Genomic DNA, 57671 nt, shown 5'->3' on the forward strand with positions numbered 1-57671 from the left:
CCCGGCGGCGGCCGGGCAAGCCGGTCGGGCCGGCAGGCAGGTGAAGCACCTGGGGGGCGGGGTTCGTCCAAGGAATCGTCTCCGGAGGAGAGCCGGCCTCTCAGGGGAGAACCGGGGGAGGCGAACCGGGGGGCGAACCTGGGGCGGCGGAGTCCTTCACCGGGCCTTGTCCGGGCCTCCCGGTCCCGCAGGAGGGCCGTCCGACGAGTCCGCCCGGGGACGAACGGTTGACGATGGCGCCGCTGCCCCGCTCCCGCACCTGCCGCAGCTCGTGCTTCACGGCCACGGCAAGTACCGCCGCCTCTTCCGCGCGCTCGGGGCGAAGCCGCTGATCGCGCGACGCGGTACCGGACACGGCTCGGGTCCCGGCACTCGACGCCGAAGCCTTCCTCGCCCTCGGACGCGCACGCGTCCGCCGGCGACGCCCGTCACCGCCGATCCGGGGCCCCGTCCTTCCGCAGGAGCCATTCCCGGACCGAAGGAGCTTGGTCGAGGAGCCGCCTGACCCACATCCCCTCTGCGCGTGAGGTCACCTTCGGCAACGGGGTGAAGTCGTCAGGGATCACATCCAGCAGGCTCAGCACGCGGTCGCCCGTACGCAGGGTGATCAGCAGCTCCCACCGCACGTGTCGCGGAACGTCCGGGCGGTGGGACAGGCCGTGCCACAGGGCCGGCCACAGGTAGTGGGTGCCGTCGGGCGCCGCGTTCGCCCGCACCCAGGCCGGATCCAGCCGCTGGTTCAGGCCGAGGTCGCACGCCCGCTCCTCCAGCCCGATCAACGAGGCCGAGTCGACGGCTTTCAGCTCGCGGGGCAACGGCTGCTCGAAGTCCATCGCCCCATGCTGCCGGACGGTGCCCCACGACGAGGAGCCGACCCCGAAGCGTCGTTCCGTCAGGAGTTCTCAGCCGACTACGGCCGGAACCGCACACGAGGAGCACGTCTGCCGAGGCACCTCTTCCCTCATCCGCGAACGCGGCGAGGACGCCGACCGGCTCATGGGGCGCGCGACGGGCACGCGAGGGATCCGCAGGTCGCTCCGGAGATGCTCTCACCCGCCACCGGTCGCATGCCGCCGCCCCAACCGCCCCCGTACCTGCCGGTCCCGGCGTCCGGCGCGCGGGACCGTGGGGGCGGCCCACCACCACTCGGGGAGGAGATCCCGTGCTCGAAGGCTTCGGCGAGGCGCTCGCGGACCGGGAGTACTACCTGCCGCTGCCCAGCGTGGTCGATCCCGGGCCGCGTTTCGCTCCCGGTGAGGTGCCGCCGGGCCTGCGCGGCGCCGACCGGGGCATCTGGACGTTCTGGCCCGGTCCGCGCGCCGGGCTCGCCGGGCAGGGCTGGAAGATCCACGTGTCGGCGCGGCTCGACCGGGCGCAGCACGTGCTCGACACGGTCGCCGGGATCTGCTTCTCCGAAGGCGTGCCGTTCAAGCACCTCAGCGCCCGGCTCTTCTTCCTGTTCCTCCACCACAAGCACGCCGCGCGGGCCCAGGCGGGCAAGTTCTGCGCCGTCTACCCGCCGGACACGGCGACCGCCCGCCGACTCCTCGAACGTCTGCGCGACGCGCTCGACGGGGAGGAGGGGCCGTACGTCCTCACCGACCGGCGCTTCCGCGACTCGCGGACGGTCCACTACCGCTACGGCTCCTTCGACGGCGCCCGCAGCCGGCTGCGGGCCGACGGCACCCGGGAAGGGGTGGTCCGCGACGGGTCCGGCCGCGAGGTCGTGGACGCGCGGCTGCCCGTCTTCCACCTGCCCGCGGGGATCACGGACCCCTTCGTCGAGCAGGAGGAACGGCCGCACGAGGGCCCGATCCTGATCCGCGACTACGAGGTGACCCGCGCGGTGCGCCTGAGCAACGCCGGCGGCGCCTACCTGGCCCGCGACCGGCGGACCGGCCGCACCGTCTTCCTCAAGGAGGCCCGCGCCCACAACGGCCTGGTCTTCGACGGGACCGACGCGCGGCAGCGGCTGCGGCACGAGTACGACGTGCTGCGCGAGCTGCACGCGACCGCCCCGGGGGTCGGCCCGGAACCGCTGGACCACTTCACGGAGTGGGAGCACGACTTCCTCGTCACCGAGTACATCGCGGGGGAACCGCTGGTGGGCTGGCTGAGCCGGTCCTCCCCGCTGGCCCGCGCCGACCGCACGGCCGCGTCCGTCGCCGCGTACTACGGGGCGTGCCGGCACCTCCTTGCCGGGCTGGACGCCTCGCTCGGGCGGCTGCACGCCGCCGGTCACCGGTTCGGCGACCTCAGCCTGGGCAACGTCCTGGTGACGCCGTCGGGCGGGATCCGGCTGGTGGACTTCGAGGCGGCCTCGGCGCTGTCCGAGGCCCCCTCCGGGATGGGCACCCCGGGGTTCACACCGCCGCCCGGCCTGCGCCGGACCCACACCGACCCGCTGCTGCGGGACCGGTACGGCGCGGCGGCGGTCGCGCTCGCCTTCCTGGCCCCGTTCCACGAGATCGCCGAGCACGCGCCCGCCAACCTCGCGCTGCTGCGCCGCGACCTGGCGGACGTGGCTCCGCCGCAGGACCTGTGGCGGCGGGCGACCGCCTTCCACGCGGCGGAACACCCGGCGGAGGTCCGGGCACGGGACGGGAAGGGTCCCGGTCGGCCGCCCTCCCCCGCCGAGCTGGACGCCGATCCGCGCGGCTGTCTCGCCCGGTTCGCCGGGGAGGTGGCCGAGGGCCTCCTCGGGACGGCCGACGCCGACCGGCCGGAATGGGCCTTCCCGCCCTCGCCGGAGGCGTTCCGGACCAACAACGTGTGCCTGGCCTACGGCACGGCCGGGGTGGTGCACGCCCTGCACCGTGCCGGGGTCGCGGTGCCGGAGGAGATCCGCGAACGGCTGCGGCGCGACACGCTGGCGCTGCGCGGCGCGCTGCCGCCCGGACTGCTCGTCGGCTCGGCCGGCATCGCCCGGGTGCTGGTCGGCCTCGGCCTGCCGGACGAGGCCGTCGACCTGCTCCGGGACGCCGACGGCCATCCGCTCACCGCCTCCTGCGGCACGCTGGCGGGCGGACGGGCCGGGGTCGGTCTGGGCTGGCTCGCCCTGCACCGGCTGACCGGCGAGAGCGGTCACCTGGAGCGGGCCGCCGCGGCGGGTGAGCACCTGCTGCGCGCCCCCGACCTGCCGGCCACCCTCGGGGAGCACGACGCCCGCGGCCTGCTGCACGGCCGTTCGGGGGTCGCCCTCTTCCTCCACCGCCTGGCCCGCGAGACGGGTGAGGCCCGCTTCCTGGAGGCGGGCCGCCTGCTGCTCCACCAGGAGCTGGACCGGACCTTCCCGCTGGACGACGGCGCCCTGTCCCTCTCCGACGACGCGCGGTTCACCCGTGCCATGCCGTACCTGGCCACGGGCGCGGCCGGTCTGGCGACGGTGCTCACCCGCTACGTGGCCACCGCCCCGGACGAGCGCTGCGCCGCGGCGCTGCCCCGGCTGGTCGCCGGCATCCGGGTCTCCCGCGCCACGAAGGAAGTCGGCCTGTACCGGGGCCTTGCCGGGCTGACCTGGTTCCTGACCGAGCACGCCGAGCTCACCGGCACGGACGCCGCCCGCGAGGACGCGGTGCGCGCCGCGACCGGCCTGCTGAAGTACGCCGTCCCGTACCGGCGCGGCGTCCGCTTCCTCGGGGCGGGGTCGCAGCGGTTCACCGCCGACCTGTCCAGCGGCGGGGCCGGTGTCCTGCTGGTCCTGCGCCGCTTGCTGGCCGGCCCGCTCCCGACGGGCCCCCGTACGTGCGCCCACCCGGCTCCCGGCGGCCGCCCGACGGCACCGGACGGCCCCCATGAACCCCTCGGCACGGTGGCGGACGCCTCCGCGCCGGGGTCGCAGTGACCGACCGTACGGCCCGTACAGAAAACCGTACGACCCCTACAGGAAAGAGGAGATCATCCATGAGCCAGATCCTCGCGCTCCAGTCCCTCGACACCGAGCAGGAGGCCGACGCCCTCTTCCCCTGCTTCAGCGTCGCCTGGAGCATCAGCGACATCTTCCCCGAGCCGATGTGACGGGTTGATGTGACGAGCCGACCCGGCGGGCCGGTGTGACGAGCCGACGCCCGCGAGGGCCGGAGCCGGTGGCAGGACCGCCGGCCCCGGCCCTCCGTGTTCGCCCGCCCGGCCCGCGGTCCCGCGCGGGCCCCTCGGGGGCCGGCGCGGGCCTTCGTCCGCGGGGGCGAGCGGCCGGCGGCAGGCCGTGGCTCCTCCGGGGTGCCGCCCCGGCGGGACGGAGGACGTGCGCGGACGGTCGCGGCGGAGGAGACTGCGGGAGGGGGCACACCCGATGCGTCAACGGAGAGAACGATGACTGCCACGCACGTCGAGCACCCCGGCCACCCCCACCTCCACGGCGAAGGCTGCGGGCATGTGGCGCTGCCCCACGACGATCACGTCGACTACGCGCACGACGGCCACCTGCACCGGATGCACGACGGCCACGCGGACGAATGCGAACCCCGGGAGCACGCCTCGCACGCTTCCCACCCCCACGAGCACGGCACGGGCTGCGGACACGCGGCCGTCCCCCACGGCGACCACGTCGACTACGCGCACGACGGCCACCGGCACGCCGCCCACGACGGGCACTGGGACGATCACTGACGAGCCCCGCGCGCCTCTGGCGAGCAGGGCTCTCCGGGGGCACGGGGCCGGAACGCGCGGGAGTCGCCGGACCGGCGTCGTGGACGGCCCGGTCGGCGCCGTCGGCCATGCCCCACCCGTGGCGCGCACGCGGACGCGCGCACGCCACGGGTCACGGCACCGGGCGGCCGGGCGGCGCGCCGCGTCCCGGTGGGGCGGCCGGAGCGCGGGTCCGTTCGGCTCAGCCGCCGCTCTTGCGCCGGAACGACCGCTGGCTCGCGGCCGGACCGTGCGCCGCGCGCACCTTCGACGCGTCCGGGTTGGCGGCGACATCGGCCGCGTCCGCCTGCGCACCGCGCTTGCGGGCCAGGGCTTCGCGGAACTTGCGCTTGAGGTCGTAGTTGCCGTCGTCGTCCGGCGCCAGAGGGGACGTCTCGGGGGCGGTCGGCTCCGAACCTTCCGTGGCTGCGGGCTCTTGGGTCATGGTGACCTCCTGGGTTCGGGGATGGGCAGGCACAGCTTGTCATGCCGGGCACGGTGCGAGGCACCGACGACGACGTCCCGCTCCGTTGCGGCGGGCGCCCGCCCTCGCGGCCGGGGACGTTCGCTCCTCGAAGGGCACGGGACGGACCTCAGTGCGCTCGTGTACCGCGCCGCCCTTCCCTGACGCACCGCCGACGCCGGGGAGACGACTCTGCCGACGCCGAAGCCGGGCCCGGAGCCGGGCCCCGAGCCGGGGCCCGAGCCGGGGCCCCGGGAGGGAACGTTCCCCTCCTCGGGCCCGAAGACGCCCCCGCCGTCCCCCGCTCAGGGGCGCGGGTTCACCCGGTGCCACCGGGGGCGGGCGTCCGGGCCCCGGCGGCCGGCGACGGACGCGCAGCGCGGGCACACCCGCCGCACCCGGTCGGCGGCGCCGCCGGACTCGGGGAACGTGTCGGCCCACGCGATGTGCGACAGCCGCGTGAGCCGGGAGCGGTGCAGGGAGAGCCCGCACACGGTCTGGTTCGTTCCCGGCTCCCAGGCGTGCACCTCGCCGGTGGGCAGGCGCCGGTTGTCCTCGTCGTCGGTCCAGCTGCCCGAGGCGGCGACCGCGTACCGCTTCCTGACGGCCATGCCGGACCCCTACCCGGGCCCTCGGCCGCCATGCGCCGTCGCGGGGGCTTCGGGCCGGCCCGCCGGGGCCCCGCGCCGGGGCCGGAAGCCGCGATCCCGCCCGGCGGCGGGCCGTCCGTCCTCCGGCGGCTCCCCCTGTACGCCCGGGGGCGTGTCCCCGGCGCGCGCCATGCCCGGAGGGGACGCCACGTCACCCGCATACGGGCCGGGGCCGGGGCGACGGACCGCCCGCCGGGGGACGGCGGCCCCATTGACCGCCCCGGGCGCCCCCCTTAGGTTCTGTAACCACCCGATCACCCACCGGAGGCGCCCCATGACCGCGACGGCGGACCCCACTCCCCTCGTCTATCCCTTCAACGAACCCGAGGGGCTCGGCCTCGCCGAGGCGTACGTCGAGGCGCTGGAGCGTCCGGGCCTGTTACGCGTCCGGATGGCGTACGGCGAACCCGCCTGGCTCGCCACCCGCTACGCCGACGCCCGCCTGGTCCTCGGCGACCGGCGTTTCAGCCGCGCCGAGGCCGTCAAGCACGACGAGCCCCGCCAGTCCGAGGCGCAGCAGGACTCCGGCATCCTCGGCATGGACCCGCCCGGCCACACCCGGCTGCGCACCCTGGTCGCCAAGGCGTTCACGGTCCATCAGGTCGAGAAGCTGCGGCCCCAGGTGCGCGAGCTGGCCCACGGCTTCCTCGACGAGATGGAGTCCGCCGGGCCGCCGGCCGACCTCGTGGAGTCGTACGCGCTGCCCATCCCGGTCGCGGTCATCTGCCGCATGCTCGGAGTGCCGGAGGAGGACCGCCCGAAGTTCCGGGTGTGGAGCGACGCGGCGCTGTCCACCAGTTCGCTGACCGCCGAGGAGTTCTGGCGCAGCCGCGAGGAGCTGCGCGCCTACATGGCGGCGCTCATCGAGGACCACCGCGTCCGCCCCCGGCCCGACCTGATGACCGGTCTGATCGAGGCCCGCGACACCGGTGACCGGCTCACCGAGGCGGAACTGGTCGACCTGTGCGTGGGCATCCTCGTCGCCGGCCACGAGACGACGGCCAGCCAGATCCCGAACTTCGTCCACGCCCTGCTCGACCACCCCGACCAGCTGGTGCTGCTGCGCGAGCGGCCCGACCTGATCAAGGGGGCCGTCGAGGAGCTGCTGCGGTTCGTCCCGCTGGGCAGCGCCGCCGCCTTCCCCCGGTACGCCACCGAGGACGTCGAGGTGGGCGGCACCCTGGTCCGGGCGGGGGAACCGGTGCTCGTCGCGATCGGAGCCGCCAACCGCGACGCGCTGAAGTTCACCGGCCCCGGACGGCTCGACGTCACCCGCACCGGTGTCCAGCACCTCGGCTTCGGGCACGGCGTCCACCACTGCCTGGGGGCGCCGCTCGCCCGTCTGGAGCTCCAGGAGGCGGTCATGGCGCTCCTCACCCGCTTCCCCGACCTGCACCTGGCCGGGGACGTGCGCTGGAAGGACCGGATGCTGGTGCGCGGGCCGCGCGAGATGCCGGTGGGCTGGTGAGCGCGGTGGGCTGGACCACCGAGGTCGACCGGGAGGCGTGCATGGGTTCGGGCATGTGCGCCGGGCTCGCCCCGGACCTGTACCGGCTGGAGGGCGCCGCCGCGGAGCCGGTGCGCCGGGAGATCCCCGAGGACGAACGCGCCCTGGACGCCGCCGACTCCTGCCCGGCGCTCGCCATCACCGTCCGGGCGGGCGGGCGCACGGTGGGTCCCCGCTCCTGACGGGGCCGTTTGCGGGCGCGTCGGTACGGCGCGCCCGCGAACGGCGCCGGTTCCGGACCGCGGTGCGCGGCGGAGGCGGGGTCAGGGCCGGTGGCGCAGGGCGGCCTCGTACGCCTCGTCCGGGTCGAGCCGGCGCAGTTCCTCGGCGATCAGTTCGGCCGTGGGACGGACTTTGAGCGCGAGGACCCGGTGGGGCTGGCCGGGGATGGCGAGCCGGGCCACCGGGCCCTCGGGCCGGTCGATGCGGATCTCGCCCCCCGGAGTGCCCATGCGGACGGCGGTGACGACCGGGCCGTCGGTGACGACCCGGTCGACGGGGACTCCGAGCCGGACCCCGAGCCAGCGGGCGAGGAGTTCGGCGCTGGGGTTCTCCGCCTCGCTCTCGACCGCGGCGGAGGTCACGGTGAGCGGCGCCTGGTCCAGCGCGGCGGCCAGCATCGAGCGCCAGGGGGTGAGCCGCGTCCAGGCGAGGTCCGTGTCGCCGGGCGCGTACGAGGCGGCGCGGGCCTCCAGGGCGGCCAGGGGGTCCTCGACCGCGTACGCGTCGGTGATGCGGCGCTGCGCGAGCGAGCCCAGCGGGTCCCTGGACGGGACCTCCGGGGCGTCGACGGGCCACCAGACGACGACGGGCGCGTCCGGCAGGAGCAGGGGGAGGACCACGGAGTCGGCGCGGGCGCCGAGGTCGCCGTGGAGCCGGAGCAGAACCGTTTCGCCCGACCCGGCGTCGCTGCCGAGCCGGACCTCGGCGTCGAGCCGGGTCTCGTGCCGCTCGCGGAGCGTGCGGGCGTGGCGCTTGATGACCACGAGGATGCGGGAGGGGTGCTCCCGGGAGGCGTCGTTGGCGGCCTTGACCGCGTCGTAGGCGTTCTCCTCGTCGGTGACGACGACGAGGGTGAGCACGGCGCCGACGGCGGGGGTGCCGGTGTCCCTGCGGCCCTCCAGGATCGCTTTGTTGATCTTGCTGGAATTGGTGTCCGTCAGGTCGATCTTCATGCGCGGCGCCCGTCCCTTCCTCTGCGGCGAGCCTAACCCGCCCGCGCGGCGGACGCGTGCGGGTCGCCGGGCGGCCTCCGTCAGGAAGGGCCGGCGCCCGGCTCGGAGGCGTCCGGCTCGGAGGACTCCCGCGCGGAGGCCGCCCGCCCCTGGGCGCGGCGGCCCACGACGGCCGCGGCGGCGGCCGCGGCGCCGAGGAAGGCCGCGGCCACCACCCAGGGCCGGTCGAGGACGTGGCCGGTGGCGTGGTCGAGGGAGTACCGTCCGGCGCCCGCGACGCCGATCGCGGCGGCGGTGAAGCCGAGGAAGGCCGGGTACTCGTAGCCGCCGCCCTGGGCGAAGAAGCCTGCCGGGGCGTGCACCGAGACCGCTCCGGCCATGGCGCCGGCCGCGGCGGCGCCGGCGGCCGGGGTGGCGAGGCCGAGGGCGAGGAGGAGACCGCCGCCGGCCTCGCCGAGACCGGCGGCGACCGCGCTCCGCCGGCCCGGCGAGAAGCCCATCGCCTCCATCGCCTTGCCGGTGCCCTCGACGCCTCCGCCCCCGAACCAGCCGAAGAGCTTCTGCGCCCCGTGTGCGGCGAGCACGGCTCCGGTGCCGCCCCTCAGCACGAGGAGTCCCAGGTCGCGTCGGTTGAAGGGGGCCATGGGGGTCTCCAGGTTCTCCGGGCGGGGAAGACGGACACGTACGTCCTCCACTGTCACCGCCTTCCGGGGCGCGCGCCGCCCGGGGACGAATCCCGTTGCTCCGCATGAGTAATATTTTGCGGCATTTGTCCGCTGTTGCTTTAGTGGGAAGGCCACAAGCCGTCCCGTTCCGTCCCGCACCGCCACCGCCTTCTCCTCCCCACGAAAGGACGGGCCCCGCCCATGGCACAGACTCATGACCGCTCCCACGAACGGCTCCAGGACCGGGCCGTTCCGGCCGGGCCCCTCGGCGCACTGGCGGGCGCCGCCTGGCAGGCCCTGCTCCTCGCGGGCTTCGTGGCGCTGGTGCTCGGCGTCCTCGTCCTGGTCTGGCCGGGCGCGTCGCTGCTGGTCGCCGGTGTGCTCTTCGGCCTGTACCTGCTGTTCAGCGGGGTGATGCAACTGGTCGCCGCCTTCGGCACGCACGCGAGCACCGCGCTGCGGGTCATGGCCTTCATCAGCGGCGCGCTCTCGATCCTGCTCGGTCTGCTCTGCTTCCGGGGCGCGATGCAGTCGATCCTGCTGCTCGCGCTCTGGATCGGCATCGGCTGGCTCTTCCGGGGCATCACCCAGACCGTGGCCGCGGCCTCCGATCCGGCCGTGCCGGCCCGTGGCTGGCAGGTCTTCCTCGGCATCATCAGCGCGCTCGCCGGAGTGGTGCTGATCGTGTCCCCGCTGGAGTCGGCCGCGGTGCTCACGCTCCTCGGCGGCATCTGGCTCGTCGCGGTCGGCGCGGTCGAGATCGTCACGGCCGTCCAGGTGCGCTCGCGCGCCAAGAACCTGCCGCCGGGCGCCTGACGCCGGGCCGCCGTCCCGGCCGGGCCCCCCTCGGTCCCGCCGCGCGGCCGACCCCGCCGGTCCCGCCCGCCGTCCGCCGCCCGCCCGGAGTCCGGGCGGGCGGCGGACGGCGTCGGCGCGTGCGCTACATTTTGCCGGTCCCCGACCAACGACCCGCCGCGGTCGCGAACTTCCGGAGCCGGCACCCCATGAGCGACATCGTCAACGGCCTCGGCCGGACCAGCGCCTACGGCGCCCTCGGTGTGGTCCTGCTGATCCTCGGCATCGTGCTCGTGGACCTGCTGACTCCCGGGAAGCTCGGGCGGCAGATCTGGGAGGACCGCAACCGCAACGCCGCGGTCCTGCTCAGCTCCGCGCTCCTGGGCATCGGGGGCATCGTCTTCACCTCGATCTGGACGACGTACGACGACTTCGGCAAGGGGCTCGTCTCGACCGCCGCGTTCGGCCTCCTCGGCCTGGTGCTGATGGCGGTGGCCTTCTTCGTGGTCGACCTGGTCACGCCGGGGAAGCTGGGCGCCACCCTCGTCGACCCCGAGCCCCACCCGGCGGTCTGGGTGACGGCCTCCTGCAACATCGCGGTCGCGGCGATCGTCTCCGCCTCGATCGCCTGAGGCTCCGCTCCGCCCGCGCGCGACCCCGTCCCGGCCGTCCGGAGTCCACTCCGTCCCGGACGGCCGGGGTCCGCCCCGGAGGCCCGGGACCCGGCCGCCCGGCCCTGCCGGAAAGCCCCGCCCCGGCGCCCATCCGGCTCCCGGCAGGGGCCCGGCTTCGCTCCCGTCCCCTCCGCCGCCTACGGTTCCGCCGGCTCCACCTCCAGGAAGCGGCGTCCGCGCGGGCCCCGGTAGAGCAGGGCCTCCCAGCCGAACCGGGCCAGGACCGGAACGCACGCGCCGAGCGCCGCCGCCTCCTCCCGGGCGGCGCCCGCGCCCGGCGGGCCCAGCCACTCCACCACGGCCGTGCCCGGCCGCTCCCCCTCCCGTACGCGGTAACCGGTGGCGCTCCGCGTCCCGGCGGCGTCCACGGACGAGGGGGTGATCCCCCCGGCCTCCAGGACCAGGGCCACCGCCCGTACCGGCCGCCGGAGTTCCCAGTCGGCGGGCACGGAGGCCGGGTCCCCGTCCCGGCTCCGGGTCAGCCGTCTGATCCGGAGCAGCCCGTCGAGGGCCGCCCGGACCTCCCGGGACCGCTGCTCGGGGTCGGACGGCGGCGGCCCGTCGCCCGCGGCCGCCTCGAAGACGCCCCCGGCCTCGTCCGTCACAGCAGCCGCCGGATGTCACCGCGGACCCGGTAGAAGCCGCCCGCGGCGGGGTGCAGGGCGTCGACCACGTACCGTGCCCCGGGTTCGCGGATCGCCCTCGGGAACTGGACGTTCCACGAGGTCTCGTAGCCCTGCGAGACGACCCGCACCCGGGTGCGGCCCGATTCGTTCACGCACTCCACGACCACCGCGCCGGCCGGGGCGTCGCTGACGGCGGTCACGGCCGTGACGGTCGTGGCCGGCTCGTACACCGGGAGGGCGGCGGCCAGCTTGACGTCCCGGGCGACCGGGACGGTGCCCTGCTGGGCGGCCTCGATCGCCGTCTCGCTCGCGTCCACGCAGACCAGCGAACCGTCCGTGGTCACCAGGTAGAGCCGCTCGTCCCGGTACTGCATGGAGAGCGCCGAACCGCCCCCCGTTCCCAGCTTCCACAGCCGGGTGCCGTCCTCCGCGAAGCAGTAGACGGAGGAGGACGAGTCGGCCGCGAAGACGAACCGGCCGCCGGGCGAGGTGGCGCAGGAGTACACCGGGCTGTCGCAGGAGTACACCGCCTCCACCCGGCCGTCCTTCTTCGCGAGCCGCTGCACCTTCCTGCGGGCCGTGCCCGCGTAGACCGCGGTGTCCTCCTGCCAGCCGAAGAGGACCCCGCCCTCGGTGGCCGTGTGCCACAACTCGCCGCCGCCGTCCGGCGCGTGGGCGGCGACGCCGCGCGTGTCCCCGTAGTAGACGGCGTCGCCGTCCGCGCGGACCATCCAGGCGTGCTCGCCCTGCCCGCCGCGCGCCCACTGGTGCTCGTCCTCGTGGTCGATGACGGTGAGCCGGCCCGACCGGTCGGCGACGTGCAGGACGCCCTCGTGGATGTCGAGCCAGAAGATGTCGACGTCGGTGGCGATGTCGTACGCGGCGAAGGGGAGCTTGGAGGACAGGTCGTACACCTTGCCGTCGTCGCAGCCCGCGTAGATCCAGAAGTCGTCGGCGACCAGGCACTTGACGCCGTCCGGCAGGCTGAACCGGGCCTGCACCTCGCCGGTGCGGTCGAGCGTGAAGACGTCCCCCGCCTGGTTGCCGACCCAGCAGCGCTCCTCGTCGACGTGGATGCCGAAGGCGGCCGAGCCGGTCCGGAAGCGCCAGAGCACCGGGGCGACGGCGCGCGCGGTGGAGGGCGCCGAGGTCACCTCGCGGCGCGTCACCGGGCGGGCGGCGCGGACGCCCGGCACGGCGGGCGCGTACCCCTTGCGGACCTTCTCCCCGATCTTCTTCGCCGCCGCGGCCTGCGCCTTCTGCGCGGTCGGGAACGTGGAGCGCTGGGTCTGTCCGCTCGTGCCGATCCGGCCGTAGCGGACCGAGACCGCGAGGTCCTCGACGGTCACTTCGTAGAACTTGTGGGCACCGCCGCCGTCCTGCGACAGCTCCAGATAGGTCGTCGTCATGGAGAGAACGGTAGGGGTGACCACTGACAATGCCCCCCCGCGCCCCCCGCCCGCGTCCGGGGCGGGTCGCCGCGAACGCCGCACGCCGTCTGTTCCGGTGCGCCGGGGAAATGTAGCGTCGGGATCATGGAATCACCGACCGGAACCGCCACCGACCGGGCGCCGGCGGATCCGGCCGTCACCGGCCACCCGCCGGCCGGGCCGGAACCGCACCGGGAACGCGCCGCCCGGACCGAACCGTCCCCGAGGAACCCCTGATGCGCGTCGCCCTCTTCGTCACCTGCGTCAACGACGCCGTCTTCCCCGCGACGGGGGTGGCCACGGTCCGGCTGCTCGAACGGCTGGGCGTGGAGGTGGACTTCCCGTCCGCGCAGTCCTGCTGCGGACAGCCGCAGTTCAACACCGGCTACCGCGAGGAGACCGCGCCGCTCGTACGGCGCACGGTGCGGGCCTTCGAGGGGTACGACCACGTCGTCACCCCGTCCGGGTCGTGCGCGGCGATGGTGCGGCACCACTACCCGTCGTTCGGCGCGGAGGCGGCGGAACTGGCGCCGCGCGTGAGCGAACTGACGAAGTTCCTGGTGGACGTGCTCGGCGTGACGGACGTGGGCGCGTACTTCCCGCACCGGGTGACGTACCACCCGTCCTGTCACGGTCTGCGCCTGCTCGGCCTCGGGGAGCGGCCCCGGCGGCTCCTGGAGGCGGTGAAGGGCCTGGACCTCGTGGAGCTGCCGGGCGCGGAGGAGTGCTGCGGCTTCGGCGGCACCTTCGCGGTGAAGAACCCCGACGTCTCGGCGGCGATGGGCACCGACAAGATCGCGAACGCCCTGTCCACGGGCGCGGACGTCTTGTGCGGCGCGGACAACTCCTGTCTGCTGCACCTGGGCGGCATGCTGAGCAGGCGGAGGGCGCCGCTGCGCGCGCTGCACCTGGCGGAGATCCTGGCGAGCACGGAAGAGGAGCCCTGGCAGTGAGCGACGAGAAGACGCGCGCGTCGGCGTCCGGCCCGGCCTTCGTCGGCATGCCGACCTTCCCGGAGGCGGCGCGGGAGGCGGTCGGTGACACGACCCTGCGCGCCAACCTCAGGCACGCGACCCACACGATCCGGGACAAGCGGGCGCGGGCAGTGGCCGAGCTGGACGACTGGGCGGCGCTGCGGGAGGCCGGCAAGCGGATCAAGGACGAGACGCTCCGGAACCTGGACTCCCACCTGCTGCGCCTGGAGGAGACGGTGACGGCGGCGGGCGGCACCGTGCACTGGGCGGAGGACGCGGCCGAGGCCAACCGGATCGTCACCGCGCTGATCCGCGCCACCGGCGAGACCGAGGTGGTCAAGGTCAAGTCGATGGCCACACAGGAGATCGGTCTCAACGAGCACCTGGAGGCCGAGGGCATCGCCGCGTACGAGACGGATCTCGCGGAGCTGATCGTGCAGCTCGGCGAGGACCGCCCCTCGCACATCCTGGTCCCGGCCATCCACCGCAACCGGGGCGAGATCCGGGACATCTTCCGCGAACGGATGGGGAATTGGGGGCGGCCCGCGCCGGAGGGGCTGAGCGACGCCCCCGCCGACCTGGCGGAGGCGGCCCGGCTGCACCTGCGGGAGAAGTTCCTGCGGGCCGGGGTCGGCGTCTCGGGGGCGAACTTCATGGTCGCCGAGACCGGCACCCTGGTCGTCGTGGAGTCCGAGGGCAACGGCCGCATGTGCCTGACCCTGCCCGAGACCCTGATCTCGGTCGTCGGCATCGAGAAGGTGGTGCCGACCTGGCGGGACCTGGAGGTCTTCCTCCAGACGCTCCCCCGCTCCTCGACGGCCGAGCGCATGAACCCGTACACCAGCACGTGGACCGGCACCACGGACGGCGACGGGCCCTCCGCCTTCCACCTCGTCCTCCTCGACAACGGGCGCACCGCCGCCCTCGCGGACGAGGTGGGACGCCAGGCGCTGCGCTGCATCCGCTGCTCGGCCTGTCTCAACGTCTGCCCGGTGTACGAGCGGGCCGGCGGCCACGCGTACGGCTCGGTCTACCCGGGTCCGATCGGCGCGATCCTCACCCCGCAGCTCCGGGGCACGACGAGCGGGATCGACGCCTCCCTGCCGTACGCCTCCTCGCTCTGCGGCGCCTGCTACGAGGTGTGTCCGGTCGCCATCGACATCCCCGAGGTCCTGGTCCACCTGCGGGGGAAGGTGGCGGAGGAGGGCGGCCACCGGCTGGAGAGGGCGGCGGTCAAAGCGGCCACCTGGGTACTGGACCACCCGGGCGTGCTCGCGGCCGGGGAGCGCCTGGCCTCCCGCACCCGGGCGCTGCACCCCCGGCGGGCCCCGGGAACCGGCCGGTGGACGGAGAGCCGCGACCTGCCGGACATGCCCGCCGAGCCGTTCCGCGACTGGTGGAGGAAGAACCGCACATGACCGACTCACGCGCGCGCGTACTCGCCCGTGTCCGTGCCGCCGTCGCGGACGCGCCCGCGGCCCCCGGCGTGCTCCGCGACTACCGGACCCGCCACACCGCCGAGGACCCGGCGGGCGTCCTCGACCTGCTCCACGAGAACCTCGCCGACTACCGGGCCCACGTCCACCGCGCCGCGCCCGGCGGCCTGGCGGAGCTGATCGCCGGAATCCTCGCGGAACGCGGCGTCCGCGAGGTCGTCGTCCCGCCCGGCCTGCCCGCCGGCTGGCTCGCCCGCGCCGACGTCCTGCGGCGGACGGACGAGCCCCGGCTGACCCCGTACGCGCTCGACGCGGTCGACGCGGTGGTGACGGGGTGCGCGGTGGCGATCGCCGAGACCGGCACGATCGTCCTCGACGGCGGCCCGGGGCAGGGCCGCCGCGCCCTCACCCTCGTGCCCGACCTGCACCTCTGTGTGGTGCGGGCCCCGGAACAGGTGGTCGCCTCGGTCCCCCTGGCACTCCCCCGGCTCGACCCGGCCCGCCCCCTGACCTGGATCTCGGGCCCGTCCGCGACGAGCGACATCGAACTCGACCGGGTCGAGGGCGTCCACGGGCCCCGGACGCTGGAAGTGGTCCTGGTGACGGAGGACTGACGCCGGGGCGGGCCCGGCGCCGGGCGGGAGCGCGGCCGGCCGCGCCCGTCCCGCGTCCGGGGCGGTGTGCCGGGCGGGAGGCCGCGCCCGGAGGAGGGTCCGCCGCCGGTCAGCCCACCAGGCCCGGGGCGCGCAGCATCTCGGGCGGGACGCCCCAGGCGTCGACGAGGTCGACCGCGAGGGGGCGGATCTCGCGGCAGAGGTCGTTCACCTCGCGGCTGATCGCCTTGGAGCGCTGGACGGTCAGCCGTCCGTGCTCCATGAACCAGGCCCGGTCGGCCTCGATCACCGACAGGGCGAACAGGTCGCGCAGCAGGGTGAGGGCGGTCTTGACACCGCCCTCGGGCAGGGTGCGCACCTTGTCGGTGAACGCCTCCAGGAGCAGGCGTTCGACGTGGGCGCGGGCGAGCGCGACGACGTGGTCCTGGACCTGTGAGAAGACGGCGCCGGGGGCGCCCTCGCGGTCGATCCCGCGCTTGAGCCGCCGGGCCACGCCGGCGAGCATGTGCTCCTCGCGGTAACGGACCATGGCGAGCTGGTACTCCGGGTCGAGCAGTCCCGCTTCCTGGTCCCACGCGTCGCCGCCGGGCAGCAGATCGCGCACCCGTTCGAGCAGTTTGTGGGCCGAGGTCCGCTCCAGGACCGTCCCGACGGCGAGACCGGCGACGTGGCGGACCACCCCGAGCTGGTCCAGGTCCTCGAACTCGCCGGCGTGGTCGGTGAGGAGGCCCTTGGCGACGAGCTGCAGCAGGACGTGGTTGTCGCCCTCGAAGGTGGTGAAGATGTCGCTGTCGCTCCGGAGGGCGGCGAACCGGTTGACGGCGAGGTACCCGGCGCCCCCGCACGCCTCGCGGCACTCCTGGACGGTCCGGGTCGCGTGCCAGGTGCTGAGCGCCTTCATGCCGGCGGCCCGCGACTCGAGCCGGCGCCGCGCCCGCTCGTCGTCCCCGGTGCCGGAGAAGACGTCGTGCAGCTGCGCGCGTACGGCGTCCTGGGCGAAGTGCAGCGCGTACGTGCGCGCGACGAGCGGCAGCAGCCGGCGCCGGTGCAGCCCGTAGTCGAGCAGGAGCTGCTCCCCCGCGCCCGGTTCCGCCTCGAACTGCCGGCGCCGCACGGCGTACTTGGTGGCGATCGTCAGGGCGACCTTGGCGACGCCGATCCCGGCGCCGGAGACGCTGACCCGGCCCTGCACCAGGGTGCCGAGCATGGTGAAGAAGCGCCGGTTCGGGTTCTCGATCGGGCTCGTGTAGACGCCTTCGGGGGTGACGTCGGCGAACCGGTTGAGCAGCGCCTCGCGCGGGACCCGTACGCCGTCGAAGCGGATGCGGCCGTTGTCGACGCCGTTGAGGCCCATCTTGAGCCCGTCGTCCTCGATCCGGACGCCGGGTGCCACCTCGCCGCCGGTCCGGACGGGCACGACGAACGCGTGTACCCCCTCGGACTTTCCCCCCACCTCCAACCGGGCGAAGACGACGGCCAGTTCGGCGTGCCGGGCCGCGTTGCCGATGTAGTCCTTGCACGCCTGGTCGCCGTGGGTGGTGATGACGAACTCCCGGCTCGCGGCGTCGTAGCACGCGACGGTGCCGATCGCCTGTACGTGGGAGCCGTGACCGGTCTCGGTCATCGCGAAGCACCCCATCAGCCGTCCGGCGATCAGGTCCGGCAGATGGGCCTCGTGGTGGCGCCGGGTTCCCAGGTGCAGGATCGCGCCGCCGAAGAGGCCGAACTGCACGCCGACCTTCACCAGCACCGACAGGTCGCCGAAGGCCAGCGTCTCGAACGCGGCGATCGAGGCCCCGACGTCGCCGCCCCCGCCGTACTCGTGCGGGAAGCCCATGCCGGTCTGGCCCGTCGCGGCCATCTCGACCACGATCTCGCGGACCCGCTCGCGGAACGCGTCGAGGCCGAGCTCCTCGGCCTCCTCCAGGACGGAGGAGTGCGTCACCAGGTTGGTCCGGACGAGGTCGCGGATCTCGGCGTACTCGCCGTCGAGCACTTCGGCGAGCGCCCGGACGTCGATCTCGGGCTGCGCGCGCTCGCTCGTGGCGGGGGATGCGTTGTCGGTGGCCATGCCCCTTCGCTACCCCGCCCCGGGACGATCAAGCGGGAGCGGCCGGGCGGACGGCCGCTGTCCCGTCGCCGTCCGCCCGGCCGGAGGGGGCCGGGTGGACGGGGGCCTCCCGGCCCGGCACGGACGTCCCCTCCGCGCCGGGCCGGGAGGCCCGCTCTCGTCGTCGTGCCTCAGAGGGCGCCGACGATGTCCTCGACCCGGGCCTTCGCGTCGCCGAAGAGCATCGCGGTGTTCTCCTTGAAGAAGAGGGGGTTCTGCACGCCCGCGTATCCGGAGGCCATCGAGCGCTTGAACACGATGACCTTGCCGGCCTCCCAGACGGTCAGGACCGGCATGCCCGCGATCGGGCTGCCGGGGTCCTCGGCCCCGGCCGGGTTGACCGTGTCGTTGGCGCCGATCACGAGGACGACGTCGGTCTTGGCGAAGTCGTCGTTGATCTCGTCCATTTCGAGGACGATGTCGTACGGCACCTTGGCCTCGGCGAGGAGCACGTTCATGTGGCCGGGCAGGCGGCCGGCGACCGGGTGGATGCCGAACCGCACGTCGACGCCCCTGGCGCGCAGCTTCGAGGTGAGCTCCGCGACCGGGTACTGGGCCTGCGCGACGGCCATGCCGTACCCGGGGGTGATGACCACGGACCGGGCCGAGCCCAGCAGTTCGGCGACGTTCTCGGCGGTGGTCTCGGTGTGCTCGCCGTAGTCGACCTCCGAGCCCGGCGCGGCCTCGATGCCGAAGCCGCCGGCGATGACCGCGAGGAAGGAGCGGTTCATCGCCTTGCACATGATGTAGCTCAGGTAGGCGCCGGACGAGCCGACGAGGGCGCCGGTGACGATCAGCAGGTCGTTGCCGAGGAGGAAGCCCGAGGCCGCCGCGGCCCAGCCGGAGTAGCTGTTGAGCATCGAGACCACGACCGGCATGTCACCGCCGCCGATCGAGGCCACCAGGTGCCAGCCGAGGGCGAGGGCCAGGACCGTCACGGTGACGAGGAGCCACAGCTCCGGCGTGATCACGAACCACACCGTCAGGGCGACGAACAGGCCGAGCGCGCCGAGGTTGAGGGCGTTCTTGCCCGGCAGCACGAGCGGCTTGGAGTCGATCTTCGCGGCGAGCTTCAGGTACGCCACGACGGAACCGGTGAAGGTCACCGCGCCGATGAACAGGCCGATGAACACCTCCGCGTGGTGGATGCCCAGCGTGCCGAGGGCGTCCAGGGCCTTCGCCTCGTGGCCGTCCGGCTCGTGCTCCACGTTCAGGAAGCCGTTCCAGCTGACCAGTACGGCGGCCAGGCCGACGAAGGAGTGCAGCAGCGCGATCAGTTCGGGCATGCCGGTCATCTCGACGCCGCGGGCCCGCTGCAGGCCGATCAGCGCGCCGACCAGCATGGCGACGCCCATCAGGCCGAGGCCGGCGGTGCTGACGTCGCCGTCCACCGCGAGCACGACCGTCGCGACGAGCGCGACGCCCATGCCGAGCATGCCGAAGGCGTTGCCGAGCCGGGCCGTCTCGTGCTTGGAGAGTCCTGCCAGCGCGAGGATGAAGAGCAGCGCGGCAACAAGGTAGGCCGCTTGTGCGGCAATGGTCGCAGACATGTCAGCTCCGGTTGAACATGGCGAGCATCCGACGCGTCACCGCGAAGCCGCCGAAGACGTTGATACTGGCCAGGAGGATCGCCACGGAGGACAGCACCGTGACCGCCGTACTGGTATGGCCGATCTGCAGGAGCGCGCCGACGACGATGATCCCGGAGATCGCGTTCGTCACCGACATGAGCGGTGTGTGCAGCGCGTGGTGGACGTGACCGATCACGTAGTAGCCGATCACGATCGCGAGCACGAAGACCGTCACGTGGGGCAGCAGCGCCGCCGGCGCGAACGCGGCGGCGAGGAAGAGCGCCAGGGCACCGAGGGCGACGCCGCCGAACGTCCGCCCCGGCGTCATGGGCGCCTTCTTCGGCGCGGGTTCCGCCGCGACCGGCGCGGGGGCGGGTGCGGGGGCCGCCGAGACCTGGACCGGCGGGGGCGGCCAGGCCGTCTCGCCCTCGCGCACGACGGTGATCGAGCGCTGCACCGGGTCGTCCCAGTCGAGGACGAGGCGGGCGTCCTTGCCGGGCGTCATCAGCTTCAGCAGGTTCACCAGGTTGGTGCCGTACAACTGCGACGCCTGCGCGGGCAGCCGGCCCGCGAGGTCGGTGTAGCCGAGGATCGTCACGCCGTTGTCCGTGACGGTCCGCTCCCCCTTCACCGTGCCCTCGACGTTGCCGCCGTTGGCGGCCGCCATGTCGACGATCACCGAGCCCGGCTTCATGCCCGCCACCATCTCCGCGGTGATCAGCGTCGGCGCGGGGCGGCCGGGGATCAGCGCGGTGGTGATGACGATGTCCACCTCGCGGCACTGGGCGGCGTACAGCTCGGCCTCGCGCGCCTTGTAGTCGTCGCCCATCTCCTTGGCGTAGCCGGTCTTGGAGACCTCGGCCTCGGGGGACTCGATCGACAGGTACTCGCCGCCGAGGGAGCGGACCTGGTCGGCCACCTCCGGGCGGGGGTCGGTGGCGCGCACGATCGCGCCGAGCGAGCCCGAGGCGCCGATCGCGGCCAGACCGGCGACGCCGGCGCCCGCGACCAGGACCTTCGCCGGCGGCACCTTGCCCGCCGCCGTCACCTGGCCGGTGAAGAAACGGCCGAACTCGTGCGCCGCCTCGATGACGGCCCGGTAGCCGGCGATGTTCGCCATCGAGGACAGCACGTCCATCGACTGCGCCCGGCTGATGCGCGGCACGGCGTCCATCGAGAGGGCGGTGAAGGGCCTTCGGCCCAGGTCCTCGACCATCGCCGGGTCGAAGGCCGGGGAGAACAGGGCGATCACCGTCGCCCCCGGCCGGACCCGGTCCAGCTGGGACGGGGCCGGGGCGTTGACCCCCAGCACCACGTCCGCCGCCACCGCGTCGCCGACGGTCGCTCCGGCGGCCTCGTAGGCATGGTCGGTGAAGCCGGCCGCGACGCCCGCGCCCGGGTCGACGACCACGCCGTACCCCAGTGTGCGGATCTTTTCGACTGTGGCCGGCGTGGCCGAAACGCGACTCTCACCTGCCCGTGCTTCCTTGAGGACTCCGACGATCACGAGTGTTCTCCGTTCCCTGCTCTGGCCGTCAACGGCGTGTTCCCGACTCGATCAGAAGTGCGCCCGTGGTGGTCCGGAGCACGCCGCTCAGCTTGGCCGCCGGAAGCTCTCCTTGAACAGCACCCGGCGGTGAGGCACACGCAACACTTGACGAGCCGGGTCCCGTGCGTCACGCGGGACGGACCCCGGCGTGACGCGAACGGGCCCCGCGGTCTCCGGGAGGAGGCCGCGGGGCCCGGCGCCGATCAGGTGGGGTCCGGCCCTACCAGAGGGTCCACTCGAAATCGTCACCGCCGTGGCACGGCTGGATGTCCAGCCGGGCGTCGACGGTCTTGAGCCCCGCCCCGCTCACCACTTCGAGGCACTGGTGGTTGCTGGCGTAGTTGCGGATCCAGAAGGACTTGCCGCCGCGCGGCTCCAGCCACCACAACTGGTTGTCGTCCGTGGTGCCGTTGCAGTAGAACTGCGAGACCCTGGTGCCGGCGGGCCGGGCGCCGAACTCCCCCAGGTCCATGCAGAGTCCGTCCTTGCGGTTCACGATCTGGAAGAGGTCGCTGGACTTGGGGCCCTTGCCCTTGTACCTCACCTCGAAGTCCCAGAGCTGGTTGTCCCTGTCCGTGCCGTTGCAGTAGAACTGGTTGACCGGACCGTTGATCCTGCCCTTGTCGAAGTCCGGCACGTCCGCGCACATCTTCGTCGACATGTTCCTGAGCAGGACGCGCTTCATGTCGGAGTAGTTCGGCGGGGCCGGAGGAGGGGTCTTCTTCGCCGCGTCCTCCTGCTTCGCGGGGGCCTCCTTCTTGGGCTCCTCCTTCCGCTCGGGCTCTTCCTTCCGCCCGTCCCCCCGCTTCTGCCCGGCTTCCGCCCCCTTCCCGGGCGTTCCGCCGGCCGGCCGCACCGGCTCCGGAGCCGATGCGGAGGCGGTCGGACTCGGCGCGTCCTTCTTCGGCGCGGGCGCCCCGGTCCTCGTGGACGGGGCGGTGGTCTCCGGCGGCTTGGGGGCGTAGTTCCCGGGCCGCACCGGTTCCTCGTCCTTCTGCAGGGTCCGGGCCGATGCCTGCTGGGCCATCCCCGCGGGCTCGGTCCTGTCGTCGCGGCCGGTGCCCATGACGAGGAACGGCACCGCTATCAGCAGTGCTCCCCCGATGCCCGCCGCGGCCAGCAGGGCCTTGGCGGGGCGGCCCGGGGGAGGTTCGTCACCACCGCCGCCGGTGTCCCCCGCCGACACGCCGGGCGGGTTCCCGCTCCCGGTCGCGGTGAGCGATCCGGCCTCCCCCTCACCGGCGTCGTCGTCCCTCTTCGCGGCGGCGGCCGGCTCCCCGGAGGGGGTGGTCCGCGCTTCGGAAGAGGTGGTGACGGCTTCGGCGCCGACGGGGGCGGCGGCGCCGGTGGTGGCGGTGGCGGTGGCGCCGGCGGTGGCGGTGGCGGACGTGGTCCCGGAGGTGGTGGACGCGGCCCCGGAGGAGGCCGGTTCCGGCACGGACGGGGACACGGGCACCACCACGGCCGGGGTCTCCTCACCGTGCGTGCCCGCGCCCCCGGAGGAGTTCGTCTCCTCCCCGGGAGCCGCGGCCCCGGCCTCGGCCGTCCGGGGGCGCAGCGCCTCGGAGCCGGGCTCTTCGGCCGTGCCGCGCATGGTGACGGCACGGCGTACCACGGGCCCCGTCAGCCCTTCTCTCTCCTGTGGTGACATCAAGTCTCCGCTTCTCTTCGGTCAGTCGGACGGCGGACGGCATACGGTCCGTTCCAGAGGACCCGCGCACGGCCACGGCCAGTCGTGGCGGCCCGGTGTCACGGGATGGCCGCGCAGCGCCTCGTCCAGACGGGCGAGTGCCGCGCGGTCGTCGGTGTCGAGTTCCGCGCCGCCGTGGCGGGCCGGGACGTCCGGCCCGGCGGGGGGCACCTCGCGCAGCAGGGTGAGCGGCGCACCGCCCTCCTCGCGCACGTCGAGCACCTTCAGGAGGGTGCCCGGCGGGAAGACCACCTCGTTCCGGGCCCTTTCGGGTCCGGGGCGGTCGGTGAGCTGGCGCACGCGGCGCCCCGTCACCGACCACACGGCGTACTGCGCACCGCCCGGCCTCGGTACGCCGGCACCGGCGGGCAGGGCGCACACGGGGGCGGGGCCGCGCAGCAGCGTGCCGGGCTCCAGGACGCCGCCGTCCGGCCCGCCGTCGCCCGCGCCGCGGAACGAGAGGCCGCGGTACGAGGGCATCCGGCGCAGCCCGGAGGTCACGCAGGCGACGTACGGCAGCAGCCGCTCCTCCCCGTCGTACAGGCCCCGCACCAGCGCTTCGGGGCTCAACGGGCCCTCAGGGGTGTGCAGGTAGAGGTGGAGGGCGATCAGGTCGGTGCGGGCCGCCTCCTGCTCCTGGCCGCGCAGGGCGGGCAGCCGGGTCAGCGTGCGGCTCACGGCGAGGCCGTGGCGGTCCCAGGCAGCGTCCGCGAGCGCCCGGAAGGCCGCGCGCTCGGCCGGGGTGCTGACGTGGTCGGGCCGGAACGGCACGGGCGGCAACGGTCCGAACGGGGTCGCCGGGGCGGCGGAAGGCGTTCGGGAGACGGGAGGCGTTGGGGCGGCGGAAGGCGTTGGGGAGGCGGGGTTCGCCGGGACCGTCGGGGCGGAGGGGGCGGGCGGAGTGACCGGAGCGGACGGGGTGACCGGAGCGGACGGGGCGGGCGGCTCCGTCGCGACGGCCGCCGCCGGGGGAACGGTGGAAGCGGTGGGGATGGCGGAGGCCACGGGTACGGCGCGCGGCGGGTCCACCGGGTCGGCCGCGCCACTCCCACCAGCCGGGTCGTCCGTGTTCACCGTGCCTTCCTTGTCGCCCGTGGCCTCCTCGTCGGCCGTGCCCTCCCCATCGGCGGCGGCCTCCTCGTCGGCCGTGCCGCTCCCGTCGGCCGCGTCGCCGGAACGGCCGTCCGGATTCGCCTCGGCCGCGTCGCCGGAACGGCCGTCCGGGGCGGCCTCGGCCGCCGGACGCCGCCGCACGGCGGGGATACGCGGCGCCCCGGCCCCGGCGTCAGATCCGGCTCCGGCCCCGGCGGGTGCCTCACGCGTCGGCTCCGTCTCCACGGGGGTCCTCACGGGCGTCTCCTCGTCCTCCCGGAGGCCGAGCAGCGCCGCGAACCGTGTCCTCCGTGCCGGGCGTCCGGCCGGTGTACGGGGTTCCCGGGCCGTGGCCTCGGGGGGCCGCGGCGCCCCGGGGGCCCGGGGCGCGTCCGGTGTCCGCCCCTCCTGCGCGGGTACGCGGATCCGCGCCTCGCCCGGGACGGCGCCGTCCGACCGCGGCGCGGACTCCGGCGGGCTCCCGGCGCGGCCGCCGCCGGGTACGGCCGGGCCGGACGCGGTGGCCGCCCGGTCCGGTCGTACCACGGGGCCGGGGGCCCGTCCGTCCTGCCCCGCCCCGCCGTGCCCGGCGGCCCCGGGCGTGGGGGGACGGACGGCCGCGGCACCGGCCGGAGCCGTCGCGGCGGACCCGCTCCGCGCCGCCGTACGACCGGACTCCCGGCCACGGGGAGCCGCCGGGCCGTCCGGCACCGGCAGCGGCGCGCCCGTCGTCGGCAGCGCGCCGGCGGACGGGTGGGGGGCCGGCGCGGGACCGGCGGTGTTCCGCCCGGCGCGTGCCGGGCGGGGTGCGAAGCGCAGGGCGCGGACGCCGTGCCGGGCCGCGAGGGCCCGCAGCGCCTGCCCGCCGTCCACGGCCGTGCCGTGGACGTACAGGCGCGCCCTCCCCGCCACGTCGGTGTCGAGGCCGGACAGCAGCCGGGCGAGTTCGGGCCAGAGCGAGGCGTCGAGCGGCTCGCCGGGGCGGCCGATCTCGATGGCGGGCCCCTCGGCGTCCACCTCGCGGTCGGGCGGGGCCGGGGTGGGGTCCTCGTCGGTGTCCGGTTCCCCGTCCCCGGTGATCCAGAGCCCGGCGCGGGTCACCGTGGCGCACCACCGGTCGGAGAGGCGGACCGTCCCCCGCTCGGCGTTGCCGCGGCCCGGGACCGGCGCTCTCCACCGGAGGAGCCGGGGGGCGGGCGCGGGTTCGTCCCCGGTGGCGGGGGCGCACACCACCGCGTCCACGAACGGCCGCCAGCGCGGGGTTCCGTCGGGGCCGACGACCACGGACCGGACGGCGGCGCGTTCCGTGGGGGTGGCCGGGGCGAGCAGCGGCATGCCGGTGTACACCACGACCTCCGTGCCGAACCGTTCGGCCGCCTGCCGACCGGTGCGCAGGATGTCCCGGGGGCTGCCGGGGGCGAGCCGCACCCGGGCCCGCAGAGCGGCGGGCAGCGCGCCGAGCACCTCTCCGACGTCGGCCGCCGAGACGTCTCCGCCCTCGGGGACGCCGACCAGCACGGTCGGTCCCCGGGGGTCCACCGGCACCGAGTAGCACAGATCGCCGCGCGCGGGCCCGGTCGCGTACGGCGAACGCGCCAGCAGCCCGGCGGGGATCTGGTGGATCACACAGCCGCTGTCGGTGCGCTCCGGGACCCGCTCGATCCCGGGCTGCCAGGCGGGCGACGGCTGGCGCGTGCCCAGGGCCACCGGCCGGACCCCGGGGGTGAAGCTCCACCAGCCCCGGACGCGGGGCGGGTCGGGACGGACGAAGAGGGAGCCGCCGGGGACGAGTTGGACCTCGCCGTCCGGTGCGATCACCTCCCACTCCCACGCCTCGGCGACCCGTCGGGCCACCGAGGGCCGGTCGGGGTGTTCCTCCCCGGCTCCGGACATCACGAGCCGGACGGTGTGCGTGCCCGCCGCGCGCAGGGCGTCGAACACCTCGCTCAGTCGCCGCCAGAACTCCCCGGCCGGGGCACCGTCCGGGCCCACCACGCCGGTGACGACGGTGGTGATTCCCTCCTCCGCTCCCAGCAGGTCGGCGAGTTCGTGCACGGCGGTCTGGCCGATCGTGGTGTCGTGCGCGGCGCGGAGCAGTACCAGCGTGCCGTACTCCTCGGTGAACAGGGGCTGACCGGGGCGCTGTTCGGCCGTGCCGTTCCGCTCGGGCGGGGGAACGGACGCGGGGGCCCGTCCGGTTCCCCGCCCCGCCCTGGCCCGGCCGCCGAACCACTTCGACCGGTCACCACCGGAACGGCTCACGTCGTCTCTCCTTCGTACCCGGCCCGGCCGGTGCGGCGCACCCGCTCGGGATCTCTTGCGTCACGTGGTCGTCCGGTCCGCCCTCTCGTGAGGGGGGCGCGTCGTACCGGAGGAACCGGATCGTACGGAGCGGAGTGCGCGGGCGGCTCACGGATTCCCGTCGGCGGCGGCAGGACCGGGAAGCGCCGCCGTCCCGCCTCCTCCGGTTCCGCGTCATCCCCTTCGGTCAGGCACGGGCGGCCCCGTCGAGAGCGCTCTCCGGCGCGTCCCCGGGGGACGCGGACGGGGACCGGACGGTTCCGGCCTCCGCGTGCCCGGTCCCGGCCTCCCCGTGCCCGGTCCCGGCCTCCCCGTGCCCGGCTCCGGTCCCCGCGCGCCCGGTCCCGTCGTCCGCTTCCCGGGCGACGGCCGCCACGACGTCCGCCAGACCGTCCGCGGTCATCACCATGCTGACCGGGGCGGAGCTGTTGAGGGACAGGCTGTGTCCCTCCGGCAGCCGCTCCAGGAGCACGGGCACCCGCACCCGCTCGAAACCGAGGCGCCCGGCCGCGTGCAGGTACGGGGGCGAGGTGTAGACCGGGACCACCGGCGTGCCGTCGGGCGCCGACGCGCTGACCGGTCGGCCGTCCGCCGTGACCAGCACCGCGACCTCCGCGCGGGCCAGGGCGAGGGCGACGTCCTCCACCGGGCCGTAGCCGGTGGTGGCGAGCTGGATGGCGGCGTCCACGTCGTCCTCGGGCTCGGGCCAGCCGAGCGCCTCCGGGGAGGGGCGGTAGTCCTCGTTGTCCCGCCACTCGACGATCTCGCCGGCGTCGTCGGAGCGCCACCGGCCCACCACGGCCCAGTCCGGCGGGGCGCCCTCGCCCCGCCACGCGGGGTCGGTGAGGTGGAGCCAGTGGTTCGGGGCGAGCCTGGCCGCCTCGACGAACTCCTCCGGCGCCTGCGGCACCCCGTCGCCCCCGGGTGCCGCCGCGACCGGCGCGGTCTCCTCCCCACCGGCCGGGGGCTCGTCCGTACCGGTGGGGACGACCGCGGCGGAACCTCCGTCGTCGCTCATGCTGTCCTCGCTCACTGGGCCGACTGGTTCGCCGTGGGGAAGGTCCGGTGGAACCGACGAACGGGCGCTCCCCCGGCGGGCCTTCCGCGCGCACGCCCGGCCGGAGCCGCGAACACCCCGGCCACGCCCTTCGTCCCACGCATCATCACATGAGGGGGCGGATCGCGGTCCGCCGCCTGAGCTGTTCTTGAGATACCGGCCGTCCGGCCCGTCCTCGGCGAGGACCTTCCCCGTGTACGTCCCCCTCCGCACGGGCGTCCGCCGGGCCGGCGTCACGCCCCCTCCCCCCGGACGCCGTCCCCGCCGTTCCCGGGCCTGCCCCCGGCGTGCTCCCCGGAACCCGGTCCCGGCGGCCGGTCCGGCGGCGCGGGGCGCGCCCGCCCCGGGCCGGCCGGGCGGGCCGCCCCGGCCAGGTACCGGTCGCCGTCGCGCACCAGGAGGACGGCCGGGCCGGTTCCGGCGCCGTACTCGGTCACCGTCCCGTCCGGTCCGGCGAGGGCGACGGCGGCGCCCGTCTCGCGGGCGGCGGCGGACAGGACGGCCGCGTGGACCGTGTGGACGGCGGCGGCCGGGTCGAGGGCGTACTCGGGGAACGCGGCCAGCAGGGCGAACCGCTGGAGCGGGGTGAGCGGCACGTCGCGGAGCGGCAGGGTGTCGCCGCGCATGACCGCCTCCGCCGCCTGGCCGGGCGGGAGTTCGACGCCGATGTCCTTCAACGTGCCGGTGCCGACGTCGAGATCGCCGTTCAGGTCCGGGCCGGGGGCGTCCGGCAGGTCCGCTCCGGTCACCCGTCCGACCATCCGGCCGAGCAACGCTCCCCCGGTCGCCGGAGGTTCGAGGCCGGACGAGCGCAGGGCGTGCGCCAGCGCCTCGCCGAGTCCGTCCCCGGGCGCCTCGACGGCGTGCAGGTCGAAGACGGTGTCCCGCAGCCGGGCGGTGGCCGGGCCGGTGCGCTCGTAGGGGCGGTCCGGCCGGCCGGCGGGGGCCCGCGCCCCGTCGTGCCCGCCGAACGCCTCCGTCCGCGGGGCGGGCGGACCGGCGGCTGCCGTCACCGGTGCGACCGGGACGGTGGTGCCGCCGGTGACGACGACGTCGGTCACCGGCTGGTAGCCGGGGGGCGCCGGCCGGACGTCCTGCGGCCGGACGAGCGCGAAGTCGGCCGCGGTCAGCGGGTTGCCCGCGGAGTCCGGTTCCAGGGCGACGGTGGTCCTGCCCGTCGCCGGATCGGTGTGGAGCGTCGGCGTGCCGTACGCCGCCCACAGGGGGCGGCCCGTCAGCAGGGCGCCCTGGCCCGGCAGGCTGTCCACGACCGGTTCGCCGGGGCGGGGCCGGGAGCCGGGGACCAGGAGGACGCCGGGGTGGCCCAGGGAGAGGTGGCCCGTCCCCGCGTCGCGGTACATCAGTTCGGCGACCTCCTCGTGCGGTGCGGCGACCCCGCGCACGTCGACCCGGTCGCCGTCACGGCGGTCCGCCCGGTACAGCCAGGGCTGTGCGGAACCGGGCACCCCGGGGCTCCCCGTGTACCAGGGCGCCGGGACCGTCGAGTCGGCCACGAGCGTGCCGTCGGGCGCGCGGCGCAGCAGGGTCAGGCGCGACGGGTCGAAGTCGACGGTGCCGGCCGGGCTGCCGGTGTGGTCCCGGCCGATCACCGAACCGTCCTTGCCCCGGATGCGCGTGGTGTCCGCGTACGCGCCGCTCGCCTCCAGGAAGGCGACGGCGACCTCCCGGGGCCGGCGGGGGTCGCGCCCGGCGGCGACGGCGAGGCGCGTGAGCTGGAGGAAGGCGTTGCGGTACTTCGGGTCGGGCGCGTCCACGTGCAGGACGGCGGCGGCGACCCGGTCCACCTCGTCGTTCCCGCCCCGGGTCTGGAGGGCGCGCAGCGTCTCCCTCGTCCTGAGGTCGGCCCACAGCAGCCGCGACCGTTCCGCGGGTCCCACCCGCGCGGATCCCGGCAGGCGCAGGACCCGGACGACGAGGGCGTCGACGGCGGGGTCGTCCGTGAGCCTGCCCACGGCCTCCACCACGGCCGGAATCGGAACGTGGTCGGAGAGCCGGGCCGCCGGGTCCCGGTCCAGCCGTTCCGCGGCCCGCAGCAGCACCTGTGCCCTGGCCTCGCGGTCGAGGGGCGTGCCCGGCGCGTGCCGCTGGTGGTCGGCCTCCGCGACGCGGTCGAACAGCTCCACGGTGAACAGCGGCAGCCGCGCCAGCGCGGGGTCGTTGCGCGCCATCAGGTCCAGGGCGCCCGCGCCGCGCAGCAGGGCCGGATAGGCGTCGGTCCGCCACTCGATCCCGGCGCCGAACTCCAGGCGGAGCAGACGGACCAGTCTCAGCGTGCGCTCGCGGACGTCGTCCGGGGCCGGTCCGGGGTCGCCGTGCAGCCCCGCCGCGCGGGCGCGCTCGTCCAGGTCGGCGCCCTTCGGCTCGGGCAGGACGCGGTCGAAGCCGTACTCGGTGCCCCGGACGTCGATGTCCACGCCGATGTACTCCCCCTGGGGGGTGGAGACGGCGGCGAGGACCCGGCGCCGGGACGCGTACACCACCACGTTCTCGTCGTCGGCGAGCCGCTGGGCCTCGCTGGACGCGGCCAGCGGGTCGGGGACGAACGGCGGCGGGCCGTACGGGCCGGTGAACGCGCCCGCCGCCCCGGCCTGGCCGCCGAAGCAGACGATCTTCACGACGCGCTTCTTGCCGCTCATGCTCGGACGCCGTCGCAGCACCCCCGAGGTCTGCGGGCCGCTCGTGACGACGGTCCCGCCGCCCTCCACCGACCACGCGCTGCGGTCGGGCATGCCGTGCCGGGCGTCGAAGTACGGGTCGTCGGCGGGATCGTCCGTCCACCAGGGCAGTTCGACCGGTGCGCCGAAGGTCCGGGTCACGGGGTCGTAGTGGACGAAGTGCGTCGCCCGCGCCACCTTCGTCGCCATCAGGGCCCTGCGGCGCAGGGCCTGGGGGTGCTCGGTGAGCGGGACGGACATGCGCCCGGTCGGGCGCCGGTCGCGGCCGATGACGGGCAGGGAGACCACCTGGTGCTCCCACTCCTCGCCGCCCGGCGCGGGCGCGGCGGACAGGGTGGGGTCGCTGAGCAGCCAGTCGCCGACGATGCCGAGGCCCGGCGTCGTGTCGCGCCCGATCCCCGTCCGGCCGGGCCTGCCGGGGAACGGCCCGAGGACCACGCCGCCGCTGGAGGACCAGACGGGCCGGCCGAGGCCGACGGCGCTGTCGCGCGGCAGCGTGGCGCTCCCGGCCGCCGCGTACGGGACGAGCATGAGCAGGGGCACGTCACCGGGCAGCCCCTTCAGAACCGCGTCGTGCGCGAGCAGTTCGGCCACGACCTCCTTCGCCGCCCGGCGCTCGAACCCGCCCCGGCCCCGGACCACGACCGTGGCGGGGTCCCCGTCGGCCACCAGCGCGTACGGGGTCGGCCCGCCGTGCCATCCGGCGGGCACGGGGGCGTCGAGGGCGAACGTGCCGTCCGGCCGGCGTACGGCGTCGTGGACGGTGTCCAGGTCGACGGGCAGGGCCGGCGGCCGGCCGGTCCAGTCGATGCCGCTCAGCCCGCCGGGGGTGGTGAAACGGACCTCGTCGCTCAGCGCGCCCTTCAGGTAGAGGTGGAACGCGGCGAGCCGGGCGAGCCGGGTGGCGCCCGTCATCGCCGGGTCCATCGCCACCCGGAACAGCTCGGAGTGGTCGCCGCGCGTGACGGGCGCCCGCGCGTCCAGGCTGAGCACGTGGCGGGCGAGCGCGTCCAGGTCCAGGGGACCGCCGCGCAGGGCCGGGACGCCGGCGCGCAGCGCGTTCAGGCGCCGCAGCGCCTCCCGCGCGCCCGGGACCGGCCGCTGCCCGAACAGGGTGTTCATGATCGAGTCGTAGTGGGCCTCGGGGTCGTACGGGGCAGCCGTGGCGGTCCCGGTGCCGGCTCCGGTGAAGGACGCCTCGGCGTGGACCGTGGTGAAGGCGGGCGGCGTCCCGTCCTCCACGGGGACGGCGAACACCTTCGGGGCGGGCGGGGAGTCCGGGGTGTCGTCCGGGCCCGGTGCGGCCGGGGTCTCGTCCCGACCCGGCGCGGCCGGGGTCTCGTCCGGACCCGACACGGCCGGGGTCTCGTCCGGGCCCGGTGCGGCCGGGATCCCGACGGTTGTTCCTGCGGCCGGAATCCCGGCGGGTGTTCCGGCGGGTGTTTCGACGGGTGTTTCGAGGGACGTTCCGGCGGGTGTGAGGAAGGGCCGTACGGCGGTGCCCCGCCGGGGTGCGAACGGCGGGCGCCCCGGCTGGTCCGGCGGGACGGAGAGGGTGCCCGGGGCGCCGTACTGGGTGCCGAAGGCGGCCTTGCTGGATGTCCAGGGCCGGTTCCGCCGCTCGCCGAACGTGCCGGGCCGCGCGTCGGGGGAGACGTACGAGATCGTCCCCGCGCGCCGCCCGGAGTCCGCCGCCCTTCGCGGGCCGCCGTCCTCGCCGGGTCCGGAGCCGGGATCGACCGAGACGGTGCCGGCCGTCCGGCCGTCCGGCGCGGTGACGGGAAGGACGTACGCGTCCCGCTCCCAGTCCCCCGGCGTGGTGACCGGCTCCACGGGCGCGGGCGGGATCGTGACGAAGGTGCGGCGGGGCTCGCCCTCGGCGCCCGCCAGGCCGAACACCGGCCCCAAGGCGTGCTCCTGAAGCTCCATCACTTCCGGGACGCCGCCGGTGGCCACCACGGTGCGGCGCAGCCGGGTGGCGAGCGTCGCGGGCCCCGTGCGGTCCTCGCGGGCGAGGCCCGGGATCATCGCCGCCACCGGGGCGCCCGCCGGCATCCCGGTGAGAACCGGGTCGAGGGCCAGCAGTTCGGCCAGTACCTCGGACGGCACGTCACGCGCGAACCCGGCACGGCCCCGCACCGGGTGCCGGTCCCCGCCGGAGGCCACCAGCAGGTAGACGTCGGGCGCGGCGGCCCAGGGCGCCGGGGCCGCTCCGCCGACGGCGTCGCCCCGCGGCCCTCGGGACCGTACGGCGGTGGTGGTGAGGTCGAGGCCGGCCGGGAGCGGGACGCCGGTCCAGTTGACGCCGTGCGGGCGGCCGTGGGCGTCGGTGACCCGGAAGCGGTCGTCGAACGCGCCCCGGTCCACCAGGTGCAGCGCGCTCAGGGCCGCGAGGCTCGCCGGGTTCCGTGCCCCGGGCGACGCCGCGAGCCGGACCAGCTCGGCACGCAGGTCACCGGTCACCGGCTCTCCGGGGTCGAGCAGCAGGACGCGGCGGGCCAGCCGGTCCATGTCGAACGGCCCGTCGCGCAGTTCGGGGTCGGCCGCGCGCAGTCGGCCGAGCCGGGTCCGGGCGAGCTGCTCCTCGGGCGAGGGCGCCGCCGGGGCCGGGGAGGGACGGAGCCCCCCGGCCCGGTCGTGGCGCCGGCGCCGTCCCCCCGGCCGCTCGTCGCCGGACCGGTCGCGGGTGCGGGTGCCGGGCGCGGCGCGGGGGATGTCGGCGGGATCGGCGGGAGCGCCGGAGGAGGCGGCGTCCGGGGCCGTGGCCGTGGCCGTGGCCGTGGAGGAGCCTGCGGGCGTCGCGGCCGGAACGCCGGAGGGCGGGGCGGGGACGAAACGGGGGCGGGCGTCGCTGCCCTCGTAGTGCTCGGTCCCGGTCCCCGGATGTCCGGCCGACGGCATCCGGGCGCTGCGGAACAGTTCGATCTCCCACGTGGCGCTCTCGGGACCGATCCCCCGCGTCAGCCCGCGCTGCGCCGTGCGCCCGTCGGCCCGGTAGCGGTACCAGGCGATGTCCATCCGTACGCCGAAGGCGTGGGCCAGCAGGTGCGGGAAGACGTCGCCGACGTCGGAGTTCCAGTGGTTGTTCCAGTCCAGGACGGCGGACCTCAGGGCGGCCAGCTCCGACCGGTCCAGCGGGGTGTGCCGGAGGACCAGGTGGCGCAGCTCGCCCAGGAGCGCGGCCCGGCCCGGGAACTCCCTCCGGTCGGGCACGGGCACGCCGAGGCCGGTCAGCCGGACCACGAGGTCCCCCTCGTCCAGCGCGTGCAGTTCGGCGGCGAGCCCGCCGGGGGCGGAGGAGCGGAGCTGGACGACGATCTCGGCGGGCAGCCTCCCCCCGCTCGCCGTCAGGTAGTCCGCCACGAAACGCCGCAGGGCGGCCAGGACGTGCCGGTCGTCGGGGCGGGGCGCGCCCGTGGCGGCCAGGTCGTCACGGACCCGGCCGGCGTCGGAGAGCCAGGCGTACGCGGACAGGTCGGCGGCGGACCGGGCCGGGCCGGAAGCCTCCGGAGGCCCGAACAGCCGGTCCCGGACGAGCAGCGGGTCGCTCGCCACGAACGCGTGCAGCAGGCAGCCGCCGTCCGGGGCGACCGGCAGCGCCCGCCCCCGGGCCCAGTCCGGAGCGGTGTCCGCCGGGGTCGTCATGACCGGGGTTCCGGAGGCGGGCTCCGGCGGACGCCCGGACGGTCGCTCCGGCGGCTTCTCCGGCCGGGGCGTACCGCTCGTACCCGGTTCGCCGCTCGTGGCCGACGCCGTGGGGGCCGGGGACATGGGGGCCGGGGACATGGGGGCCGGGGGCGTGAGGACCGGGGGCGTGAGGGCCGGGGGCGTGAGGGCCGGCGTCGTGGGAGCGGGGACCGGCCGCGTCTCCGGGGCTGTGGACTCCGGGCGCGCCCCGGGGATCACGGGCAGCACGGGCGCCGCGGGCATCGTGCGCGGCGGCACGCGGCGCGGGCGTTTGGCGGGCCGTGCGGTGCGGGGCGTCCGGGCCGGGCGCTTGGCTCCCGCGCGGACGCGGGGAAGCGGGCCACCGGTGGGCGGGCGGAAGGGCCGGACGGCGCCCGGCCGTACGGTCACGAGGTCGGCGACGGTGCGGCGGCGCCCGTCCGCGTCCGGGGCCAGGGCCACGGTGGTGCGCCCGTCCGGACCGGTGAGGAGGTCCGCCCCGCCGTACGCCGTGTGCGCCGTGACCCCGGTGGCGCGGACGACGGCGTCCAGGAGCGCTTCGGCGGCCGGTGCCGCCGTGGCGGGGTCGGTGGCCGGGAGCAGCAGGACGATGTCGCTCCCCTCGGGGCGCTCCGGATCGATGTACAGCAGATGGGCGAGGTCCTCCGGCGGGATCCGTCCGGACAGCACCCCCTCGCCCAGGGGGCCGGTGAGCCCGACCAGCCAGGGCCTGCGGCCGTCCTCGCGGTGCCACGGCGCCTCGCCGGCGACGCCGTCGGGGGACGTCCCGTCCGCTCCGGTCCCGACCAGGGTGACCCGGCTCGTGTCGACGTCCAGGATGCCGGGGGACCCGTCCAGGTCCCGGCCCGCCGGCGAGCCGTCGGGGCGCCGGACGACGCGTTCCGGGGCGAACGAGCCCTGGGTGGCCAGGCGGAACGTGCCGATCCGCATGCTGCTGCCCAGGTCCACCTCGACGTTCCCGGCCCGTTCCAGCAGGCGCAGCAGCTCCGGGCGCCGGGCCGGGTCGGGGGCGGCGAGGTGCAGGACGCGCGCGGCGAAGGCGTCCACGTCCCGGCCCACGTCCCGCAGGGCCGTCACCCCGCGCCGCTCCAGGACGAATCCTGCCAGCACCGCCAGGCTGGGCACGGCGGCCATCTCCGGGTCCCGGGCGGCGGCCAGTACCTCCCGCATCTGCTCCATGGTCACGACGCTGTCGGGCGGGAGCAGCAGGACGTGGCGGGTGAGCACGGCGAAGTCCGGCGGTCCGTCCGCGAGTTCGGGGACGTTCCGTCGCAGCTCCTCCAGTCGTTCCACGGCGTCGCCCAGGCCGATCCGCCGGGAGGGCGGGAGGACGCCCGTACCGGGCGGGGGCGTGTCCGGTCCCGTCGTCAGCGGCCGGTTGACCGTGGGGCCCTTTCCGCGCAGCAGGCCCCCGTGCTTGGGCGTGCCCTTGCCGCCGGGCGGGCCGGCCGGGTCCACCACGGTCGCCGGAGGGAGCGGGAGAGGGAGAAGGGGGGCCGGGGCCGGCGGCGCGGCCGGGCGGGTGGTGCGGAAGTCGCGGGGGCCGCGCGGGTTGACCGGCCGGCGGGGCACCGCCGCGAGGAAGTCGCCGCCGCGTTCGTAGAGGACGACGGCGTTGCCCGCGTCGCCGGACGCGGTCCCGAAGGTGTCGAAGGTGCCGTTCTCGTGCACGAGCGTCACGTGCAGGCCCAGACCGTCCGCCACCGTCGCGGCGGCGAGCAGCGTCGTCTCCCGGTTCCAGCGGCGGGCGGCCAGCAGGTGCGCCCTGATCAGCCCCTCGCGCACCCGGTCGGACAGCGGCGGGAGGGCCGCGGGGAGCCGGCCGCCGCCGCGCCGGAACTCCCGGAGGAGCCCGTCCTCCAGGGGCCGCTCGATCCCGGCCCCGTACAGCTCCTCCTCCGTGAAGGTCGCCCGGGGGTCGAGCCGGGCGCCCGCCGGCAGGGGTGCCGAGGCCGGCACGCCCGCCGGGTCGCCGGTGCCGGGCGCGTTCCCGGGGTTCGCGCCCCGGGCGATCGCGAGGGCGGAGTGGAACCCGTTGCCGCTCCCGGCGGGGGGTTCCACCAGGTCGTGGACGTAGCCGTCGGGGTCGGTCAGCGTCCGGGGGTCGGAGGCGGCGTCGAACCTGGGCAGGTCCGCGTACACCGCGTCGTCCAGGCCCTCCCAGGTCCAGGGGCGGGTGGCGTGGGCGGTCAGCAGGGAGTCGTCCACCGGGGTTTCGGGCTTCGGCGGGGGCGGCGGCCCCTCGGCCACGGCGTCCGCGTCGACGGCCCGGAAGCGGCGGTCGGCCAGGTGGAGCACGACGCGCTCGGCGTCGTCGGACAGCGGGACGTCCGGGTCGGGCGGGAAGTCCTGGTAGGTGCCGTCCTCCCGGACGACCCGTACGCCCACCCCGTACCGCAGGGCGGCGAGCGCGGGCAGGACGTCGGCGGCGGCGTGGTTCCAGCCGGTGTCGTCCGCGGCGTCGGCGGCGCGCCGCAACTGGGCGGCGGCGAGCCCGCGCCGCTGGGCGGGGCTCAGCGGCTGGTGACGCCGGTCGGGCGTCGGCCGGTCGCCCGCCGAGTGCGGGACGACGCCGAGGGCGTCGAACTCCCGGCGCTGCGGGGTGTCGGCGCCCAGGTCGAGGGCGGCGGCGTCCAGTTCGGCGGCGGTGAAGGTGTCCGTCTCGTCCGGGGCCAGGTGGGCGAGGAGCGGCGAGTCCAGGGGCAGCCGGCCGACCGTGTCGGCGAACACGGCCCGCAGCCCGGCGGGTTCCAGGGGGTTGCCGTCGGCGTCGGCGCGGGCGGCGGGCAGCGCCCGCTGGAGCGCGCGGTAGAAGGAGTCGTCCGCCGGGACGTCGTGCAGCCGGTGGGTGGTCCCCCGCGGGGACCTGAGCGCGGGAGCGCCGTCGCCGAGGACGGTGACGGGGGTGTAGCGCGGCGGCTCCCCACTCTCGGGCTCCTCGGTCCCGGGCTCCTCGGTGATCGTTTCGAGGCCGCCCGGCGTCGTCCTCGCCGTGGTCTCCGGCCCCGGTTCCGGCATCGCGGGTTCGGGCACCCCGCCGCGGGTCGTCCGGGCGCCGGGCGCGCCCGGCGGGTCCTCGGGCAGCCGGTACCACCGGGTCAGCCGGTCGGCCCCGGCCCGCAGTCCGTGGAGGGTCTCCGCCGCCGCCTCCGCCTTCTGTTCCTGGGCGCGGATCGCGTCGAGGCGGGTGTCCAGGGAGAGCCGGGCCGCGCGGTACACCCGGGCGGCGGCGTGCGCCGCGTCGCGCGCGCTCGCCACGCGTTCGTCGGCCGCGGCGCGCCGCCGTTCGAAGGCGAGGCGCGCCTCGGCCGTCATCCGGTCCCGCTCACGGCGCCGGACGGCTTCGACGTGGGCGTCCGCCTCGGCCAGGGCCCGGTGGGCGGACGCGGTCCGCGCGGCGAGGGCTTCGTGCCGCGCGGCGGGGGCGTCCTCCGTCAGGGTTTCCAGCAGGACGTCCCGGTAAGCGCGTCGCGCCCGCGCGGCCGCTTCGGCGGCGGCCCGCACCGCGTCGCCCGCCGGCTCGGGGAGGCCGGCCGGGTCCTGCCGGAGCACCGCACGGGCCTCGGCCGTCGCGGCGTCGAACTCCCTGCGCGCGGCGGCCCGTTCGGCCAGGGCCTCCCTCCTCGCGGTCCGCAGGTCCCACCGGGCCGCCGCGCGCACCGTCCGGGCGGCCTCGGCCTCCTCGTGCAGATCGGGCAGGCCGCGGCGCAGTTCCCAGTACGCCTCGTCCTCGTCGGCCCACGTCTTGGCGGCCTCCTTGACCTTGTCCCAGGCTCCCGCGACGGTCTCGGGGAAGGTGTCGTCGGTGATGAGGCCGAGGTGCCGGGCGACGTCCTCCCGCACCCAGGCGAGCACCTGGGTGCGCGTCTCGACGGCCTGCGGGCCGGGGGCGACGCCGCCGAGGGAGCCGAGGAGGTGCTCGCGGAGCCACTTGACGCCCGAGAGGTCCTTGAACTGCCGGTGGACCTCGGCGACGCTCAGCCAGGTCGTGGGGATGGCGAAGGCGAAGACCCGGCCCGTGCTGGGCTTGACGTTGACCTGGCGGGCCATGTCGTTGGCGATCACCCGTCCGTCGCTGTCGGAGGTGTCGGCGCCGGTGCCGGAGGCCCCCGGGTTGGCCGCGCCGACGTTGTCCGACTTCAGGGCGGGGGCGGCGCCGATGGCGGTGTTGTGGTCGCCGCCGTAGACGGCGGTCTCGTTGTCGCTCTCGGTGATCCGGGTCGAGGACTCCATCCGGGCGCCGTCGGCGACCGCCAGGAGCACCGCGCCGGAGAAGTCCGGCCGGGAGAACACCCGGAGGGTTCCCTCCGAGTGGTCCGAGAGGGCGTTCTCGACCAGGCCGCTGGTCTCGTACCCCGTGTCGGCCGAGGCGTGCTCGAAGAACGCGGAGAGCGCCCCGGGGCCGTGGGAGTCCTCCAGGACCTGTGCGGAGCCGGTGCCCTCGGCGGTCAGGGGGGTGATCCGCGCGGTGCGCAGCGCCCGTTCCAGCTCCTCGCCGCCCAGCCGGCCCGAGACCCGGGCCAGCCGGTTGTCGTACGCCCTGCCCAGGGCGAGGGTGCTCGCGGCCAGGACGTTCTCCGCGCCGACGATGTTGCGGACGTGGAAGCCGTTCTCCGGCGGGACGAACGGCTTCCGCGTCCCGTCCGGCAGGTCGACGGAGCGCCAGGAGTCGAGGTCGCCGGTGGTTCCGGCGGGCCGTTTCAGCGGGTTGTCGTCCCCGGTGAGCACGGTCACCTCGGCGGGCGGGTCGTCGATCTCGGCGGGTGCGAGCCGGTCGGCGGGGTCCGCCGGGGCGCCGGGGGCGGCGGCCGGGCGCATCAGGCTGAGCGGGACGATCTCCCGCTGGCTGCCGACCTCGCCGTTCTCCTCGATCCGGCGGGCACCGCGTCCCCAGCTCTCGTCGCCCCGTTCGCGGCCCAGTTCCATGGTGATGCGCAGCCGGTAGCGGGTGGCGTACTCGGCGTGCGGTTCGCTGGTGTACGAGGTCCACAGGCGGCCCCGTGAGCGGGACCCGCTCGCCGCGATCGTCTGCCGGTTGGAGCCGGTCTCGGTGAGGGAGGGGCCCGCCATGGGCGCGCCCGCGTCACCGGTGTGGACGCCCTCGGTGACCGCCGTTCCGGCGTCGCTGCCCCGCCCGGCGAGGAAGGCTTCGTCGAAGGTCTCGGTCGCCCACCGGTGGTCCTCCAGCTCGGTGCGCGGCCAGAGCCGTACGAACTCGGCCTCGCCCACGGGTTCGAGCCGCACCCGTACGCGGACGTCGCGTCCGCCGATCCGCACCCGCTTCCAGGCGAAGGAGCTGATGCGGGCCGTCACCGAGGAGCCGGTGCCCTGCATCTCGCGGCGCAGCGCCCGGGTGACGCGGGCCGAGGTCAGCCGGTGGATCGCCTCCCGGCTGTCCTCGTCGAGGCCCAGCCCGTCCAGGCGGTTCGCGAACCGCTCCACCACCTGACTGGTGTCCAGGGCGTTGACCGGGTAGACGGCGAAGGGGGCCCGGTGGAACCAGCCGGGCCGGAGCCACCGGCGGCGGGTGTAGCGGGGGCCGCCGCCGAGGGCGTCGCCGTCGATCAGGCCGAGCTGGTGGGCGACCCGCTCGGGCAGGTGGCCCAGCCAGCCGCCCTTGACGACCTGGCGTTCGCCGGCCCAGTCGTGCAGTCTGCGCACCACCTTGCCCAGCGGGGAGAGCAGGCCCGAGGAGCGGGTCTCGACGGCCACCTCGTGCTCGGCGTCGCCGACGGCCAGCACCTGGTGTCCCTGGTCGACGCGGTTGATGTCCGAGGTGACGGTGCGCACGACGGTGCCGCTGGTTCCCCGGCTGCGCCACCACGGCTGCCAGGACGCCCCGTAACCGCCGGTCACGCCGGGGCCGTTCGGGTGGGAGTGGCCGTAGACGGCCGTGATGCCCGCGTGCTGGGTGAAGGTCCTGCTCTGGCCCCCCGACGCCTTGGTGGAGCCGCCGAGCGTCAGCTCGGTCTCCATCGGCTGCGGGCGGGTCAGCGCCCGCACGTCGGTGATCCGCATGCGGTGGACGACGGTGGCCAGCCAGTCGAGGTACGGGCCCTTGCCGAACAGTCCGGTGGTGCGCGAGCCGGTGGCGGAGGCGTTCTGGTCGGCGTTGGCGGTGAGGAACTGCGGCTGTTCCGGGCGGACGGCGGCGTCGTGGGCGGGGGCGCCCTCGCGGGTCAGCTGCCACCTGCCGTGGGACGCCTTGTCCAGGGCCCGGTCCACGATGCCGCGCTCGTCCCGTACCTGCTTCGGGGCCACCACCGACAGGGTCTGGTGGGGCAGTCCGTCGAGTTCGCCCGGTCGGTGGCCGCCCTCGGTGGACGCGTCGAGGAGTTTCCTGGCGTCGCGCCGGCTCATCGGGGTGCGGACGACCGGCTCCGGGTCCAGGTACGGGTTGGCGGCGCCGGGGGCGTGCGGGTCGGTGGCCGGGGAGTGGTCGGCGGGGACGCTGAGCAGGACCTTGCCCAGGACGGCGGGGGTCCCGGCGCCGCCGCCGATGATGTCGCCCCGGCCCTTGGGTCCCCGGACGAACCACTGGGTGCCGAGGACGCCGAAGCTGACCAGGCCGCGCAGGAGGCTGCGGGGCCGCCAGTAGCCGCCGGTGCTGACCGTGAGGGCCAGGTCGTAGGAGTAGAGGTTGCCCGGCCTGGTGGTGATCGCCATGGGGTCGAACGTGGCGGTCGAGCCGTATCCCGACTCGTCCCGCGTCTGCCATCCGGCCTGGTAGCCGCCCTGGCCGGTGAGGGCGTGCGCGGCGAAGCCGATGTGGTCGGTGGCGGCGTCCCGCAGGGCCAGGACGCCCACGAGGCCGACCTCGGCGCCGTGGACCGCCTGCCGGGTCTCGTCGAGGGCGGTGGCGCCGGGGGCGCTGTGCCGCAGGAGGGTGTCCGTGGGCGACACGTAGGCGCGGCCGGTCAGTTCGGCGTCGATCCAGATGTAGTAGTGGCCCCGGGTGAAGCGGCCGGGGTCGACCAGGCCGATGCGCAGGCCGGTCCGGCTCATCGCCTCCAGGTTCCCGGCCATGCTGTGGTGCGAGAGCGCGTTGATGACGGTCAGGGTGTTGTGCAGGACCATCTGGTAGTGGTTCCGGTTGCGCCACCGCTTGTCGCCGGGGTCGCCGAGGTCCTCCAGGCCGGCGACCATCGTGGGGTACCGGGCGGCGACGGCGGTCAGCACCTGCCGGGTGAAGGAGTCGAGCCGGTTGCGCTCGGTGAAGGCGGCGGACGGGCCGTCACCGGCCGGAGCGCCGTCCCCGTCCTCCAGCGGCACGTGGTCGTGGTCGGTGCCCTGCGGGAACCGTCTGCTGTAGCGGCCGTCGGCGTAGGTGAACTGCACGGGCCGGGACATGCCGAGGGTCGGCGGGTGGTCGGCGGTGAGGTAGGCGGGGGCGTACGGCACGGTGCTCCCGAAGACGTTCTCGTCCTCCATTCCGGCCAGGCGGCGCGCCTCGGTGCGCGTCATCCGGTCCAGGCTCCAGGTGGTGAACGGGGTCGGGCTCGCGTCGCCGGTCTTGCGGATCCAGACGGTCTTCTCGACGCGGTACAGGTCGGTGGTGACGTTCTTGGCCCGGCCGACGGAGCGGACCGCGCCCGAGCCGCCGGTCGTCGCCGAGCGTCCCCGGACGTGTCCGACGCGCGCGCTGACGCCGAACTGGAGGCGGGGTTTGACCTTGTCCATCCAGCCGGAGACGAAGCCGAAGGTGGGCAGGGTGAACGTCGGGCCGACGAAGAGGGTGAAGTCCTTGGAGCGCGCCCTGGTCTGCTTGCGGGTGTTCTGGAGCGTGAGGAAGGCGGATTCCCGCATCTCCGTCTTGTCGGTCTCCGTGGCCAGGACGGCACGGCCCGGGACGACCCGTTCGATGACGAAGGCGCCCAGCGGGGTGTTCTTCTTGTCGTCGGCGAACAGCGGCCTGCCGGGTACGGCGGACTTGGCCAGCCGTCCGGAGAGCTGGTGGAGGTTCTGGGAGGACAGGAAGCGGTCCAGCTCGCGGTAGGCCGAGGAGCCGGGCGCGGCGCCGATCCGGGCCACCGCCCAGTCGCGGATGGCGGCGGCGGGGCCGAAGTCCTCGGTGATGACGAGCCGGTAGTCGGACTCGGGACCGAGGGCGAGCGTCCTCGGGGTGCGGCGGGGCGCGGCTTGGCGGGTCGCGGCCTCCGTCAGACGGGCCAGCAGCCCGTGCCGCACGCCGAAGGCGAACTCCGCGTCCGGCGCGGCCTCCCGGGCGGGCCTGGCCCGCCAGCCGGTGCCGAGCGCGCCCTTCCGCGCCGGGCGCGGTGGTTCCGCGTCGGTGACGCGGACCTCGACGTACGCGTCGTCCAGGTGCGGGTGCGAGGTGTCGAGCCCCCGGGACTCGCCCACGTTGAGGACCTTGTCCTGCGTGCCGTACGTGACTTCGCGGACGCGGCCGAGCCGTACGCCGAACCGGCCCCAGAGCGAGATGGGGCCCGGCTGCGGTCCCAGGGGGACGGTCGGCGCGAACTGGCGGGTCTGGCCGATCGTCTTGGACCCGCCGACGGTGGCCTGGGCGCGGTAGGCGTTGTCGACCTTGGTCGGTGAGGCGCCGTCGGTGAACTTGGTCCACTCGCCGTAGTTGCGGATCGTGACGCGCAGGGTGCGCAGCCGCCCCGACGCGGTGCGGTAGACGAACTCCCGGCCGTCGCCGGCGAAGGTCTGGGGGCGTTCCCGCACGGCCCGCCGGACCCGGTCGAGGACGGGCTCGTCGATGCCGCCGCCGCGCACCCGGCGGCGCTTGGCCGGCGCCCCGGCGGGGGCGGTGTCCGGGCCGAGGGCCGTCAGTTCGGCGCCGACGCGTTCCGTGATCCGCTCGATGCCCCGGATGTGCACCTCGCTCTGGCCGAAGGCGATCGGCAGGGGATCGCCCGTCCCGCCGTCGGTGAAGCCGAGGAAGCCGTCGACGTAGCCGGGCAGCCGGCTCTCGTCGGTGAACACGCTGGGCCGGTGCACCCGCGGCGGGGGGAGCATCCCGGTGTCCACGCGTGCCGGGCGCCGCTCGTCCAGTTCCTCGTCGATCCGCACCCCGGCGGGCCTCGGCCGGGGGTTCTGGCCGGGGGGCGGGGTGGGGCCGGGCGACGAGGGCGGCTCGGACGGCGGCGGGGGCGGGGGCGGCGGTACCTCGGCGACGACGAGCGCGCGCTCCGGACCGGGCGGCGGGGGGTCGAGGAAGGACGGGCGGGTGCCGCGGCCGGGGGCCGGGGTCTCGATCTCCAGGGTGGCGGCGGCGGGACGGGGAGCCGGGGTCCCGGTCTCCGGAGTGGCGGTGGCGGGACGGAGGGCCGGGGGCCCGGTCTCCGGGACCCCGGTGCCGGGGGCCGGCGTCCCCTCCGGCGGGCGGGACGCGCCGAACCCGACCGTCACCCCCGGCGCGGTGGCCGCCCGGTCGTTCCCGGACCGGCCGTGGACGGCCAGGACGAAGTCGCCGGAGGTGAGCCGGTCCCCCGGCGCCACGTCCCGCTGGTAGGAGTCCAGTTCCTCGTCCAGGCGCGCCAGGAACCAGGAGCGCGCCGCTTCGGCACGCGCGCGGCCGGTCCTCCGGGCCCGCGCCGCCGGGCCCTCGCCGTACCCGGTGAACCTTCCCTCCGGCAGCGGCCGGCCCGCGTGCCGGGCGTCCAGGGCGGCCAGCGCCACCCGGTGCGCGAGGCCGTCGAGCTCCGCCCGCGCGGCGTCGGTCAGCGCGCGGGACCCCGGTGCGAAGCCGAGGCCGGTGGGACCGGTCGCCGCGCCCTTGCCGCCGGGCGGCGCCGCGTGTGCCGCCCCGCCGGCCGTACGGGCCGGGGCCCCCCGCCACGAGCGGAGCATCCGGGTCAGCGTGGTGTCCACCACGGTCGGGTCGATGCCCCGGGGCGCGGCGTACTCCGCGATCGTCCGGCCGAGTTCCGCGTAGGTGAGGGCCGTGCCGCGGGCCCGTTCCCACGCTCCGAAGCCCTCCAGGAGTTCCCGGAACTCGACCGTCCGGTGCGGGGCGGTGTCGATGTCCGCGCCGTGCGTCTCCCTCAGCAGCCGGACCCACCGCAGCGTCCGGTCGGCCCTGTCCTGCCAGTCCGCCGGCAGGCCCGCCACACCGGCCCAGGCGTTCAGGCGCGCCCACTGCGGGTCGGGCCGGAACTCCACGACCCGGTGCCGGGGCGCGTCGGGATGGTCGGTCTTGACGATCCGGGGCGGCATGCCGCCCTCCGCCGGGTGCACCGTGACCTGCCCGTCGAACGCGAACACGGTCCTGCCGGTGCGGTTCGCGAGCGTCTGCGCCGCGAGGGCCGCCGCCAGCCGGTCCTTGTTCGGGGCGGGCTCCGCCATCTCGCACCACACCAGCCACACCGGTGCTTCCGGCGGCATGGCCCGCAGGACCGGGTCCCGGGCGAGCAGCCTCCCGATCTCGTCGGGGGACACGACCTTGTACCGGTCCAGACCCCGTACGGGCAGCACCGCACGGCTCCTGTCCCCGTGCCCGACCACGACGTAGGCCCCGGCCAGGGACCGCCCCAGCGAACGCAGTTCGCTCTCCTTGGGAACGGTGACGGAGGGGAACGCCTCGTCGTAGTCCGTGTAGTGCGCCACGTCCGACACGGTGCGGAGGCCGTCCTCCAGGAGCGCCATGTCCGTCTCGTTCAGGAAGGCCCGGACGGTGAGCTGCTGCCCGTCCGACCGGGGCACCATGTACGACAGGATCTCGTCGTCCGCGTACTCCTGGCCGCCCGCCGCTCTCACCCGCTCCGCGGACCCCCGGTCGGCGCGGCCCGGATCGCTGGGGAGCCAGCTGCCGACCGGTGTCCTTCCCGGGGCACTGTTGGCCAGGACGAGCACCTGCTGCCCGCCGCCGTCGCCGAGCGGCTGCAGCCGGACCTCGCCGCCGGTGGACCAGACCCGCACCCCCAGCCGGTCCGCCACCCACCGCTCGAACGGCATCGTCCCCCGTCCGGTGGCGCCACCCACGACGAGGACCACCGGGGCGCCCGCCGGCCGGGCCGGGTCGTGGCGGAGGAGCTCCACGAACTCCTCGACGTCCACCTCGACGGTGTCCCCCCGGCCGTCGCGCACCACCAGCGAGCCGTCGGAGGTCTGCTCCGCGAAGACGGCGTGGGCCCCCGGAGTCCCGCTCCACGGCGCGGCGGAGACGTCCCACCCGCCGTCCGCCGTCCGCCTGGCCACGCTGTCCAGGCGCAGTTCCCGGACGGGCCGCCCCAGCCAGTTCCGCCCGGTGACCGCGCCGCCGGGGCCGGTCACCGCCGTCGCGCCCTCCAGGGCGCCCCGCCTCTCCAGGCCGTGGGCCGCGATCGCGGCCAGGCTCCCGGCCCGGCCGCGCCGTCCCGCGCCGGACGCGAGCGACAGGAGCTGGAACGCCGCACGGGCGTCGAAGGGGGCCCCCGCCGGCATGTGCAGCACCCGGCGGGTGATCCCCTCCAGGTCGAGCCCGCCGGTCCCGAACCGCCGGTCGGTGGAGCGCGCCGCGTCCACCAGAGCGAGCGAGTTGACCATCTGCGCGAAGTTCTGGTCCGAGGCCGCGTCCGGTCCGAAGACGCCGTGGAGCACGTGGGCCAGGTACTCCTGGTAGTTCTGCCGGCCCGCCGGCGGCGGGGGGAGCGGGGAGGTCTCCGCCGGGACCGCCGTGTCCCCAGGGACCGCCGTGCCCGCCGTGCCCACCGTGTCCGCCGTGTCCGCCGTCAGGGTGGGCACGGGTGCCGGTTCCGGATCGGCCGGGGGCACCGGGGCGAGGTCGTGGGGGTGCGGCCGGTGGACGCCTTCGGCCCGGTCCCAGAAGGCCCGGTACGCCTCGTGGACCCAGTTCTCCTTGCGCGGTCCCGCGAGCTGGTTGACCCGCGCCTCCCCGGCTTCGGAACCGGGCCCGTACAGCTTCCGCAGGAGGGGCAGCAGCGTCTTCTCGTGCTGTTCCACCCAGGCGGCGCCGTTGTTCCTTCGCCGTCCGGTGTAGTCGTCCCGGCCCGCGTTGGTGCCCAGGTAGGCGTTGGTGAGCTGGGCGAAGTACTCGTACTCGTCCAGGGAGGAGTAGTTGGGCCGGGTGCGCCGGCCCGAAGGGTCGCGCAGCGGGCCGTCCGGCCAGGCCGCGGCCTGGCCCCGGGCCAGCCTGGCCAGGTAGGCGTCGCGGACGAGTTCCCTCTCGTCGGGGGTCAGTCCGTACCGGTGCACGGTGTGGGCGAACTCGTGGGTCGTCGTGGAGTACCCCTGCGCGTGGTTCTTCCCCAGCGGGGTCACCTCCCCGAGCAGGTTCTCCTCGGTGACTCCGGTGACGCGCCCGGCGCTGACCCCGCGCACCTCCTCCCACCCGCGCCCGTCGGCCGTCCTCCCGCCCTTCAGGTGCCGGAAGGCGTCCAGCTCGGTGATCGCCTCGTCCTTCGCCACCACCACCACGCGGGCGCGGCTCCTCAGCAGCCTCGCCGTCACGTCGGGGTCGCGCAGCATGCGCGCGACCAGGGGCACCACCTGGCTCCGCGCCGACACCGGCCGGTCCACCCCGGCCCCGATCTCCACCATCAACCGGGCCGCGGTGTCGGCGAACTCCTCGCCGGTCAGCTCCCGGCGCAGCGTGTCCACGAGGACGGAGTCCGACGCCAGCGCCTCCCGGTCCGCGGGCGACAGGAGCGAGAGTTCCCGCGAACGTTCGCCGGGGGTCAGCCCCGGCAGTCGCGACGCCAGGTCGGCGACCGGCGAGGGCATGGCGGCGGGCGCGGCGGGCGCGGTCTCGCCGGTGCGCGGGACCTTCGGGGAGGCCGAGAGAGCGGGCCCGGGGGTCGGGGTGGTGGCGACGGGCCCGGCCGGGACGGACGACGGACCGTCCGGGGCCGGTGCCGGGATCGAGGCCGGGGTGGCGGGGGCCGGCCTCGCCGGAGCGGGCGGGGGTTCGGCCGGGAGGGCACTGGAGGTGGTGGCAGTGGTGACGGTGGTGGTGGCGGTGATGACGGTGGCGGTGGCGGTGGTGGCGGCCACCGGCGGGAGCGGCGTCGGCGGGAGGACGGGGGACGACGACTCGGTGACCGTCACGGCCCGGAGCGGGGCGGCGGGGGTGGCGGCGGGGCCGAGGGAGGCGCGGAGCGCGGCGGCGAGCGCGATGCCCGAAGGCGCGTCCGGGCCGTGGGCCAGCAGATGGTCGGCAACCTGCCGTACGGCGTCCCGGTGCGTGGCGTCGGCGTGCCGGGAGTCCGCCAGGACGGGGCCGGGGGACGGCGGTACGACCAGGGCGACGGCCTTCTCCCAGGCCCGGTCCACCTCGGCCGGGGCGGGGCGCTCCACGACGGGCGGGACCGCCGCGCCCCGGGGCGCGGCGCCGTCCGCCGGGGGCTGCGGCGGCGCCGTCGCGGGCCGCCCGCCGTCCCGCAGCGCGGCGTCCCTGAACTCCCCGTACGCCGTGTCCCACATCCGCAGCGAGGCGTTGGCCGCCACGGCGTCGAGCACGGCGGGCCACGGCGTCGGCTGCCGCGCCATCAGCAGGCGCGCCCGGTCGAGCGGGTCCAGCGCGGAGAGGGGTACGGGATCGCCGGCCGCCGCCGGGTGCCGCCCCGGGTCCGGCGAGATGCCCGCGTCGCGCAACTCGGCCCGGGTGGCGACGGCGTCCGGTCCATGCGATCCGGCCAGTTCCTCCACCAGGGTGTCCGACAGGTCCTCGGGGGCGAGCTGCCGGGCGATCCACTCGCGCTGGAGGCCGTCGCGGTGGACCTGCGGCGCGGTCTGGCCGGGGGTGCCCGGGAAGGGAGCGGGGGCGGTCCGGGCGCCCGGAGACTCGGACGGAACGCCGTTCTGCCGGTCGGAGTTCTGCCAGTCGGAGTTCTGACGGCCGGTGTTCTGCTGGTCGGAGTTCCGCTGGTCGGAGTTCTGACGGGGGCCGTTCTGCCGGCCGTTGTCGTCCCGGTGCGCGGTGCTCGGCTGGTCGGCTCCGGCGGGGGGCGAGCCCTGCGGGGAACCGGCCGGTCCGCCGACGCGGCCGCCGGGCGTGTGCGTACCGCCGGATGCGTCGACACCGCCGGGCACGTGGAGGCCGCCGGGCGCGTGGAGATCGTCGGGCGTGTTGACGCCGTCGGGCGTGAACAGGGGCTCCGATGCCTTCGCTTGCTCCGCCCGGGTGTCCGGAAACACGGAGTTCCCCGTCTTCGGCGCTGCCGGGAGACCGTTGGTGGCGGTGTCCGGAGCGGCGGGGAGCGTGAGGTCCCGGACGCCGGGGGCCGTCCCGTCGATCGGGTCCGGGGTCTTGAGGTGGTCCGGCGACTTGAGGTGGCTCCCCCCGGCGCCGTTCAGGGGCGCGGTGTGCGGCAGCGCCGACGGAGAGACCCGCGGAATGCCGGAAGAAGCGGAAGAATCGGAGGAATCAGAAGAAGGGGAGAGGGAGTCGGTGTCCGCGATCGACCCGGCGTCCGAGCCGTCGAAGACGTTCGGCGGCCTGCTCGACGTGTCCGAACCGCCGTCCGGGTCGAAGAGGCCCGACGGCCCGCGCGACGCGTCCGGCACGCCGTACCGGCCCGGGTCGTGCTCGTTCGCCGGACCGGTGCCGCCGTGGGGGACGGGTGGCGGCGGGACCGGTACGGACGGTGGTGTCACCGGGGTGTGGCCCGCCGTGGGGACCGGCCGGACCGATGCCGGGGGCGGTACGGCGTCCGTGGCCCCGTGGCCCGTCGTGCTCCCGGAGGGGCCGCCGGACGCCCCGTCGAGCCGCTCGCGCAGGATGTCGGCGGAATTCTGCTGGTAGCGGGTGAAGAGGTTGCCGTCGGGAAACAGCTTGGAGTGCAGGCCGTGGTACGTCTGCTCCAGCGGTTTGCCCATGAAGATCTGGGAGATCCCGCTGAGGCCCGCGCCCACGAGGTCGGTCCAGTCCCACTTGCCGAGCACGATCGCCACGGCGATGGTCTCGCCGAACCCCTCGGTCAGGAAGGTGGTGGGCAGGTCGTACGCGGCGTTGTTGGCGTTGTTCCGGGTGAACGGGTTGTTGAAGCGGATCTCGAACTTGCCGAACACGTCCTTGCCGAGGTTGTTCTTGAAGGTGTTCGAGAGGGCGTTCTTGAGCGAGTACGCCCAGGTGCCGAAGTGGCCGATGAAGAAGCCGGCGAGACCGCCGACCGCCGCCGAGATCCCGACGTCCTTCCAGTTGATGCCGTCGGGCCCCACCCCGGCCGGGTTGACGGCCATCGACAGGAGCTGGGCCGCCAGGTTCTGGATGGCCTCCTCGAACGCCTCGGACAGGGAGGGGAACGCCTGGACGTACCGCAGGAGGCGGTCGATCGCCATCAGGATCGCCAGTCTGGCCCGCATCCGGGCCAGGATCATCTCCGAGACCGAGGCACCGCCGGTGAACACGGCGAGCGCCTCCAGGAGCGCCAGCTCCAGGATGAGCCAGAAGACCTCCATGATGATCTCGAAGTGGGCCTGCTGGATCTGGACGGCCGCCTTGCCCCGGTCGTCGGTGAACCGGTCGAGCTGCACGATGAACCGCTGGAGGATGTCGCCGCCGTTGGTGTTCACCAACGAGGACAACGACTGCTCGTAGGCGTCGGCCACGTTGGGCGGGAGGTACCGCTTGCCCGCCTGGATCGAATCGAGGATCTCCTGACGCAGCTCCCTGAGGCCGGACGCGAGGTCCGTGTAGGAGTCACGGCTCTCCCACGCCAGACCCGCCTTCGCCTGCAGCGGCTTCGCGCCGAGCAGGACGAAGAGCATCTTGCTGACGTCGTCGGGATACTCGATGTCGAACATTCAGCGCTTCCCGTGACCGCCGTCGTCCTGGCTGCCGGCGTCCTGACGGCCTCCGTGGAACGCGTCCTTGGCTTCCTGCTGGACGCCCTCGATGCTGCCGAGGCTCTCCAGGACGGCCGACTGCAGGCCGGTGAAGAAGCCTTCGAGGGCGTCGAGCAGGCCGGTGCAGCTCTCGTTCTGCTGGGTCTCCTGGTCCTTCATCCGATCGTGGAAGTCGTCGTCCCAGCCCTTCCACAGGGCGGTGCCCTGCACCGTGCGGTCGAACTGCGCGCGCAGCTTCCCGGGCCTGCCCGCCAGGCCGCCGATGCGCCGGGTCGTCTCGCGCAGACCGTCGGTGTCCGCCTCGTAGTTGTTGGAGAAACCACTCATCGTCCGTCCCCCTCCACGCTCAGTCGGTGTCCTCGTCGATCTCGTCGCGCAACCGGTCGCGACCCGGCCGGCCCGGAGTGTTCCGGCCGCCGTCGTTCAGCGCCGATCCGAACACATGCTCCCAGTCGAGGTCGAGACCGCGGCGGACCGACCCCTCGGGACCGGGCTGCATGAAGGGCGCGAAGGTGTCCATCACCTGACGTGCCATGCGGGCCCGCCCCTGCTGGAACGCCTCCATGATCGAGGAGGCCAGCTGCGGCCCCGTCATGGCCTGGTGCCGGTTGTCGGGGAACTTCAGGGCCGTCAACTCGCCCTGGGCGCCGACGGTGACCTCCACCACGCGGTCCGACGACCGGACCGTCGTGGAGGCATGGCCGAGATCCGCCCGCACGCGGGCGACGGCGGCCCGGGTGGCTTCCAGTTCGGCCCTGGCCTGGGCGATGCGTTCCTGCAGCGGCTCGGACACCGGGCACTCCTGTCAGCGGTGGATGATCATTATGTAGTACACGGGGGGGGAGGACGGTGGGCCGTCGTTCCACGAGCGGGGCCTAACGGCCGATCACCGCCGGTGAACCGCCCTCGTCGGTGCCCCAGACGTCGTCGTCCTCCGGCTCCCAGACCTCGCGGTCGCGGTCGCCGCTCTCGGTCTCCGTCCGTCCGGGCCCGCCGGCGCCGCCCGCCGGCGGCAGGAAGGGACTGCCGCCGCTGGTGGCGGTCCGCCGCTCCCCGAACGCGCTCCTGCCCTGCGCGGCGGCGCCGGGGCGGCGGTTGCTCACCACGTCGCCCTCGATGACGTTGCGGACGCGTTCGGACGGGCCGTCACCGCCCTTGCCGCCCCCGCCCATGCCGCCCATCGGCATTCCCCCCATGGGCATCCCGCCCGCGCCGGTGGCTCCACCCATGCCGGGCATCGGACCGCTGTTGAGCGGGGTCCCCCGGTTCTGGCTCGCCTCGGCGTCGGCTCCCCCGGAGGAGACGCCGGCCAGGGACGGTTCGCGGTAGGGCGCGTCGTCGTACAGCTCCTCCTCGTAGGAGGAGCCGCCGAAGTCGTAGCTGGGGACGTGCGGGGAGCCGGGGAACCCGCCGTCGTTCGTCCGGTGGCCGCCGGGGCCGTAGTCGGGAAGCGTGGTACCGGGGTCGTTCAGATACCCCGTGGTCGTCGTGCCGTCCGGGCCGGTGAGGGAGGTGGCGCCGGTGTCGGGGTCCACCCGCGAGGAGCTGCCGTCGGGGTAGTCGGTGACGACCTGGCCCTGCGGGTCGAGGTGCGTGGTGCTGCCGTCGGGGTTGGGCAGGACGTCGCCCGCGTTGAGCGGACCGGAGTACGAGGTGCCGTCCGGCCTGATGACGGTGGACGTCTGCGTGTGCGGGTCGACGACGGTCCTGGTGCCGTCGGGGAAGTCCGTCACCACCCGGCCGTGGGTGTCCAGGCGGGACGTGCTGCCGCCGGGGTTGGTCAGCGAGTCGTCGCCGTTGACCGGTCCGGTGATGCCGTGGTGGCCGAGCCGGTCCCCCGGGCCGCCGAGGTCGTGGCCGGGCCGGTCCGGGGCGCCGCCGTTCAGCGAACGGCTGAGCTGCTCCTGCTTGTGCCGGTACTCCTCCTGCTTCCGCTCCTGCTCGGCGCGGACCTGGTCCTGCCTGGCCTCCTGTTCCCTGCGGATCTGGTCCTGCTTGTCCTGCGCCTGTTCCTGCTTCCGTTCCTGTTCGGCGCGGATCTGATCCTGCTTCTTCTGCGCCTCCCCCTGCTTGGCCTCCTGCTCCTTGCGAATCTGGTCCTGCTTCGCCTCCTGTTCCCTGCGGATCTGGTCCTGCCTGGCCTCGGCCTTCTCCTGTCTGGCCTCCTGCTCCTTCTCCTTCTCCTCCTGCTTCCGTTCCTGCTCGGCGCGGACCTGATCCTGCTTCTTCTGCGCCTCCTCCTGCCTGGCCTCCTGCTCCTTGCGAATCTGGTCCTGCTTGGCCTCCTGCTCCTTGCGAATCTGGTCCTGCTTGGCCTCCTGCTCCTTGCGGAGCTGGTCCTGCTTCGCCTCCCGTTCCTCCTGCTTCCGCTCCTGCTCGGCGCGGACCTGGTCCTGCTTGGCCTCCTGCTCCTTACGAATCTGGTCCTGCTTCGCCTCCTGCTCCTCCTGCTTGGCCTCCCGCTCCCGCTCCCGCTTGTCCTGCTCCGCCTTCTGCTGGTTGACCTGCCGGATCTGGATCGCCTGCGCCTCGGCCTGCTTCTCCTCGGCCCTGCGCTGGGCCTCCTCCTGCTTCTTCTCCTGCTCGGCGCGGATCTGGTCCTGCTTGGCTTCCTGCTCTTGACGAATCCGGTCCTGCTCGGCCTCGCGCTCGGCCTGCTTCCGCTCCTGTTCCTTCTCCTTCTCCTCCTGCTTCCGCTCCATCTCCGCTTGCTTCTGTTCCTGCGCCTTCTCCTTCTCGGCCTGCTTCCGCTCCATCTCGGCCTGTTTCTGCTCCTGGACCCTCTCCTTCTCCTCCTGCTTGCGCTCGATCTCCTTCTCCTTGGCGTCGGCTTCGGCCTTCGCCTTGTCGGCCTTGGCCTCCGCGTCGGCCTTGTCCTTCGCGTACTTCGCGTCCGCGTCCGCCTTCGCCTTGTCGGCCTTGGCCTCCGCGTCGGCCTTGTCCTTCGCGTACTTCGCGTCCGCGTCCGCCTTGTCCTTCGCGGCCTTGGCCTCGGCGTCCGCCTTGTCCTTCGCGTACTTCGCGTCCGCGTCCGCCTTGTCCTTCGCGGCCTTGTCGTCGGCGTCCTTCTTCGCCTTCTTGGTCTGGTCGTCCTTGAGGGACTCCGCGAGGCCCTTGTTGTCGTGCTTGGTGCTGACCTTTCCGAGGTTGAAGGTGGACGAACCCCACGCGGTCGCCATGTTGTCGAGCGCTTCCTTCGCGGGAGCGACCAGCTTGTCCTTGACGGACTGCTCCCAGCGGCGGACCGCCTCGTCACCGACCTTCTTCCAGGTGTCCAGCTCGGACATGTCGCCGTACGTCTTGCCGTGCGCGTCCGTGGCCTGCGAGGTGAAATCGGACCGGGGCGTGTAGTTCCACATCCCGCCCGCCTCGCCGTAGTACTCGTACTCGGCGTCGACCTGGGTCAGGTTGTTGTACCAGGACTTGTTGGCGATCTCCGACAACAGGTCGACGAGCCACCGCAGCGGGTTGCCCTCGTAGACGTTCCAGTACTCCCACTTGTTGTAGAGGTTCTGCGCCTGCGTCCTGAGGGCCTGGCCGGCCTCCCGCATCTCCCGGCCCTGCTTGGACACGCCGCCGCCCACGGACTCCATGTCCTCGGCGTAGTTGTCGTACCGTCGCCCGAGTTCGTGGACGAGGTCCCAGAAGACGCCGGCGGCCTGCCCCAGCCAGGCGTCGTCGGGCGAACTGCCCACGCTGTTCTGCCACTCGTCCATGGTGTTCTTGCCGTCCCAGAAGAACTTCGCCACCCGGTCGAAGGAGTCCGCGACCATGTCGAAGGACTTCAGGCGGACGCCCTTGCCCAGGTCGAGGGGGTCCGAACCGCCCCAGCTGTAACCGAGGGTCCCGTTCTCCTTCTCCAGCAGGTCGCGCAGCGCGTGCCCCGTGCCGTAGGAGTACTGGGTGAGCTTGAAGGTGTTCCAGACCGTTCCGTTGTCGCTCGGCTTGAAGTGGCCGTCCTCCAGCTCCTTGCCGTACTTGCTCTTCCCCTCCGCGCCCACGACTTCGCCGCCCACCGGCTTGCCGTCCGCCACCTTGGCGCCGAGCAGCGTGAAACGGGCCTTGTAGTAGGTGACCCCCTCGGTGCCTCCCCGGGTGTAGAAGGGGATGACGAAGTCGGTGTTCTGGATGTCCCAGCCGGCGTTCTCGGCCATCCAGTCGTACTCCTCGCCCGTGACGGAGTCGACGCTGTCCTGCTTGGAGATCTCCACCTTCATCTGCTTGATGCCGTGGTTGCCGACGATCTCGTCGAAGAGGGTGCTCCTGATGGGCGCGTCGTACCCGGTGAAGAGCCTCACGGCCTCGTGCCAGTAGTCGCCGTAGTCGTTCTTGTCTTCAGCCATGACGAGGCTCCATCACAGGGGGGTGGGTCGGCGGGCGGGGCGGAGTCGGGCGGGTGGAGCGGTACGGCCGACGGGACGGGCCCGGGGCCCGTCCGGCGGAACGGAACCGGACGGGCGTCAGTCCTTGTCGTCCCCGCCCCCGTCGTCGCCCTCGCCCGGCGGGTCGGTCAGGTCGTCCTCCACGTCCTCGTCCTCGAAGATGTCGTAGAGCTTCTGGCCGTCGATGGCGTCCAGGCTCACGCCCTGGGTCGTGAACAGGGAGTCGATGGTCTCCTCGAGGGCCGCGTCGATGTCCTTGAAGAGCTCCGCGTGGCTGGTGAGGATGGCCTCCAGCGTGCTCACCATCTTCACCACCTCGGCGTTCACCGTCTTCCCGTGGGTGTACCGGTCGTCTTCCGCCAGATTGCCGATGGCGAGCGGCAGCGGTGTGCCGGGCGGAAGGCCGGGGACGTTCTTGTCCTTGCCCATCAGGGTCTTCATCGCGGGGACGACGGGGTCCCCCCCGTCCTCGGCGATCGCCTTGAGCGCCTTCCGGAACCCCCCGATCTGTTCGTCCTTGAACTTCTTGATCCACTCCTTGTTGAGCTGAGTGGGGGGCTTGTTCTCGGCCATGCTCCTCGTCCCTCTCTCCGTCCTGGCGCGGACCGGCACGACGGGCGGCCGCCCCACGCGTCCCTCTCCGTGGAACGGCCGCCCGTACGACGCCGCGGATCAGCCGATCCTGACGTCCTGCCAGCTCTGCGTCTGCTGGCGCTCGTTGTGCGTGTAGAGCTCGCGCACGTGGTTCAGCGTGGACGCGTTGTCGTTGAGCCACTTGCCCATGTTGGCGACCGCCTGGTTCCACGCCGCCTGCTTCTCGTCGTAGACCTGGCGGTCGTCGCCCTCCCAGGAGTTCTTCAGGGCCTGGAGCTCGTCGTTCAGGCTGGTGATGATCTTCTCGATCTCACGCGTCTGCAGGCGCATGTCGTCGACGGCGTTGTCCACGTGGGCGTAACTGACGTAGATGTAACCGTCGGTGAGGTTGTCGGGCATCGGTGACCTCGTCTCGCTGTGGCTGTGGAAGCGGTTCGTTCCGGTACGGGGGCCGGCGCGGGCCGACCCGGACGGTCACTTGCCGCCGGTGCTGCCCATGAGGTTGTCGAAGACGGTCTGCGACTGGGAGTACGCCTGGTTGATGGCCTCGTTCGACGAGCCCTGGGTCATGCCCTGCGCGCTGAGCGTCTCGTTGAGTGTGTTGATCATGTCCTGGAGGTTCTTGGAGATGATCTCGGCGTGCTCGTCCCAGGAATCCAGCAGCTTCTGGAAGGCACCACCGTCGCTGCCCTGGAGCGCCGACATCATGCCGTGCTTGGTGTTCTCGACGTCCTGACGACGGCTCTGGACACCCGAGAAGGCCATTTCCAGCGCCTGGATGCCGTTGCGTGTCGCCTGTTCTTCTGCCCTCTGCATGCCCGCCATGGGGCTGCCCCTTTCCGGTGGTTTTTCGCCGCCAGGCTCGAGGCTCTGGCGCGGCTTGCGCAACCGGATGCTGAAGCCCGCCATCCAGTTGGGTGGTGCAGACAAGGATCGTAGGAGGATCGTCGCGGTACGGGCAACGCTTACCAGGAAGAAGTCCGGTTATACAGCCGCTCTCCGGAACGCCTTTTCCATAAGGGCACTTGACGTGCGGCAACCCTTCCTCAGATGTTCCTCAAATGTCGATTCCCCGATGACGGGGGCGCGTTGCGGACCTCACCGTCCGGACGTCCTCCCGCCGTCCGCGTCGCACGGCGGGGCCGTCGACGTCGCGCGGCCGGACAGGGCGGCCGAGGGGGTCAGGTCGGGTCCGGTGGGCACCATCGACAGCAGCGAGGACGGCAGCCGCTGCGCCTGCCCGGCGGTGTAGCCGAGCGCCCGCAGCGCGTCGGCCGACGGCACCCGGTACTTCACCCCGTTGTCCGTCACCAGGTACACCGTGCTGCCGAGGTCCCTGCCGTCCGCCCCGAGCGCGTGCACCAGGGCGCCGCCGCCCGGCGGCACCACGATCCGGTTGACGGTCACACAGGCCGCGGTGAGCCCCTCCGTCGTCGCCTGGGCGGCCCGGCCGATGCCGTCCGCGTCCACCAGGGAGACGCTCACCCGGGTGCCGTCCGCGCCGGACCGTATGCCCACGCACGGGATCCGGCCCGCGCCCGGCTCGACCGCCTTCGGCGGGCTCGCCGGCAGGTCCTCGCGCGTGTCGCTCCCCTCGGCACCGGGCGCCAGGTGGCCGATCACCTCGGCGGCGGCGAGCGTGACGGCGCTCACCGCGCCGCCCGCGTACGCCTTCTGCCGGGTCGGCGGGGCGCCGAGGAGCAGCGCGGCGACGGTGGCGTTGACGGGGGTCAGCCCCTCCTCGCGCAGGACGTAGTAGCGGAGGTCGCCGCCCGGCGCGGACACCTGGAAGACCTGGCCGATCCGGGTGGCCCGACTGCCCAGGGACGGGCCCGGGGCGCCACGGCCCGGTACGTCCGGGGCGGTCAGGTCGGGTCCCGAGGGGGTCGAGTTGAGGAACGCCGCGGAGACCGGCAGGGACGGCCGGGAGCCGTAGCCGAGGGCCTCGCGGGCGCCGCCCGCGACGTCCAGGCGGAGCTTGCCGCCCTGCCACACCAGGTACTGGCCCCGGTCCGGCCCGGTGACCAGCAGCCCCTCGGAGTCGCCGAGGCCCGTGCCCCCCAGGTCCTTGCCGACGGCCAGCGCGGTGGCCGTCGTCCCGTCGCCGGCGCCGGTCGAGCACACCTGCCACGGGCCGGTGGTGAGGGAGCCGCCCGGCGGCAGGTCGTCGGGGGCCCCGGCGATCCCCACGGGCGCGCCGTGGGCGGTGCCGGCGAGCGAACCGCTCCCGACCGCGACGGTCTTCATCTCCGGCCCGAGGAGCAGCCTGGCCGAGGTGTGGTTGCGCACCGGCCTCAGCAGTCCGTCGAGGTAGAGGTAGCGGCCTCCGGTGTCCTTGTTGACCACCAGGGTGCCCTCCGCCCGCCACGAGTCCTTCGTGCCCGGTTTGAGCAGCCCGAGGACGAAGGCGCCGGCGCAGATCAGGACGGTGATGACGACGCTGACGGCGATGCCGCGGTTGGTCCTTCCCTGGGGGCTCTCGGGGGCGTCGGGATCGGCCCGCAGCATGCCCGAGGTGAGGCGTCCCATGACGAACATGTGCGCCTGGACCTGGTCGCGCTTGGACTGCACTGTGCGTTCCTCCGGTTCGGGCCGTCAGCCGTTCAGGCCGTGCAGGGCGCCGTACACGCCGAGCACCCACAAGGCCAGCGGCAGCAGGGCGATCGCGGCCGTGGTGTGCAGGATCTCCGCCGCCCGGCCCCAGTACGGGACGAGGCGCCGGCCGGGCACCGTCCACGAGGCGATGGCGAGACCGGCCGTACCGGCCAGGAGGCCCGCGGCGAGCAGCAGCCGGCCGTCCGGGGTGCGGGACACCGCGCCGAACAGCACGAGCAGCAGCAGTCCTCCGGCCCCGGGGAGGAAGAGGGACAGCCGCTGCCAGACGTTCCCCAGGCCCCGCCCGTGCAACAGCAGCAGCAGCGAGAGCACGACCGCCATGACGACCTCGGCGAGGCCGCCGTCGTGGGCGAGGGCGGCCAGGCACACGGTGCACACCGTGCCCACGGCCCCGTACAGGGAGCTCATCCAGTTGTCGGCGAGCACCGCGCGGGCGGCGACCACCGAGTTCTGGTGGGGCTCGATGCCCTCCTGGAGCTGTTCGGCGTTGGTCGGCAGCGGGGGCATCCGCAGTCCGGACATCCGGAAGGCGAGCGTGGGGACGAACGCGCCGAGGAGGACGGCCGCCAGGGCGACGACGCCGGCGACCTCGGACGGCCCGAGGTCGGTGACGAGCATCAGGGCGCCGACGAGGCTGCCGAAGGCCATGACGACGGCGAGGCCGAGGAAGAGCGCCGCGAAGGAGGCGACGGCGGCCAGGGCCACGACGGCGCCGCCCGCGCCCGCGGCGCAGGCGGCCAGCAGCCGGGCGCCCAGCACCTCGTGGCCGTGCGGGCCGCCCAGGTCGCCGCCGGGCAGGAGCCAGCCCGCGAGGGCGAGGTAGGGGCCCGCCATGAAGCCGAGGGCCGCGCCGGTGGCGGCGTCGCCGACCGCGCGGCCGGCCGAACCGGCACCGGCGATCAGGAGCAGCCCGGCCACGGCGGCGGCCAGGGCGCGCG

30 protein-coding genes and 1 pseudogene (1 of these 31 running past the window's edge) are annotated in these 57671 nt (G+C 74.9%); 9 read left to right on the forward strand and 22 right to left on the reverse strand.

Translation table 11 applies throughout. The annotated features are described in order from the left end of the window. Nucleotides 1-428 precede the first annotated feature (428 nt). A complete protein-coding gene (locus tag ACZ6AQ_RS26245; protein WP_468762912.1) occupies nucleotides 429-833 on the reverse strand; it encodes a hypothetical protein in 405 nt (134 codons plus the stop codon). Nucleotides 834-1162: 329 nt separating this feature from the next. Here ACZ6AQ_RS26245 and lanKC point away from each other — a divergent pair, with 329 nt between their 5' ends. After that, nucleotides 1163-3844: a class III lanthionine synthetase LanKC gene (lanKC, locus tag ACZ6AQ_RS26250; RefSeq protein ID WP_468762914.1), complete on the forward strand. Its 2682-nt coding sequence runs from the start codon at nucleotides 1163-1165 to the stop codon at nucleotides 3842-3844. Between the two features lie 467 nt (nucleotides 3845-4311). After that, complete coding sequence (locus tag ACZ6AQ_RS26255; RefSeq protein ID WP_468762916.1) at nucleotides 4312-4608, forward strand: hypothetical protein; 297 nt, start codon at nucleotides 4312-4314, stop codon at nucleotides 4606-4608. 220 nt (nucleotides 4609-4828) lie between these two features. On the opposite strand, the gene ACZ6AQ_RS26260 is transcribed toward ACZ6AQ_RS26255, so the two are convergent. Next, a complete protein-coding gene (locus ACZ6AQ_RS26260; RefSeq protein ID WP_468762918.1) occupies nucleotides 4829-5071 on the reverse strand; it encodes a DUF5302 domain-containing protein in 243 nt (80 codons plus the stop codon). 323 nt (nucleotides 5072-5394) lie between these two features. After that, on the reverse strand, nucleotides 5395-5700 hold the full coding sequence (locus tag ACZ6AQ_RS26265) for a hypothetical protein (protein WP_468762920.1): 306 nt from the start codon (nucleotides 5698-5700) through the stop codon (nucleotides 5395-5397). 313 nt (nucleotides 5701-6013) lie between these two features. Between ACZ6AQ_RS26265 and ACZ6AQ_RS26270 the strand changes: the two genes are divergently transcribed. Both ACZ6AQ_RS26270 and ACZ6AQ_RS26275 read left to right on the forward strand, forming a co-directional pair. Further along, nucleotides 6014-7207, forward strand: coding sequence for a cytochrome P450 (locus ACZ6AQ_RS26270; protein ID WP_468762922.1), 1194 nt, complete (start codon nucleotides 6014-6016; stop codon nucleotides 7205-7207). Further along, a complete protein-coding gene (locus ACZ6AQ_RS26275; protein ID WP_388695704.1) occupies nucleotides 7204-7428 on the forward strand; it encodes a ferredoxin in 225 nt (74 codons plus the stop codon). The genes ACZ6AQ_RS26270 and ACZ6AQ_RS26275 overlap by 4 nt, the downstream gene beginning before the upstream one ends. 81 nt (nucleotides 7429-7509) lie before the next feature. Here ACZ6AQ_RS26275 and opcA read toward each other — a convergent pair whose 3' ends face one another. Both opcA and ACZ6AQ_RS26285 read right to left on the reverse strand, forming a co-directional pair. Further along, nucleotides 7510-8421 (reverse strand): glucose-6-phosphate dehydrogenase assembly protein OpcA, encoded by a 912-nt coding sequence (gene opcA / locus ACZ6AQ_RS26280; RefSeq protein ID WP_468762924.1) that lies wholly within the window; start codon nucleotides 8419-8421, stop codon nucleotides 7510-7512. Nucleotides 8422-8501: 80 nt separating this feature from the next. Next, nucleotides 8502-9065, reverse strand: a complete 564-nt coding sequence (locus ACZ6AQ_RS26285) for a DoxX family membrane protein (RefSeq protein WP_468763081.1) — start codon at nucleotides 9063-9065, stop codon at nucleotides 8502-8504. Nucleotides 9066-9287: 222 nt separating this feature from the next. On the opposite strand from ACZ6AQ_RS26285, the gene ACZ6AQ_RS26290 reads away from it, so the two are divergent. Both ACZ6AQ_RS26290 and ACZ6AQ_RS26295 read left to right on the forward strand, forming a co-directional pair. Next, the gene (locus tag ACZ6AQ_RS26290; protein WP_468762926.1) at nucleotides 9288-9902 is read left to right on the forward strand and encodes an HdeD family acid-resistance protein; all 615 of its coding nucleotides are present in this window, start codon (nucleotides 9288-9290) and stop codon (nucleotides 9900-9902) included. 188 nt (nucleotides 9903-10090) lie between these two features. Next, complete coding sequence (locus ACZ6AQ_RS26295) at nucleotides 10091-10513, forward strand: DUF350 domain-containing protein (protein ID WP_468762928.1); 423 nt, start codon at nucleotides 10091-10093, stop codon at nucleotides 10511-10513. A 179-nt stretch (nucleotides 10514-10692) separates the two neighbouring features. Here ACZ6AQ_RS26295 and ACZ6AQ_RS26300 read toward each other — a convergent pair whose 3' ends face one another. Together ACZ6AQ_RS26300 and ACZ6AQ_RS26305 are read right to left on the reverse strand one after the other, a co-directional pair. Further along, nucleotides 10693-11160 (reverse strand): hypothetical protein, encoded by a 468-nt coding sequence (locus tag ACZ6AQ_RS26300; protein ID WP_468762930.1) that lies wholly within the window; start codon nucleotides 11158-11160, stop codon nucleotides 10693-10695. Next, the gene (locus ACZ6AQ_RS26305; RefSeq protein WP_468762932.1) at nucleotides 11157-12590 is read right to left on the reverse strand and encodes a WGR domain-containing protein; all 1434 of its coding nucleotides are present in this window, start codon (nucleotides 12588-12590) and stop codon (nucleotides 11157-11159) included. Before ACZ6AQ_RS26305 ends, ACZ6AQ_RS26300 begins: the two co-directional genes overlap by 4 nt. Before the next feature lie 257 nt (nucleotides 12591-12847). Between ACZ6AQ_RS26305 and ACZ6AQ_RS26310 the strand changes: the two genes are divergently transcribed. Genes ACZ6AQ_RS26310 through ACZ6AQ_RS26320 form a run of 3 tightly spaced genes read left to right on the forward strand, consistent with a single transcriptional unit; the run spans nucleotide 12848 to nucleotide 15635 of the window. Beyond that, entirely contained in the window at nucleotides 12848-13564 is a 717-nt protein-coding gene (locus ACZ6AQ_RS26310) for a (Fe-S)-binding protein (protein ID WP_468762934.1), read from the forward strand. 47 nt (nucleotides 13565-13611) lie between these two features. Next, nucleotides 13612-15003: a lactate utilization protein B gene (locus ACZ6AQ_RS26315; RefSeq protein WP_468763083.1), complete on the forward strand. Its 1392-nt coding sequence runs from the start codon at nucleotides 13612-13614 to the stop codon at nucleotides 15001-15003. Beyond that, entirely contained in the window at nucleotides 15000-15635 is a 636-nt protein-coding gene (locus tag ACZ6AQ_RS26320) for a LutC/YkgG family protein (protein WP_468762936.1), read from the forward strand. Before ACZ6AQ_RS26315 ends, ACZ6AQ_RS26320 begins: the two co-directional genes overlap by 4 nt. Before the next feature lie 109 nt (nucleotides 15636-15744). On the opposite strand, the gene ACZ6AQ_RS26325 is transcribed toward ACZ6AQ_RS26320, so the two are convergent. The 15 genes and pseudogenes from ACZ6AQ_RS26325 to eccD all read right to left on the reverse strand — a co-directional run. Continuing rightward, the gene (locus ACZ6AQ_RS26325; protein WP_468762938.1) at nucleotides 15745-17706 is read right to left on the reverse strand and encodes an acyl-CoA dehydrogenase family protein; all 1962 of its coding nucleotides are present in this window, start codon (nucleotides 17704-17706) and stop codon (nucleotides 15745-15747) included. A gap of 170 nt (nucleotides 17707-17876) precedes the next feature. Next, complete coding sequence (gene pntB / locus ACZ6AQ_RS26330) at nucleotides 17877-19295, reverse strand: Re/Si-specific NAD(P)(+) transhydrogenase subunit beta (RefSeq protein WP_468762940.1); 1419 nt, start codon at nucleotides 19293-19295, stop codon at nucleotides 17877-17879. Between the two features lies 1 nt (nucleotide 19296). Beyond that, entirely contained in the window at nucleotides 19297-20823 is a 1527-nt protein-coding gene (locus tag ACZ6AQ_RS26335; RefSeq protein ID WP_388695676.1) for a Re/Si-specific NAD(P)(+) transhydrogenase subunit alpha, read from the reverse strand. Nucleotides 20824-21085: 262 nt separating this feature from the next. After that, nucleotides 21086-22480, reverse strand: coding sequence for an RICIN domain-containing protein (locus ACZ6AQ_RS26340; RefSeq protein ID WP_468762942.1), 1395 nt, complete (start codon nucleotides 22478-22480; stop codon nucleotides 21086-21088). Between the two features lie 57 nt (nucleotides 22481-22537). Next, on the reverse strand, nucleotides 22538-25909 hold the full coding sequence (locus ACZ6AQ_RS26345; protein WP_468762944.1) for a hypothetical protein: 3372 nt from the start codon (nucleotides 25907-25909) through the stop codon (nucleotides 22538-22540). A gap of 226 nt (nucleotides 25910-26135) precedes the next feature. Further along, nucleotides 26136-26966 carry a type VII secretion system-associated protein gene (locus ACZ6AQ_RS26350; RefSeq protein WP_468762946.1) on the reverse strand — a complete coding sequence of 277 codons (831 nt, stop codon included), beginning with the start codon at nucleotides 26964-26966 and terminating at the stop codon, nucleotides 26136-26138. Between the two features lie 272 nt (nucleotides 26967-27238). Continuing rightward, entirely contained in the window at nucleotides 27239-49099 is a 21861-nt protein-coding gene (locus tag ACZ6AQ_RS26355; RefSeq protein WP_468762948.1) for a lonely Cys domain-containing protein, read from the reverse strand. Next, complete coding sequence (locus ACZ6AQ_RS26360) at nucleotides 49100-49468, reverse strand: hypothetical protein (protein WP_468762950.1); 369 nt, start codon at nucleotides 49466-49468, stop codon at nucleotides 49100-49102. A gap of 19 nt (nucleotides 49469-49487) precedes the next feature. Beyond that, a complete protein-coding gene (locus ACZ6AQ_RS26365) occupies nucleotides 49488-49934 on the reverse strand; it encodes a YbaB/EbfC family nucleoid-associated protein (protein ID WP_388695661.1) in 447 nt (148 codons plus the stop codon). A 2377-nt stretch (nucleotides 49935-52311) separates the two neighbouring features. Next, nucleotides 52312-53484, reverse strand: a pseudogene (locus ACZ6AQ_RS26370) (AAWKG family protein); the annotation flags it as partial. 117 nt (nucleotides 53485-53601) lie between these two features. Continuing rightward, on the reverse strand, nucleotides 53602-54096 hold the full coding sequence (locus ACZ6AQ_RS26375; RefSeq protein WP_388695655.1) for a type VII secretion system-associated protein: 495 nt from the start codon (nucleotides 54094-54096) through the stop codon (nucleotides 53602-53604). 99 nt (nucleotides 54097-54195) lie between these two features. Next, complete coding sequence (locus ACZ6AQ_RS26380; RefSeq protein WP_388695653.1) at nucleotides 54196-54516, reverse strand: WXG100 family type VII secretion target; 321 nt, start codon at nucleotides 54514-54516, stop codon at nucleotides 54196-54198. Nucleotides 54517-54591: 75 nt separating this feature from the next. After that, nucleotides 54592-54942: a hypothetical protein gene (locus tag ACZ6AQ_RS26385; RefSeq protein WP_388695876.1), complete on the reverse strand. Its 351-nt coding sequence runs from the start codon at nucleotides 54940-54942 to the stop codon at nucleotides 54592-54594. A 273-nt stretch (nucleotides 54943-55215) separates the two neighbouring features. Then, nucleotides 55216-56688 (reverse strand): type VII secretion protein EccB, encoded by a 1473-nt coding sequence (gene eccB, locus ACZ6AQ_RS26390; protein WP_468762951.1) that lies wholly within the window; start codon nucleotides 56686-56688, stop codon nucleotides 55216-55218. 24 nt (nucleotides 56689-56712) lie between these two features. Further along, a protein-coding gene (gene eccD / locus ACZ6AQ_RS26395) for a type VII secretion integral membrane protein EccD (RefSeq protein ID WP_468762953.1) crosses the window boundary here: on the reverse strand, nucleotides 56713-57671 show its 3' portion. It continues 442 nt past the right edge of the window; only the last 959 of its 1401 coding nucleotides appear in the window; its start codon lies beyond the right edge, outside the window — the gene reads right to left on this strand; it ends in the stop codon at nucleotides 56713-56715.

The organism is Streptomyces sp. NPDC041191, assembly GCF_055591945.1.

What these genes read in the sequence shown, in the direction of transcription:
- ACZ6AQ_RS26375 (WP_388695655.1), bottom strand. Translation starts at nt 54,096, where the DNA reads ATGGCCGAGAACAAGCCCCCCACTCAGCTCAACAAGGAGTGGATCAAG.
- ACZ6AQ_RS26380 (WP_388695653.1), bottom strand. Translation starts at nt 54,516, where the DNA reads ATGCCCGACAACCTCACCGACGGTTACATCTACGTCAGTTACGCCCAC.
- ACZ6AQ_RS26385 (WP_388695876.1), bottom strand. Translation starts at nt 54,942, where the DNA reads ATGGCGGGCATGCAGAGGGCAGAAGAACAGGCGACACGCAACGGCATC.
- ACZ6AQ_RS26305 (WP_468762932.1), bottom strand. Translation starts at nt 12,590, where the DNA reads ATGACGACGACCTATCTGGAGCTGTCGCAGGACGGCGGCGGTGCCCAC.
- ACZ6AQ_RS26295 (WP_468762928.1), top strand. Translation starts at nt 10,091, where the DNA reads ATGAGCGACATCGTCAACGGCCTCGGCCGGACCAGCGCCTACGGCGCC.
- ACZ6AQ_RS26360 (WP_468762950.1), bottom strand. Translation starts at nt 49,468, where the DNA reads ATGAGTGGTTTCTCCAACAACTACGAGGCGGACACCGACGGTCTGCGC.
- ACZ6AQ_RS26310 (WP_468762934.1), top strand. Translation starts at nt 12,848, where the DNA reads ATGCGCGTCGCCCTCTTCGTCACCTGCGTCAACGACGCCGTCTTCCCC.
- ACZ6AQ_RS26350 (WP_468762946.1), bottom strand. Translation starts at nt 26,966, where the DNA reads ATGAGCGACGACGGAGGTTCCGCCGCGGTCGTCCCCACCGGTACGGAC.
- ACZ6AQ_RS26255 (WP_468762916.1), top strand. Translation starts at nt 4,312, where the DNA reads ATGACTGCCACGCACGTCGAGCACCCCGGCCACCCCCACCTCCACGGC.
- ACZ6AQ_RS26270 (WP_468762922.1), top strand. Translation starts at nt 6,014, where the DNA reads ATGACCGCGACGGCGGACCCCACTCCCCTCGTCTATCCCTTCAACGAA.
- ACZ6AQ_RS26325 (WP_468762938.1), bottom strand. Translation starts at nt 17,706, where the DNA reads ATGGCCACCGACAACGCATCCCCCGCCACGAGCGAGCGCGCGCAGCCC.
- pntB (WP_468762940.1), bottom strand. Translation starts at nt 19,295, where the DNA reads ATGTCTGCGACCATTGCCGCACAAGCGGCCTACCTTGTTGCCGCGCTG.
- ACZ6AQ_RS26265 (WP_468762920.1), bottom strand. Translation starts at nt 5,700, where the DNA reads ATGGCCGTCAGGAAGCGGTACGCGGTCGCCGCCTCGGGCAGCTGGACC.
- ACZ6AQ_RS26260 (WP_468762918.1), bottom strand. Translation starts at nt 5,071, where the DNA reads ATGACCCAAGAGCCCGCAGCCACGGAAGGTTCGGAGCCGACCGCCCCC.
- ACZ6AQ_RS26285 (WP_468763081.1), bottom strand. Translation starts at nt 9,065, where the DNA reads ATGGCCCCCTTCAACCGACGCGACCTGGGACTCCTCGTGCTGAGGGGC.
- opcA (WP_468762924.1), bottom strand. Translation starts at nt 8,421, where the DNA reads ATGAAGATCGACCTGACGGACACCAATTCCAGCAAGATCAACAAAGCG.
- ACZ6AQ_RS26245 (WP_468762912.1), bottom strand. Translation starts at nt 833, where the DNA reads ATGGACTTCGAGCAGCCGTTGCCCCGCGAGCTGAAAGCCGTCGACTCG.
- ACZ6AQ_RS26290 (WP_468762926.1), top strand. Translation starts at nt 9,288, where the DNA reads ATGGCACAGACTCATGACCGCTCCCACGAACGGCTCCAGGACCGGGCC.
- ACZ6AQ_RS26315 (WP_468763083.1), top strand. Translation starts at nt 13,612, where the DNA reads ATGCCGACCTTCCCGGAGGCGGCGCGGGAGGCGGTCGGTGACACGACC.
- ACZ6AQ_RS26320 (WP_468762936.1), top strand. Translation starts at nt 15,000, where the DNA reads ATGACCGACTCACGCGCGCGCGTACTCGCCCGTGTCCGTGCCGCCGTC.
- ACZ6AQ_RS26355 (WP_468762948.1), bottom strand. Translation starts at nt 49,099, where the DNA reads ATGTTCGACATCGAGTATCCCGACGACGTCAGCAAGATGCTCTTCGTC.